Origin of the sequence: Pseudomonas sp. PKS (assembly GCF_051913525.1) — a bacterium.
Classification (GTDB): domain Bacteria; phylum Pseudomonadota; class Gammaproteobacteria; order Pseudomonadales; family Pseudomonadaceae; genus Aquipseudomonas; species Aquipseudomonas guariconensis_D.
The window spans coordinates 1-54,828 of the sequence record NZ_JBEGDO010000008.1 but is presented as its reverse complement, the minus strand read 5'-3'; the positions used below and the strand labels follow the sequence as shown (position 1 = coordinate 54,828).

General features: G+C 63.9%; 55 protein-coding genes (1 of these 55 only partly in view). 26 read left to right on the top strand and 29 right to left on the bottom strand.

What is annotated here, in order from left to right:
- A protein-coding gene (locus ABOA88_RS10735; protein WP_367851579.1) for an SDR family oxidoreductase crosses the window boundary here: on the top strand, positions 1 to 279 show its 3' end. Its footprint begins 546 nt before the window's first position; 279 of the gene's 825 nt are visible here — the last part of the coding sequence; its start codon lies beyond the left edge, outside the window; it ends in the stop codon at positions 277 to 279.
- Between the two features lie 115 nt (positions 280 to 394).
- Here ABOA88_RS10735 and ABOA88_RS10730 read toward each other — a convergent pair whose 3' ends face one another.
- From ABOA88_RS10730 to ABOA88_RS10715, 4 genes are all read right to left on the bottom strand, one after another.
- Positions 395 to 1,834 (bottom strand): efflux transporter outer membrane subunit, encoded by a 1,440-nt coding sequence (locus tag ABOA88_RS10730; RefSeq protein WP_367851580.1) that lies wholly within the window; start codon positions 1,832 to 1,834, stop codon positions 395 to 397.
- The gene (locus ABOA88_RS10725; RefSeq protein ID WP_196170315.1) at positions 1,831 to 2,892 is read right to left on the bottom strand and encodes an HlyD family secretion protein; all 1,062 of its coding nucleotides are present in this window, start codon (positions 2,890 to 2,892) and stop codon (positions 1,831 to 1,833) included. Before ABOA88_RS10725 ends, ABOA88_RS10730 begins: the two co-directional genes overlap by 4 nt.
- A 27-nt stretch (positions 2,893 to 2,919) precedes the next feature.
- Positions 2,920 to 4,461, bottom strand: a complete 1,542-nt coding sequence (locus ABOA88_RS10720; RefSeq protein WP_367851581.1) for an MFS transporter — start codon at positions 4,459 to 4,461, stop codon at positions 2,920 to 2,922.
- 215 nt (positions 4,462 to 4,676) lie between these two features.
- Complete coding sequence (locus tag ABOA88_RS10715; protein WP_367851582.1) at positions 4,677 to 5,585, bottom strand: LysR family transcriptional regulator; 909 nt, start codon at positions 5,583 to 5,585, stop codon at positions 4,677 to 4,679.
- A gap of 179 nt (positions 5,586 to 5,764) precedes the next feature.
- On the opposite strand from ABOA88_RS10715, the gene ABOA88_RS10710 reads away from it, so the two are divergent.
- Positions 5,765 to 6,214: a universal stress protein gene (locus ABOA88_RS10710; RefSeq protein ID WP_367851583.1), complete on the top strand. Its 450-nt coding sequence runs from the start codon at positions 5,765 to 5,767 to the stop codon at positions 6,212 to 6,214.
- Between the two features lie 80 nt (positions 6,215 to 6,294).
- On the opposite strand, the gene ABOA88_RS10705 is transcribed toward ABOA88_RS10710, so the two are convergent.
- The 4 genes from ABOA88_RS10705 to ABOA88_RS10690 are packed head-to-tail and all read right to left on the bottom strand — an operon-like array spanning position 6,295 to position 11,056.
- The gene (locus ABOA88_RS10705; RefSeq protein WP_196170312.1) at positions 6,295 to 7,155 is read right to left on the bottom strand and encodes an efflux RND transporter periplasmic adaptor subunit; all 861 of its coding nucleotides are present in this window, start codon (positions 7,153 to 7,155) and stop codon (positions 6,295 to 6,297) included.
- Positions 7,156 to 7,165: 10 nt separating this feature from the next.
- Positions 7,166 to 7,366, bottom strand: coding sequence for a DUF1656 domain-containing protein (locus tag ABOA88_RS10700; protein ID WP_043207396.1), 201 nt, complete (start codon positions 7,364 to 7,366; stop codon positions 7,166 to 7,168).
- A complete protein-coding gene (locus ABOA88_RS10695) occupies positions 7,356 to 9,533 on the bottom strand; it encodes an FUSC family protein (protein WP_196170311.1) in 2,178 nt (725 codons plus the stop codon). Before ABOA88_RS10695 ends, ABOA88_RS10700 begins: the two co-directional genes overlap by 11 nt.
- Entirely contained in the window at positions 9,530 to 11,056 is a 1,527-nt protein-coding gene (locus ABOA88_RS10690) for an efflux transporter outer membrane subunit (RefSeq protein ID WP_196170310.1), read from the bottom strand. Before ABOA88_RS10690 ends, ABOA88_RS10695 begins: the two co-directional genes overlap by 4 nt.
- Before the next feature lie 180 nt (positions 11,057 to 11,236).
- Between ABOA88_RS10690 and ABOA88_RS10685 the strand changes: the two genes are divergently transcribed.
- Both ABOA88_RS10685 and ABOA88_RS10680 read left to right on the top strand, forming a co-directional pair.
- Entirely contained in the window at positions 11,237 to 12,178 is a 942-nt protein-coding gene (locus ABOA88_RS10685; protein WP_196170309.1) for a LysR family transcriptional regulator, read from the top strand.
- Between the two features lie 109 nt (positions 12,179 to 12,287).
- Positions 12,288 to 13,262 carry a 2-hydroxyacid dehydrogenase gene (locus ABOA88_RS10680; protein ID WP_367851584.1) on the top strand — a complete coding sequence of 325 codons (975 nt, stop codon included), beginning with the start codon at positions 12,288 to 12,290 and terminating at the stop codon, positions 13,260 to 13,262.
- Positions 13,263 to 13,395: 133 nt separating this feature from the next.
- On the opposite strand, the gene ABOA88_RS10675 is transcribed toward ABOA88_RS10680, so the two are convergent.
- Positions 13,396 to 14,298: a DMT family transporter gene (locus ABOA88_RS10675; RefSeq protein ID WP_196170307.1), complete on the bottom strand. Its 903-nt coding sequence runs from the start codon at positions 14,296 to 14,298 to the stop codon at positions 13,396 to 13,398.
- 255 nt (positions 14,299 to 14,553) lie between these two features.
- Between ABOA88_RS10675 and ABOA88_RS10670 the strand changes: the two genes are divergently transcribed.
- From ABOA88_RS10670 to ABOA88_RS10660, 3 genes are all read left to right on the top strand, one after another.
- A complete protein-coding gene (locus ABOA88_RS10670; protein ID WP_196170306.1) occupies positions 14,554 to 15,429 on the top strand; it encodes a helix-turn-helix domain-containing protein in 876 nt (291 codons plus the stop codon).
- 209 nt (positions 15,430 to 15,638) lie between these two features.
- Positions 15,639 to 15,986 carry an HPF/RaiA family ribosome-associated protein gene (locus tag ABOA88_RS10665; protein ID WP_196170305.1) on the top strand — a complete coding sequence of 116 codons (348 nt, stop codon included), beginning with the start codon at positions 15,639 to 15,641 and terminating at the stop codon, positions 15,984 to 15,986.
- A gap of 126 nt (positions 15,987 to 16,112) precedes the next feature.
- On the top strand, positions 16,113 to 16,415 hold the full coding sequence (locus tag ABOA88_RS10660) for a DUF3509 domain-containing protein (protein ID WP_196170304.1): 303 nt from the start codon (positions 16,113 to 16,115) through the stop codon (positions 16,413 to 16,415).
- Between the two features lie 3 nt (positions 16,416 to 16,418).
- Here ABOA88_RS10660 and ABOA88_RS10655 read toward each other — a convergent pair whose 3' ends face one another.
- Positions 16,419 to 16,889 (bottom strand): phosphate-starvation-inducible protein PsiE, encoded by a 471-nt coding sequence (locus tag ABOA88_RS10655; RefSeq protein ID WP_196170303.1) that lies wholly within the window; start codon positions 16,887 to 16,889, stop codon positions 16,419 to 16,421.
- 239 nt (positions 16,890 to 17,128) lie between these two features.
- On the opposite strand from ABOA88_RS10655, the gene ABOA88_RS10650 reads away from it, so the two are divergent.
- Positions 17,129 to 17,389, top strand: a complete 261-nt coding sequence (locus ABOA88_RS10650; RefSeq protein WP_196170302.1) for a YebG family protein — start codon at positions 17,129 to 17,131, stop codon at positions 17,387 to 17,389.
- 7 nt (positions 17,390 to 17,396) lie between these two features.
- Here ABOA88_RS10650 and ABOA88_RS10645 read toward each other — a convergent pair whose 3' ends face one another.
- Complete coding sequence (locus ABOA88_RS10645) at positions 17,397 to 18,416, bottom strand: Leu/Phe/Val dehydrogenase (RefSeq protein WP_070576307.1); 1,020 nt, start codon at positions 18,414 to 18,416, stop codon at positions 17,397 to 17,399.
- A gap of 124 nt (positions 18,417 to 18,540) precedes the next feature.
- Between ABOA88_RS10645 and ABOA88_RS10640 the strand changes: the two genes are divergently transcribed.
- Positions 18,541 to 19,347 carry a SirB1 family protein gene (locus ABOA88_RS10640; protein ID WP_070576309.1) on the top strand — a complete coding sequence of 269 codons (807 nt, stop codon included), beginning with the start codon at positions 18,541 to 18,543 and terminating at the stop codon, positions 19,345 to 19,347.
- Here the strand turns inward: ABOA88_RS10640 and maiA are convergent.
- The 3 genes from maiA to hmgA are packed head-to-tail and all read right to left on the bottom strand — an operon-like array spanning position 19,341 to position 22,583.
- Entirely contained in the window at positions 19,341 to 19,973 is a 633-nt protein-coding gene (gene maiA, locus ABOA88_RS10635) for a maleylacetoacetate isomerase (protein ID WP_367851585.1), read from the bottom strand. The genes ABOA88_RS10640 and maiA overlap by 7 nt on opposite strands.
- 12 nt (positions 19,974 to 19,985) lie before the next feature.
- On the bottom strand, positions 19,986 to 21,278 hold the full coding sequence (gene fahA / locus ABOA88_RS10630; protein ID WP_367851586.1) for a fumarylacetoacetase: 1,293 nt from the start codon (positions 21,276 to 21,278) through the stop codon (positions 19,986 to 19,988).
- 3 nt (positions 21,279 to 21,281) lie between these two features.
- Positions 21,282 to 22,583, bottom strand: coding sequence for a homogentisate 1,2-dioxygenase (hmgA, locus tag ABOA88_RS10625; RefSeq protein WP_196170299.1), 1,302 nt, complete (start codon positions 22,581 to 22,583; stop codon positions 21,282 to 21,284).
- A gap of 199 nt (positions 22,584 to 22,782) precedes the next feature.
- Between hmgA and ABOA88_RS10620 the strand changes: the two genes are divergently transcribed.
- Positions 22,783 to 23,565: an IclR family transcriptional regulator gene (locus tag ABOA88_RS10620; protein WP_196170298.1), complete on the top strand. Its 783-nt coding sequence runs from the start codon at positions 22,783 to 22,785 to the stop codon at positions 23,563 to 23,565.
- Positions 23,566 to 23,605: 40 nt separating this feature from the next.
- Here ABOA88_RS10620 and ABOA88_RS10615 read toward each other — a convergent pair whose 3' ends face one another.
- From ABOA88_RS10615 to ABOA88_RS10600, 4 genes are all read right to left on the bottom strand, one after another.
- A complete protein-coding gene (locus ABOA88_RS10615; protein ID WP_196170297.1) occupies positions 23,606 to 26,773 on the bottom strand; it encodes a hypothetical protein in 3,168 nt (1,055 codons plus the stop codon).
- Positions 26,774 to 27,128: 355 nt separating this feature from the next.
- Positions 27,129 to 28,034, bottom strand: coding sequence for an alpha/beta fold hydrolase (locus tag ABOA88_RS10610; protein ID WP_196170296.1), 906 nt, complete (start codon positions 28,032 to 28,034; stop codon positions 27,129 to 27,131).
- Between the two features lie 176 nt (positions 28,035 to 28,210).
- Positions 28,211 to 28,897: an LrgB family protein gene (locus ABOA88_RS10605; protein ID WP_367851587.1), complete on the bottom strand. Its 687-nt coding sequence runs from the start codon at positions 28,895 to 28,897 to the stop codon at positions 28,211 to 28,213.
- Positions 28,887 to 29,273, bottom strand: coding sequence for a CidA/LrgA family protein (locus tag ABOA88_RS10600; RefSeq protein ID WP_196170294.1), 387 nt, complete (start codon positions 29,271 to 29,273; stop codon positions 28,887 to 28,889). Before ABOA88_RS10600 ends, ABOA88_RS10605 begins: the two co-directional genes overlap by 11 nt.
- 99 nt (positions 29,274 to 29,372) lie before the next feature.
- Between ABOA88_RS10600 and ABOA88_RS10595 the strand changes: the two genes are divergently transcribed.
- The gene (locus ABOA88_RS10595; protein ID WP_196170293.1) at positions 29,373 to 30,260 is read left to right on the top strand and encodes a LysR family transcriptional regulator; all 888 of its coding nucleotides are present in this window, start codon (positions 29,373 to 29,375) and stop codon (positions 30,258 to 30,260) included.
- A gap of 102 nt (positions 30,261 to 30,362) precedes the next feature.
- Here the strand turns inward: ABOA88_RS10595 and ABOA88_RS10590 are convergent, their stop codons facing one another.
- Complete coding sequence (locus ABOA88_RS10590) at positions 30,363 to 30,818, bottom strand: flavodoxin (protein ID WP_196170292.1); 456 nt, start codon at positions 30,816 to 30,818, stop codon at positions 30,363 to 30,365.
- Between the two features lie 105 nt (positions 30,819 to 30,923).
- Between ABOA88_RS10590 and ABOA88_RS10585 the strand changes: the two genes are divergently transcribed.
- Positions 30,924 to 31,361, top strand: coding sequence for a PAS domain S-box protein (locus tag ABOA88_RS10585; protein WP_196170291.1), 438 nt, complete (start codon positions 30,924 to 30,926; stop codon positions 31,359 to 31,361).
- Positions 31,362 to 31,420: 59 nt separating this feature from the next.
- Positions 31,421 to 32,014: a hypothetical protein gene (locus ABOA88_RS10580; protein WP_196170290.1), complete on the top strand. Its 594-nt coding sequence runs from the start codon at positions 31,421 to 31,423 to the stop codon at positions 32,012 to 32,014.
- Here ABOA88_RS10580 and ABOA88_RS10575 read toward each other — a convergent pair.
- A complete protein-coding gene (locus ABOA88_RS10575) occupies positions 32,011 to 32,943 on the bottom strand; it encodes a MerR family transcriptional regulator (protein WP_419183392.1) in 933 nt (310 codons plus the stop codon). The genes ABOA88_RS10580 and ABOA88_RS10575 overlap by 4 nt on opposite strands.
- A gap of 215 nt (positions 32,944 to 33,158) precedes the next feature.
- Between ABOA88_RS10575 and ABOA88_RS10570 the strand changes: the two genes are divergently transcribed.
- The 4 genes from ABOA88_RS10570 (at position 33,159) to ABOA88_RS10555 (ending at position 35,143) form a co-directional block, all read left to right on the top strand.
- Complete coding sequence (locus ABOA88_RS10570; protein ID WP_043209601.1) at positions 33,159 to 33,731, top strand: antibiotic biosynthesis monooxygenase; 573 nt, start codon at positions 33,159 to 33,161, stop codon at positions 33,729 to 33,731.
- A 78-nt stretch (positions 33,732 to 33,809) separates the two neighbouring features.
- Positions 33,810 to 34,502 carry a dihydromonapterin reductase gene (folM, locus tag ABOA88_RS10565; RefSeq protein ID WP_196170288.1) on the top strand — a complete coding sequence of 231 codons (693 nt, stop codon included), beginning with the start codon at positions 33,810 to 33,812 and terminating at the stop codon, positions 34,500 to 34,502.
- A gap of 10 nt (positions 34,503 to 34,512) precedes the next feature.
- Positions 34,513 to 34,809, top strand: a complete 297-nt coding sequence (locus tag ABOA88_RS10560; RefSeq protein WP_367851588.1) for a DUF1244 domain-containing protein — start codon at positions 34,513 to 34,515, stop codon at positions 34,807 to 34,809.
- The gene (locus ABOA88_RS10555) at positions 34,802 to 35,143 is read left to right on the top strand and encodes a HopJ type III effector protein (RefSeq protein ID WP_182816392.1); all 342 of its coding nucleotides are present in this window, start codon (positions 34,802 to 34,804) and stop codon (positions 35,141 to 35,143) included. The genes ABOA88_RS10560 and ABOA88_RS10555 overlap by 8 nt, the downstream gene beginning before the upstream one ends.
- 33 nt (positions 35,144 to 35,176) lie before the next feature.
- Here the strand turns inward: ABOA88_RS10555 and ABOA88_RS10550 are convergent, their stop codons facing one another.
- From ABOA88_RS10550 to ABOA88_RS10540, 3 genes are all read right to left on the bottom strand, one after another.
- Positions 35,177 to 36,085, bottom strand: coding sequence for an alpha/beta hydrolase family protein (locus ABOA88_RS10550; protein WP_367851589.1), 909 nt, complete (start codon positions 36,083 to 36,085; stop codon positions 35,177 to 35,179).
- Positions 36,086 to 36,307: 222 nt separating this feature from the next.
- The gene (gene fabV / locus ABOA88_RS10545; protein ID WP_070576356.1) at positions 36,308 to 37,519 is read right to left on the bottom strand and encodes an enoyl-ACP reductase FabV; all 1,212 of its coding nucleotides are present in this window, start codon (positions 37,517 to 37,519) and stop codon (positions 36,308 to 36,310) included.
- A 250-nt stretch (positions 37,520 to 37,769) separates the two neighbouring features.
- On the bottom strand, positions 37,770 to 38,630 hold the full coding sequence (locus ABOA88_RS10540) for a LysR substrate-binding domain-containing protein (RefSeq protein ID WP_182816394.1): 861 nt from the start codon (positions 38,628 to 38,630) through the stop codon (positions 37,770 to 37,772).
- A 134-nt stretch (positions 38,631 to 38,764) separates the two neighbouring features.
- Here ABOA88_RS10540 and ABOA88_RS10535 point away from each other — a divergent pair, with 134 nt between their 5' ends.
- The 4 genes from ABOA88_RS10535 to ABOA88_RS10520 are packed head-to-tail and all read left to right on the top strand — an operon-like array spanning position 38,765 to position 42,933.
- A complete protein-coding gene (locus tag ABOA88_RS10535; RefSeq protein WP_367851590.1) occupies positions 38,765 to 39,820 on the top strand; it encodes an agmatine deiminase family protein in 1,056 nt (351 codons plus the stop codon).
- A complete protein-coding gene (gene aguB / locus ABOA88_RS10530; protein ID WP_196170815.1) occupies positions 39,817 to 40,713 on the top strand; it encodes an N-carbamoylputrescine amidase in 897 nt (298 codons plus the stop codon). Before ABOA88_RS10535 ends, aguB begins: the two co-directional genes overlap by 4 nt.
- Before the next feature lie 3 nt (positions 40,714 to 40,716).
- Complete coding sequence (locus ABOA88_RS10525; RefSeq protein WP_196170814.1) at positions 40,717 to 41,811, top strand: extracellular solute-binding protein; 1,095 nt, start codon at positions 40,717 to 40,719, stop codon at positions 41,809 to 41,811.
- A 3-nt stretch (positions 41,812 to 41,814) separates the two neighbouring features.
- Positions 41,815 to 42,933: an agmatine deiminase family protein gene (locus ABOA88_RS10520; RefSeq protein ID WP_367851591.1), complete on the top strand. Its 1,119-nt coding sequence runs from the start codon at positions 41,815 to 41,817 to the stop codon at positions 42,931 to 42,933.
- A gap of 13 nt (positions 42,934 to 42,946) precedes the next feature.
- Here the strand turns inward: ABOA88_RS10520 and ABOA88_RS10515 are convergent, their stop codons facing one another.
- Entirely contained in the window at positions 42,947 to 43,474 is a 528-nt protein-coding gene (locus ABOA88_RS10515) for a cytochrome b/b6 domain-containing protein (protein WP_196170812.1), read from the bottom strand.
- Positions 43,474 to 43,743: a PepSY domain-containing protein gene (locus ABOA88_RS10510; protein ID WP_367851592.1), complete on the bottom strand. Its 270-nt coding sequence runs from the start codon at positions 43,741 to 43,743 to the stop codon at positions 43,474 to 43,476. The genes ABOA88_RS10515 and ABOA88_RS10510 overlap by 1 nt, the downstream gene beginning before the upstream one ends.
- Positions 43,744 to 43,960: 217 nt before the next feature.
- On the opposite strand from ABOA88_RS10510, the gene ABOA88_RS10505 reads away from it, so the two are divergent.
- The gene (locus tag ABOA88_RS10505) at positions 43,961 to 45,139 is read left to right on the top strand and encodes an acetyl-CoA C-acetyltransferase (RefSeq protein WP_182816408.1); all 1,179 of its coding nucleotides are present in this window, start codon (positions 43,961 to 43,963) and stop codon (positions 45,137 to 45,139) included.
- A gap of 43 nt (positions 45,140 to 45,182) precedes the next feature.
- On the opposite strand, the gene ABOA88_RS10500 is transcribed toward ABOA88_RS10505, so the two are convergent.
- Entirely contained in the window at positions 45,183 to 45,938 is a 756-nt protein-coding gene (locus tag ABOA88_RS10500; RefSeq protein ID WP_367851593.1) for a hypothetical protein, read from the bottom strand.
- 163 nt (positions 45,939 to 46,101) lie between these two features.
- Complete coding sequence (metE, locus tag ABOA88_RS10495) at positions 46,102 to 48,396, bottom strand: 5-methyltetrahydropteroyltriglutamate--homocysteine S-methyltransferase (protein WP_367851594.1); 2,295 nt, start codon at positions 48,394 to 48,396, stop codon at positions 46,102 to 46,104.
- Positions 48,397 to 48,723: 327 nt separating this feature from the next.
- Here metE and ABOA88_RS10490 point away from each other — a divergent pair, with 327 nt between their 5' ends.
- Both ABOA88_RS10490 and ABOA88_RS10485 read left to right on the top strand, forming a co-directional pair.
- Positions 48,724 to 50,277 carry a methylenetetrahydrofolate reductase C-terminal domain-containing protein gene (locus ABOA88_RS10490; protein ID WP_367851595.1) on the top strand — a complete coding sequence of 518 codons (1,554 nt, stop codon included), beginning with the start codon at positions 48,724 to 48,726 and terminating at the stop codon, positions 50,275 to 50,277.
- A 92-nt stretch (positions 50,278 to 50,369) separates the two neighbouring features.
- Positions 50,370 to 50,708: a hypothetical protein gene (locus ABOA88_RS10485; RefSeq protein WP_367851596.1), complete on the top strand. Its 339-nt coding sequence runs from the start codon at positions 50,370 to 50,372 to the stop codon at positions 50,706 to 50,708.
- 163 nt (positions 50,709 to 50,871) lie between these two features.
- Here ABOA88_RS10485 and ABOA88_RS10480 read toward each other — a convergent pair whose 3' ends face one another.
- On the bottom strand, positions 50,872 to 51,096 hold the full coding sequence (locus ABOA88_RS10480; RefSeq protein ID WP_070576377.1) for a hypothetical protein: 225 nt from the start codon (positions 51,094 to 51,096) through the stop codon (positions 50,872 to 50,874).
- A 1,044-nt stretch (positions 51,097 to 52,140) separates the two neighbouring features.
- Between ABOA88_RS10480 and ABOA88_RS10475 the strand changes: the two genes are divergently transcribed.
- Positions 52,141 to 52,359 carry a hypothetical protein gene (locus ABOA88_RS10475; protein WP_043209622.1) on the top strand — a complete coding sequence of 73 codons (219 nt, stop codon included), beginning with the start codon at positions 52,141 to 52,143 and terminating at the stop codon, positions 52,357 to 52,359.
- A 1,117-nt stretch (positions 52,360 to 53,476) separates the two neighbouring features.
- The gene (locus ABOA88_RS10470; protein WP_367851597.1) at positions 53,477 to 54,502 is read left to right on the top strand and encodes a hypothetical protein; all 1,026 of its coding nucleotides are present in this window, start codon (positions 53,477 to 53,479) and stop codon (positions 54,500 to 54,502) included.
- A gap of 11 nt (positions 54,503 to 54,513) precedes the next feature.
- Here ABOA88_RS10470 and ABOA88_RS10465 read toward each other — a convergent pair.
- The coding region (locus tag ABOA88_RS10465) for a hypothetical protein (RefSeq protein ID WP_440127976.1) at positions 54,514 to 54,828 on the bottom strand (315 nt) is incomplete at its 5' end.

Genomic DNA, 54,828 nt, shown 5'->3' with positions numbered 1-54,828 from the left:
AACGCCCAGCGTGAAGCCGAAGGCGTGCTGGCGGCGGATTCGCCGTGGTGGCCGTTGCGCGATTACATCCAGGCGCGGGCCCGAGCATCCCAGGACAAACCCACGCCAGCCGCGGTGTTTGCCCAAGGGCTGCTGGCAGCGACCCGCAAGCACCCGACGCCTGCCGTGGTACGCCTGGGCAATGGCAGCACGGCCCTGCCGCTGCTGGCCCGGCTGCTGCCTCGGCGGTTGCTGGACAAGGTGCTGCGCAAACGCTTCGGGTTGCTGCGCCCACTCTGATACGGCGCAGCGCCTTTCGCGGCTACCCCCCGCCCACAGGTTCCCTGCGGCCCTTGAAAGCCACGCAGTACCTGTGGGCGCTGGCAAAGCCTGGGACGGGCCGCATAGCGGCCTCTTACACCTTCTCGTCGAACGCCTGCCAGCCGCCGCCCAGGGCTTTGTACAACCCCACCAACGCCTGGGACACTGCCGCCGAACTGTCGATCCACTGCTCCTCGCTGGCCAGCAGCGCGCTCTGCACGGTCAGCACATTGAGAAAGTCCACCGCCCCTTCCACATACTGTCGCTGGGCAGTCTCCAGCGCGACGCGGTTCTGCCTCACTGCCTCGGCCAGATGATCACGACGCAACTGGCTGGCGTTGTACAACCGCAGCACATCGTCGATCTCGTGCCAGGCACCCAGCACCACCTTGCGGTAGTTGAGCGCCGCCTCCTGCTGCTGCGCCTCACGCAGCTCGAGCGTGCCCTTCAAGCGCCCGCCTTCGAAGATCGGCAGCGACAACTGCGGGCCGAAGGCGAAACGCCGGGCATCCCACGCACCGAAGTCGGACAACTGCATGGCCTGCAAGCCCACGTTGCCGGAGAGCCGAATGCTCGGGTAGAAGTCGGCCTTGGCCACGCCGATGCTGGCGGTGGCCGCGTGCAGCCGCGCCTCGGCCTGGCGGATGTCGGGACGTCGCTCGGCGAGCTCTGACGGCAGGCCGATGGCAAAGCGCTGCTGCGGCGTCGGCAAATCGCCAGGGGCCAGCAACTCGCTTTGCAGGCTGCGCGGAGGTTGCGCGGCGAGCAGGCTCAGGGCGTTGATCAGGTCGTCGCGGCGAGCCTCCAGCGTTGGCAAACGCGCCTCGATCGACGCCACCTGGGCGCTGGCCTGGGCCACGTCCAGGCGCGTGGCGACGCCTTCGGCCTGACGCTCCTGGGACAGCTTGAGGCTGTGCCGGGCGACCTTGAGGTTGTCCTGGGTGACTTCCAAGGTGTGCTGCACTGCGCGCAACTGGATGTAGTCACCGGCCGTTTCGGACAACAGCGCTAGCAATACGCCGCGCCGGTCGTTCTCGGCCATTTGCACCGAAGCATCGGCCGCCTCGACCTGGCGACGTACCCGTCCCCACAGGTCCAGCTCCCAGCCTGCGACCAGATCGCCCTGCCATAGGTTGAAGGCGGACTTGCCCGCCTTGCCGGACGGGTCGCTCAGGCCTTCGGCGCTGTTGCGCGCGCGGCTGTAGCCGGCGCTCACGTCCACCGAAGGCACCTCGTCGGCCGCCACGGTGCTGCGCAAGGCGCGGCTTTGCAGCAGGCGCGCGCTGGCCATCTGCAGGTCCAGGTTACGTTCGGCGACGCGCTGGATCAGCGCGCTCAGGCGGGCATCGTGGAAGCTGTCCCACCAGCGCAGTTCCAGCGGCTCGGCGGTCGGCTGACTCGCCGCCGCCTCGCCTTGCACCTGCGCCCAGGCCTGGGTCGCCTGGCTGTCGGGGCGCTTGAAATCCGGCCCGAGGGTGCAGCCGGCGAGCATCACCGCCAACAGCAGTGGGCTAATGCGTGTTACCGGCTTCATCGCGCGCTCACCGCTTTGCCATCGAGGGTGTCGCCGTCGGTGTCGATCGTCGCCACCACCGACATGCCCACGCGCAGGCGCTCGAGCAGTGGCTGGCCATCATCGAAGACGATCTTCACCGGAATCCGCTGCACCACCTTGGTGAAGTTGCCGGTGGCATTGTCTGGCTTGACCGCGGCGAAGGTGACGCCGGTGGCCGGGGCGATGCTCTGCACATGGCCGTGCAGTTTCTCGCCGGAAAAGGTATCGACGCTGATGCTCACCGGCTGGCCCGGCTGCACGTGAGTGAGCTGGGTTTCCTGGAAGTTGCCCACCACGTAGGCCTGCTGCAGCGGCACCACCGAGAGCAGACGCGCGCCCGGATTGACGTACGCACCGATGCGCAGGGCACGCTCGCCGACCATGCCATCCACCGGCGCGGTGATGCGGGTGTAGGACAGATCCAACTGGGCTTTCTCAACGCCAGCCTCGGCACGCTTGAGCTGGCCCTCGGCGCTCGCCACCTGGGCCGTGAGGATGTCCACCTGCTTGCGCGTGGCGACCAACGCCGCCTGGGCGTTGGCCAGACGCGCACGGGCCTGGTCGACACGGCTGCGCGCCTGCTGGGCGTTCTGCACGGTACCGGCGCCCTGCTCTGCCAGGCGGCTGTAGCGGGTCACTTCATGATCGGCAAAGGCCATTTCGGCCTGGGCGGCCTTCACCGCCGCTTCGGCCTGGGCGATCAACGACGCCTGACGCTCGAGGGTGGCGCGGGCATCGGCGCTTTGCGCCTTGGCCACCAGCAATTGGGCTTGGGCGGCGTCGAGGGCCGCGCGGTAGTCGCGATCATCGATGGTCGCCAGCAACTGGCCGGCGGTGACCTGCTGGTTGTCTTCGACCAGCACCTGCTTGATGAAGCCTGGCACCTTGGGCGCGACCACGGTGTAGTCGGCGGTCACATAGGCATCGTTGGTGCTTTGCCGGTGGTCGCTGCCCAGCATCCAGGGGGTCACCAGGGCAGCCAGCACGGCCACGGCGAGCACCGAGCCGATCACGAGTGTCTTGCGGTTGTTGGTCATTTCTACAGTCTCGAATTCATCCAGGCGTCAGGCCACCGCGCGCGGTGGGTAGATTCGGGTAGGCACGAAAGGAATCAGGCAGATCAGGGCCACGGCGACACCGGCCATGACCAGGTACAGGTCGGCCGAAGTCAGTACTTGGGCTTGTTCGTGGAGGCGCCGGGCCAGGCCTGCCGCTTGGTCATCGACCAATGGCGCGTTGCCCAGGCTGTCCACCAGGTGGTTGGAATGAAAATGCCGGCGCACGGTGCCCAGGGCATCCAGCAGCCCGGCGGCGATCACCGCGGCCAGCCCCTTGACGGTGTTGAACCAGCTGGAGGCGAACGGGCCTTCCTGGGGTGTCATGCCATTGGTGGAGAGCATCAGCAGGGGCAGCACCGACATCGGCTGCCCGAACACCTGCAGCAGGTAGAAGGGGTAGAAGTCGCCGCGGATCCATTGCGAGGTCAGCAGGCTGCTGCCCACGCAGGAGACCGCCAGCATCCCCAGGCCCAGCGCCAGCACCCAGCGGCAGTCCACCGCACGGAGGTTGCACAGTGCTGCCGTGAGCGGCAGGGCGATCAGTTGCGGCATGGCCACCAGCATCATCAACGGGCTGGTCTGCGCCGGGCGATAGCCCTGGATCTGCGCCAGGTACGCCGCGGGGAGGCTGCCCACGCCCGAGAGCACGATCAGCACGCCGGCCAGTGTCACCAGGGCAAAGCTCAGGTTGCGCCGCGTCAGCAGGCGCAGCTGGAAGAACGGCAGTGGCTCGGACCATTCGTTGTACATGAACAGCACCAGCAGCAGCACGCCACCGCCGAGCAGCCAACAAATCAGCGTCGAATCGAACCAGCCCCAACGATCGCCCAGGGACAAGCCCAGGACGATGCAGCTGATGGCCGGCAGGCCGAGCACCACGCCCCGCCAGTCGAATTGCTTGAAACGCTCCAGACGCAGCGGGTCCTGGGGCAAGCCCCAGCCCACGCAGAACATGGCCAGCCCCGACGGCAGGATGATCTGCCAGAACGCCCACTGCCAACCGACATATTCAGTCCACAAGCCCGCCAATGGCGTGCCCAGGTTGGGGCCGAAGGTCGCGGTCAGGGCATAGCAGGCCAGGCCGTAGATCTTGATACCCGGGGGCAGAAAACGCAGTGCCACGGTCATCAGCATTGGCGGCAAGGCCCCCGATGCCAGGCCCTGGACGATGCGCAGCAGCATCAGGCTGTGCAGGTTGGGGGCGAAGGGCTGGACCAGACCCAGCACGGCAAACAGGCCGATGGCGCACAACGTGAAACGGCGCAGGGAAAAGGTGCCGGCCATCCAGGGCGCGAAGGCCATGGCCGAGACCGAAGCGGCCGAATACACCGCCAGCAGCCAGGCGCCTTCATCGGCTCCGATGCCCATGGCGCCGCGGATGTCGGCCAGGGAAATCTTCGTCACCGACTCATTGAGTCCGGCGCAGAGCACCGCCAACAACACGCCGAACAGCCCGACCACCACCCGCAGGCCGAACGCCGTCTGCACCGGTGCTGCAGGCGCCGGAGCGGCGACAGGCACGGCGGAAGGCGCGGACAGGGAACTCATGGACAGACATCTCCAGCAACAAATTCAAGGCAGGAGGGAAGTCTAAGAAGGTCGAATGCTGACGAAAACTGACTTATTGGCAGTTTTATGTTGCACCAGACGCAATCCACACAACTGTTAGTGGGGAAGCCGCCGCGCCCCACATATGACCCGCTCCCGCAGGGATCTGCGGTGATCGCGGGCTCGTTGCTCCGATTTATCCGCGAATGGCCCCGTCAGGGATCGATGCTGCAACAGGCCTTCAGCGTCTGGCGCAACCAACGATGGGCCGGGTCGTTCTGAAAGCGCGGGTGCCAGGCCTGCATGACGGTCACCTGCTCCAGCGGCAGCGGGATCTGGAACGAGCGCAGCGGCAGGCCCAGCTTGTTCACGCTGTTGAGGATGTTGGCCGGCATCGGCAGGATCAGATCGGAGTCCGGCAGCGAAAACATCGCCGAATGAAAGCTCGGGGTGATCAGCGCCACGCGCCGCTGAGCCTTGAAGTTGGCCAGCTCCACATCGATCGGCCCGTTGGCTCGGCCGCGTCGCGACACGCTGATCTGCGGGTAGGCGGCAAAGCGCTGCGGGGTGATCTGGGCGTCGAAGATGGGATGATCGCGGCGCGCCAGGCCAATGTATTCGGTGTGAAACAGGCTCTGCACCTTGATCTCCGGCCCCAGCTCCACGGTCGAGCTGATGATCAAATCGGTGCGCCCGTCGCGCAGCACGCTGTCGTCATCGCCACCTGGGCTCTCGGGCACGAACCTGAGCACCGTGCGCGGCGCCTGCTCGTGCATCATGCGCAACAGCTGGGCGCCATACAGGGCGATGAACAGGTCGTTGGTGCGGATGTTGAAGGCCCGCTCCAGGTTCGGCAGGTCCACCTCATCGCCACTGCGAAACACCTGCCCGGCCTGCTCCACCAAGGCCGAGACCTGCTCGCGCAGGGCCAGGGCCCGGGGCGTGGGCACCAGACCTCGGCCTGCGCGCACCAGGATCGGGTCGCCCAAGGCATCGCGGATCCGCCCCAGGGTGCGACTCATGGCGGCGGGGCTCAGGTTCATGCGCTGCGCCGCGCCGACCACACTGCCCTCGTCGAGCAGGGCATCGAGGGCGACGAGCAGGTTCATGTCGGGCAATTGCATGGGCCGTTTTCCGTGACAGCTGTGGGAAAAGACATCTTATCAGGCCGGATGATTGCGTCTGGCGCAATGTCCCCGTGCGTGGTGGGCCATTTATCCAGCGCGATGGACGATCAAGAATGGTGCGCACAGCTTCGCGGGTGAACCCGCAACAAGGCCACCACCGAACCGAAGGAACCTCCATGCCCCGCCCGGTCCTGATCGCCATCGACGCCTCCCCTGCCACCAGCGCCCTGCTCGACCTCGCCCAGCGCTACTGCCGACCCAGCGAGCACGAACTGCACGTGTTGCTGGCCATCGATACGACTTTCGCCTTGCACGATCACCCGATGGCCTACACCGAAGAGGAACAGCAGGAATACCCGGCCGCCTGCGAAGAACAGCACCTGGCCGACCAGGCCGTGGCCACGGCGGTACGTGCATTGCGCGAGGCCGGTTTCAGCAGCCACGGCTGCATGGTCGCCGCAGAACCCGCCGAGGCCATCGTCGCCAAGGCCCGGGCGCTGGATTGCGAGCTGATCATCATGGGCCACCGCCATCTGTCGCGGCTGGGGCGACTGCTGGATCCGTCGATCAGCGCCAAGGTGATCGACCGGGTGCAGATTCCGGTGTTGGTGGGGGCGGCGGGATAAGCCCACAGGCTTGGGGCTGCCACAGACGCATTCGCGGGTTCACCCGTGAATGCGTCAGGAGCCTAAATGCCGAATTCGGATCAGTCCTCGCTCGGCTTGACCACCACCGTGCAGGTGGTCCCCGCCGCGAGCAAAAAGCCTTCCGGCACTTCATCGATGTGAATGCGCACTGGCACCCGCTGGGCCAGACGCACCCAGTTGAAGGTCGGGTTCACGTCGGCGATCAGCTCGCGGCTCTGCGGGTTGTCGCGGTCGTAGATGCCGCGGGCGATGCTCTCCACATGCCCCTTGATGCGCTCGCCGCTCATCATCTGCAATTCGGCCTGGTCGCCCACCTTCACGTGGGGCAGCTTGGTCTCCTCGAAGAAGCCATACACCCAGAACGAGTTCTCATCCACCACCGCCATCACCGCCTCGCCGGTGCGGGCGTAGTCGCCCTTGTGGATGTTGAGGTTGGTGACGTAGCCATCGACCGTGGCAATGATCCGCGTGCGCTTTAGGTTGAGCTCGGCGGCCGCCAGTTGGGCCTGGGCCTGCTGGTAGTCGGCCAATGCGGAGCTTGCGATGTTGCTGGCGTCGTCGCGGTTTTCCTTGGAGATCACCAGGTTGTCCAGGTCGGCGCGGCGCTTGGCGTTGACCTTGCGCATCTCCCACGTGGCCTTGCGCGAGGCGACCAGGGCCTTGGCCTGGTCCACCGCCAGCTGGTAATGCTCGGGGTCGATCTGGATCAGCAGGTCCCCCTTCTTCACGCGTTGGTTGTCCTTGACTGGCACGTCCACCACGTAGCCCGGCACGTCAGCAGCGACGTTGATGATGTCGGCGCGCACCCGGCCGTCACGGGTCCAGGGGGTGGTCATGTAGTGCAGCCACAACTGGCGACCGATCACCACGGCGCCCGCCAGCACCAGCAGGGTGGCGATCAGGCTGAAGAATTTTTTCATCGAAGGATTCTCACCAGTAGACAGACAGCGCCATGGCGCCGAAGAGGCAGATGAACAGGCACAAGCGCAGCAGCGCCGGATGCCAGAAAAAGCGGTAGCCGTCATGGCTTGCGATGAAGCGGTCCAGCCCCCAGGCCAGGCCTGCGGCGAACAGGAACATCAAGGTCATGGTGGGCATGTACACGCCATGGAAGGCGATTTCACGAGGCATGGTGCAATCCTTTGGCCGGAGCCAGGGGCGACTTGGGGTCGAGCAGGGACGTACGAATGAAATGCAGGTAGCTCTGCACCCGGCGCAACACCGAGGTGTCGAAGTGCCGGGCGAAGGGCTCGTCGGTGGCCTGCACGCGGCTGATGGCATGGTCCACCGCCACCAGGGCGCGTTCGTGGTTGCTGGCGTTGGGCTGCAGGAACAGCCGCGCCAAGGCCCGGCCCATCACGCGGATGGCCTGGCGCCAGGGCTGGCTTTCGGCATAGGCCGGGTGGATCGGGGCGCGCATCTGTTCCTTGCGCAGCTCGATGATCGCGTGGCCGATTTCCAGGACAGTGAACATCCAGCGCATCAGCTCGCTCTGCACCTGCGGCCGGCCGGCAGCCAAGCCGTAGGCTTGGTGCAGCAGGTCGCGGGTACGGCTCTCGAACGCCGAGCCCAGCCCGCGCAGGCGACCGGTGATGGCGAACAACACTTGCTCACGCAGGTCCTGCTCCAGGCGGCTCCACAGCCAACGGCTGTTGGGCGGCAGGATGATGGCCCCGGCGGCGGCGCAGACCAGCATGCCGATGACCATGCCGATGTAATCGTTGATGAACACGTAGGGGTCGTACACCGTCAGGTTGTTCGGCACCGAGCCGATGGCGAAGAACACCAGCAGGCCGATCCCGTAGCCAGCATAGGCCGGGCGCGAGGACAGAAACGCCCCCAGCACGAACACCGGCGCCAGCACCATGCACAACAATGGGAAGCCGTCGATCCAGGGGAAGACAAAGAAGGTCTCGAAGAAGCCGACGAAGGCGCCGATCAGCGTGCCGCAGGCCATCTGGAACGACATGCGCTTGGGATTCGGCGAGGCTGCCGACAGCCCCACGGTGACTGTCGCGATCAACGTCATCATGGCGCCGCTTGGCCAATCGCTGAGCAGCCAGTAGCTGCCCAGCAGCAACAGCACCGCCGAGGCACGCACGCCGGCAGCCAGCGACACCAGCCAGCTGGTCTGGGCCACGTAGGGCTCGTCCCACTGTTCGCGCTCGTGCCTGTGGGCGGCGAGCGAGGCGTGGGTCTGGGCGTAGCTGTACATCTCGTCGACGAAGCGGTACAGCAGCTCGAAGGCGGTGTGGAAGTCGAGCAGGTCCGACTCGCTGGGGTCGGTCTCGAGGTAGTCGGCGCGCAGGCCGCGCACCTGGGTTTGCAGGCCTTCCTTGTAAGCCGCCAGCTCCAGGGTCAGGCGCAGCGCATCGGCGTCGGTCAGGGCGCGGCCCACATAGGGGTCGAGCAATTCGGCAAGGGTCGCCAGGCCCGGCTCGATGGCCCCGACGATCTGCAACGGCCCACGGGCGCGCAGGCGCTCCAGCAGACTGTGCAGCGCGTTGAAGCGGGTGGTGATGGCCATGAACTCGCTGTTCATGCGCACCAGCCGGCCCGAGCGCCTGCGCATGTGCGGGTCTTCGAAGGCGGTGACGTTGCGCAGACTCTCCAGGCCCACCGCCTCGGCGATGAAACGCACGTTGCTGCTTTCGTAGCGGTCCGGCTGGCTGTCGCCACGCAGGGCCTCGACCACCACCCCAGCGAACACGCCAAAGCGCTGGTACAGAGCATTGCGCATGGCGGCGCTGGCCGACTGGGGCAGGATCGCCGCGCTGACCAGGGTCGACACCAGGATCCCCAGGGAGATTTCCAGCACCCGCCACACCGCCGCCATGAACGCTTGGTCGGGGTGCTGCAGCACCGGCAGGCCGATCATCGCCGCGGTATACCCGGCCAGCACGAAACCATAGGCCTGGAAGGTGCGGTAGCGCATGGCGCCGGCCGAACACAGGCCGACCCACAACGCAAGGCTGGGCAGGAACAGCTCGGTGTTCTGCGGAAAGAGCGCGACCAGCGCGACCATCATCGCCGAGCCCGCCAGGGTGCCGAGCACCCGGTAGAAGCTTTTGGCGAACACATGCCCGCTCTGTGGCTGCATGACGATGAACACGGTGATCATCGCCGTGCGCGGTTGCGGCAGCTCCAGACGCATGGCCAGCCACAAGGTGATGAAAGCGGCTGCCAGGACCTTGAAGATATAGACCCAGGTCACCCCGTCGGTGCGCGCCCAGGCAAAGAAGCCCCGGCGCCATTCCAGGCTCTGCAGCCAGCGCAGGGGCAGGCTCGATGTGCTCATTCGGCGTGGCTCGGCGTGTCGAAGATGGCCAGGGTCGCAGGGGTTTTCGGCGCCGCCTGGCGTTGCTCGTCCGGTACGTCCTGGCCGGCCTGCAGCCCACCACCGAGGGCGGTGACCAGCTCGGCATGGGCGCTCAGGCGCGCGGCCTGGACCTGCTGTTGGATCTGTTGCTGACGGAACAGCAGGGTCTGGGCGTTGAGCACATTCAGGTAGTCGGTCAGCCCGCGCTGGAAGGCGACCATGGCGATGTCATAGGTCTTCTGCGCGGCGGCCACGCTCTGTGCGGCGAAGTGCGACTGCTCTTTCATCGACTCGCGGCGGATCAGTTGGTCGGAGATGTTCTTCAGTGCACCGACCACGGTTTCGTTGTAACGCGCCACCGCCATGTCATAGCCCGCCGACGCCACGCCCAATTGCGAGCGCAGGCGACCGCCGTCGAAGATCGGCAGGCTGATGGCCGGGCCTACGTTGTAGTTGAACTTGCGCCCGGTGAGAAACTCCAGCGGGCCACCGCCGGTGGCCATGAAGCCCAGGCTGCCGACCAGGTCGACATTGGGGAAGAAGCCGGCGTGGGCCACATCGATGCCACGGGCCTGGGCCGCCACCTGCCAGCGGCTGGCAACCACGTCGGGGCGCTGGCCGACCAGTTCGGCGGGCAGGTTCGACGGCAGCTTGAGCGGTGCGCCGAGGCTCAGGGTGGGGCGCTGGATCTGCGCGCCCTCCCCCGGGCCCTTGCCAGCCAAGGCGGCCAACTGGTTGCGGGTCAGGGCGATCTCTTCGTTGAGGCTGTCGAGCTGACGATGGGTCTCAGGCAGCGGGGCCTCGGCCTGGCTGACCTCGAAGTGCGTGCCAAGGCCGCTGTCCAGACGCCGCTTGGCCAGGGCGAGGATCTGCTCCTGCTGCTCCAACTCGGCCTGGACGATATCGCGCTGGGCGAAGTGCAGGCTCAGCTGGATGTAGGCGCGCACCACGTTGTTCTGTAGCTCCAGCTGGGCCTGGCGGGCTTCGGCAACGCTCATGTGCGCCTGGTCCACGGCCTGCTCGCTGGCATTGCGCTCACGGCCCCAAAGGTCCAGGGCATAGCTGAAACCGATGGCGGCGTTGTTGTCCCAGGTGTTGGCACCGGACAGCGCGCCAGGGCCGTAGAACTGATCTTCCGGCCAGTTGTGGCGCTTGAGGGTGGCCTGGCCGTTGGCCTGGAGCTTTTCCGCCGACTCGATCACACCGGCCATGGACTTGGCCTGGCGCACCCGCGCCGCGGCCATGGCCAGGGTCGGGCTGCCGCTCTGGGCCAGCTCGACCCAGCGGTCCAACTGCGGGTCGCCATAGGCACGCCACCACTGTTGCGCCGGCCAATGGGCGTCGGTGGCAGCTTCGCGGATCGCGTCGTCGGTGGTCAGGGTATTGGCTTGCAGCGTCTTGCTTTGCGGGGCGATGCCCCAGGTTCCGATACAGCCGCTCAAGGTAAGGCTAAGGGCACAGGCACTGAGCGCATTCAGCGCTCTGATGATGCGACGCGGCACAGCTGCGATTTCCCGAGGATGAGGTGAAGAGGCCGGGCAATTCTAGGGGGCGGTCGCACTGGCGATAAGCGTATATTCCTGCGAATCTTTGTTACCAAAACAGTGATAATCCGGCTTTAGTCTGAAGACCGTTTTGGTTACTTCATGTCACAATTTTGTCCTCTACCTTGAGAGTGACCCATGGACACCCTGCAAAACATGCGTGCTTTCAGTTGCGTAGCCCAACTCGGCAGCTTCACTGCCGCCGCGGCGCAACTGGATACGACCACCGCGAACGTCTCGCGGGCGGTCTCCAACCTGGAAGCCCATCTGCAAACTCGGCTGCTAAACCGCACCACCCGGCGTATCGCCCTGACCGAGGCGGGCAAGCGTTACTTGATGCGCTGCGAACAGATTCTGACCTTCGTCGAAGAAGCCGAGGCCGAGGCCAGCGATGCCCACGCCCGCCCGGCCGGACAGTTGAAGGTGCATTCGATGACCGGCGTCGGCCAGCACTTCGTGGTCGATGCCATTGCCCGCTACCGTGAGTCGCACCCGGACGTGACCTTCGACCTGACCATGGCCAACCGCGTGCCAGACCTGCTCGACGAGGGCTATGACGTGTCCATCGTGCTGGCCAGCGAGTTGCCGGACTCCGGCTTCGTCTCCCAGCGCCTGGGCATCACCTACAGCATCGTCTGCGCCTCGCCCGAGTACGTGGCCAAGCACGGCACCGCACACAAGCCAGCCGACCTGCTCAAGCATTCGTGCCTGCGCATGGTCAGCCCGGTGATCCCGCTGGAGAAGTGGCTGTTCGACGGCCCGGAAGGCCAGGAGATGGTCAACATCACCACCTCGCCGTTCCAGGTGAACTCGGCCGACGCCATGAAGACGGCGATCCGCAGCGGCATGGGCGTGGGCGTGCTGCCGATCTATTCGGCCATCGACGGCCTGCGCGACGGCAGCATCGTGCGGATCATGCCCGACTACCGCTTGCAGGAGCTGAACCTCTACGCGATCTACCCCTCGCGCCAGTACCTGGATGCGAAGATCAAGACCTGGGTCGAGTACCTGCGCAACTCGCTGCCGGAGATCCTCGCCGCCCACGAGGCGGACCTGAAGATCCACGAGAGCGGTCGCTAGCCGCGAGCTTCAAGCCGCACGAAAAACCAGGCCCATGCCGTCCAGCTTTTCTTGCCGCTCGAAGCCTGTAGCTTGTAGCTTGTAACTTTTTGCCATGAGAAGTAGCCCGATGAAAAAGACCGTCCTGGCCTTCAGCCGCATCACCCCGGCCATGGCCGAACGCCTGCAACAAGACTTCAACGTGATCGTGCCCAACCCCAAGCACGGTGACATCGCCGCCCAGTTCAACGAAGCCCTGCCCCAGGCCCATGGCCTGATCGGCGTCGGTCGCAAGCTCGGCCGGGCGCAGCTGGAGGGCGCAGGCAAGCTGGAAGTGGTGTCCAGCGTCTCGGTCGGCTACGACAACTACGACCTGGACTACTTCAACGAGCGCGGCATCGCCTTGACCAACACCCCCGACGTGCTCACCGAAAGCACCGCCGACCTGGCCTTCGCCCTGGTCATGGGCTGTGCGCGCCGGGTCGCCGAGCTCGACGCCTGGACCAAGGCCGGCCAATGGCAAGCCACCGTCGGCCCAGCCCATTTCGGCAGCGACGTGCATGGCAAGACCCTTGGCATCGTCGGCCTGGGCAACATCGGCGCCGCCATCGCCCGGCGTGGCCGCTTCGGTTTCAACATGCAGGTGCTGTACAGCGGCAACAACCGCAAGCCCGCGCTGGAACAGGAGCTCGGGGCGCAGTACCGCAGCCTGGAACAACTGCTGGCCGAAGCCGATTTCGTGTGCCTGGTGGTGCCGTTGTCGGATGCCACGCGCAAGCTGATCGGTGCCCGCGAGCTCAAACTGATGAAGCCCAGCGCCTTTTTGATCAACGTCTCCCGTGGGCCAGTGGTGGACGAGGCGGCGCTGGTCGAGGCGCTGCAGGGCGGTACGATTCGTGGGGCCGGGCTGGACGTGTACGAGAAAGAGCCGCTGGCCGACTCGCCGCTGTTCACACTGCCCAATGCCCTGACCCTGCCACACGTGGGGTCCGCCACCGCTGAAACCCGCGAAGCCATGGCCAACCGGGCGATCGACAACCTGCGCGCGGCGCTGTTGGGCGAGCGACCTCGGGACCTGGTCAACCCGCAGGTCTGGAAGGGCTGAGTCGTCTTTCAGGACGCATTCGCGGGTAAACCCGCTCCGACAGGTTCGCTGTTGTTCTTGAAGCCAGTGGAGCACCTGTGGGAGCGGGTTTACCCGCGAAAGGGCCGCATCAAACCCATCACCCGATGAACGCCTACCTCACGCCGACCGCACGCCCCATCACCTTGGCCTTGGGCTTGCGAAACACCAGCACGTTGCCCGCCATCACCGCCACCAGCCCCAGCAGTGCTGGCGCCGTCCACTGATAGCCCTCGGCGACGGCCGAGACATTCAACGCCACCAGCGGGAACAGCACCGTGCAGTAGGCCGCCCGCTCCGGCCCCATGCGTCCGACCAAGGTCAGGTAGGCGGTGAAACCGATGACCGACCCCGGGATCACCAGGTACAGCAGCGAACCGATGTAGCGGGTGTTCCATTCCATGTCGAAGGGAATGCCGCTGAGCAGGCAGTACAGCGCCAACATCGTCGCGCCATACACCATGCCCCAGGCGTTGGTGGTCATGGGCTTGAGCCCTGCCTTCTGCTGCACGCTGGAAAGCATGTTCCCCGCCGAGAAACACAAGGTGCCCAGCAAGGCGAGGCCCAGGCCGTACAAGGTCTCCCGGCTGGCGGTGTGGCTGAACAGCTCCGGCCAGAACAGCAGGCCCAGGCCCACCAGCCCCAGGGCACCACCGCCCAACACGTTGGCAGCGATACGCTGGCCAAAGAAGATCCGCGCGTTGAGCGCGTTCCATAGGGTAGCGGTGGAGAACACCACGGCGATCAGCCCGCTGGCGATCCACTGGCTGGCGGTGAGAAAACACATGAAGTTGACGCAGAACAGGCAAAAACCCTGGGCCAGGCACACTAGGTGGGCGCGCCGGTTCATCGGTTGCAGGCGTCGGGTGAGCAAGAGGATGGCGAACAGGATCAGCCCGGCCAGGGCGAAGCGATAGACGATCGACACCGGAATGGCGACCACGCCCAACTGCAGTTTCAGGGCGATCCAGGTGGTGCCCCAGATCAGGACGGTGAGCAAGTAGAGCGAGAGGTTCATGGTAGGGCTTCCGTGGCAGTCACAAGCGCTGGGGCTGCGTTGCAGCCCATCGCCGGCTTCGCCAGCGCCCCCAACATGCGCTCATCGGCACCAGTAGGCGCAGGCGAAGTCTGCGATCGAGGGGCCAGCCCTCGCCGTGATCTCCAGTCTCCACCCACCACCGACTCCTGCGCTTGCACAAACTTGCGCATTTGCCATCCCCGGGGCTGTCAGCCCGAACGCCACGCAGTAGGATGGCAAGACGAGGAATCACCGATGACCCCACTGACCCAACTGCAAGTCTTCAACGCCATGCACGCCTCCCCCAATGCCCGCCTGGAGCTGAGCGCGCACCTGGGCGACGGCCTGGCCGCAGCGGTGTGGAGCAATCGCGACGATGCCCGCGACTACCAGGCGCCGAGCCACCATACCCTGTCGTGCTACATCGCCGACGGCACCGGCACCTTCCGACGCCAGCGCCCGGCCGACAAAGGCGCGCCGGACAAACTGTGCATCATGCCCGCAGGTCACGAGTCCAACTGGGTGGTCAACGGGCACATCCGCCTGGCCCACCTCTACATCAGCGAGGCGCAGTTCGCTCTGGGTTGCCTGCACCTGCTCGACCGCGAACCGCGGGAGATGCAACTTCAAGAGGCAACCTTCCTCGATGATCCGCAACAGGCCCGACGCTTCCGCCAACTGGTGACCCTGGACTGGCACGAACCCGGTGAACGTCTGCTGGCCAGCAGCCTGGCCCATGAAATCGTCGACCACGCCGTGCTCAGCCAGGCAGGTCTGCGCCAAGGCCTGCGCCTGAAGGGCGGCCTGGCACCGCACCAGCGCCGACAGTTGGTGGAATACATCGAAGCGCACCTGGACCACCCCATCACCCTGGGTGAGTTGGCTGTGCGCTGCAACCTGTCCGAATACCACTTCGCCCGCATGTTCCGTACAAGCTTCGGCCTGCCGCCGCACCAGTACCTGCTGGCGCGCCGCCTCAACCGCGCCTGCCAGCTGTTGCGCCTGGGCCAGTTGCCGTTGGGCCAGGTGGCCCTGCTGTGTGGGTTCGCCAGCGCCAGCCACTTCAGCAACCGCTTCCGTCAGGCCCTGGGCGCGACGCCCGGGGACTACCGGGCGGCCTTCGGTGGCTGAGCGACGAGCGCACGTTCGCCGGGCGCATCAGCACCAGAAGCATGTTTCGGCGGTTTGCCAAGGCCGATTTGCAACAGAAAATTTATTTTCAAAAGGGGCTTGATTTCGTTTCGCCGTTGGCTGACTTTAGGGTCAAGAGGCGAAGAAATCCCAAGGGCCTCAAAGGCCTAGGCGCGTCTCTTGCGAGCAAGCTGAATAAGGATTGAATCATGCAAATCCAGGTCAACAGCAGCAATCACATCGAAGGCAACATCCGGCTCAACGAGTGGGTTCGCAGCACGCTTGAAAGCACGCTCGAACGCTACGAGGACGACCTCACCCGCATCGAGGTCCACCTGCGTGACGAGAACGGCACCAAGCCCGGCCCGCATGACAAACGCTGCCAGATGGAGGCTCGCCCGAAAGGCCATCAACCGATTTCCGTGACCCACACCGCCACGTCCCTGGACCAGGCTGTGGATGGCGCCGCCAGCAAGCTGAACAACGCGCTGGAGCACTTCTACGGCAAGTTGCGCAGCAAGCGTGGGGTACTTCAGATGAGCGACCCTGAAGCCTGAACCCTGCGATCGACAAAAAACGCCCGGCATTGCCGGGCGTTTTCATGTCCACCGATCAATGGCCCTGAACCAACCGCGCGCTCAGTCGGTCAACCTCTGCAGTCATTCATTGCAGACAGCCCGACCATGCACAATCCATTCGACCAGATCAGCGACGCCTTCGCCCCCGAGTACCGGGTCAACCTGAGCATCGAACGCCTGGACGGCAGCATCATGCTCACCCTCTCCGACGACAGCGGTGTGGTCGCCAAACGCCTGATCACCGCCGCCCAGCGCAATGACCCGCAGCGTCTGCAGCGGGTGATCGACAGCATTCGCCTGGGGCTGGCCATCGAACTGGGCCAGAACCCGCTGGAAGTCCTGGCCGCCCTCACCCATGCCCCTCGCCAGACACCACGCCGCTTCCCCGCCGCCGGCCTGGCCAACTGACCCCTACTTGCCGTCCTCGACCTCTTTGCCATTGGCATCGAGCACCTTGGTGGACGGATAGCGGTACGAGGCGTAGCGCACCACAAGGATCGAAAACGCCAGCAGCAGGATGCCGCCGCACAGGTACAGCAGCCCGACGTCTGGCGCCCTGTGGTGCGAGACATCGCCGATCAGCAGACGGGTCAGCGCGGTGATCGCCACATAGAGCAGGAAGCGGATCGGCATGTGGTTGGTCTTGAAGTAAATCCCCACCATCGCCCCCAGCTCCAGGTAGATGAACAGCAGCAGGATGTCATCGACGCTGACCCCACCTTTGCCCAGCATGTCCAGGAAGGTCACCACCGCCGCATAGGCAGTGATGGCGCCAATGCCGAACAACGCCAGGTAGTGGAACGCCTCGACGCACAGGTTGCCCAGCGAGTCCGCCGAGCCATGCAGGCCCTTGCGCAGTTTTTCTGCCCATTTGATGTTCACGATGTTCGATTCCCCGATACGAGCTGAAGGATGATGCGTCACCACTGTGACGCTTGTGCCATGCAGTAAAAAGGCCAGGCCCTTGCCTTGGAAGGCGACCGATTGCCGCAAGGCACCTGTGGGCTAGGCTCTGAAGGGAAAAGGCCATCACTTGAGTTGCATCGCGGTGGCTGGAGCGAGTACTGTATATAAATACAGTTAACCCATAACCCTAACAGCAAAAGGCACAGAGGTGATGAATGGCCGTCGAAGTGGTGTACCGCAGCAGCCGCGACCCGGAGCGCTTGTTCATGGATAAGGCCGAAGCAGACCGTCACGACAAGATGCTCGAACTGGCCGAGCGCCTGGCCGAGGTGCTGCAAAAGGCCGTGCCGTCGTTGAGCGAACAGCAGGTCGAGGAAGCCGGCATCTACATGGCCAAGAACCGCGACGTGTTCGCCCGGGCCTTCAAGAACCAGCCGGATGCCTTGGCCGAGCTGCTTGAGGATCAGGCTGAATGACCCAGGGTCATCCGTAGAGCAACCGCTCCGCCAGCATCTGCGCCACCCGCGCTGGCGAACGCTTCTCCGCCTGGGCATGGGCAAACACTTCGGTCAGCCGCGTAGGAATGCGCGCCAGGTGCGCGGTGATGGTGCCCAGGTCCTCGCCCCGGTGGGTCAGGGCCACATAGATCAGGCCACCGGCATTGATCACGTAGTCCGGCGCATAGAGGATGCCGCGATTTTCCAGCTGGTCCGCCACCTGTAGCGTAGTGAGCTGGTTGTTCGCCGCGCCTGCCACGGCTGCGCAGCGCAACTGCATCACGCTCTGGCCATTGAGCACCGGCCCGACGCCACAGGGTGCAAAGATGTCGCAGGGGGTGCTGATCAGCGCGTCATTGGTCACAGGATGCGCACCCAGTTGCTCCACGGCCAGGCGCACGCGTCCAGGATCCAGGTCGCTGACCAATAATTCCGCGCCCGCCGCGTGCAACTGCTCGGCCAAGGCATAGCCGACATTGCCCAAGCCTTGCACAGCGATGCGCAGCCCCTCCAGGTTATCGCTGCCCAGACGCGCCATGGACGTGGCGCGAATGCCCGCGAACACACCCATTGCGGCATGCGGCGACGGGTCGCCTGAGGCTGTGGTGCTGGTGACATGGGGTGTGGTCTGGGCGATGCAGTCCATGTCCAGGGTTGAGGTGCCGCTGTCCACGGCAGTGATGAAGCGCCCCTGCAGAGTGTCGACGAACCGGCCGAATGCCTCGAACAGCGCGGCGCGGTTTTCCACATGCGGGTTGCGCACGATCACCGCCTTGCCGCCGCCCAAGGGCAGGCCCGCCAGTGCCGCCTTGTAGCTCATGCCCTGGGCCAGACGGATGGCGTCGGTCATGGCGCTTTCGTCATCGGCGTAGGGTAGATAGCGACAGCCGCCCATGGCCGGGCCCAACTGCTCGCTATGAATGACCACGACGGCCTTGAGGCCTGTCGGCGGGTCGATGCACAGGTGCAGGGACTGGGTGCGGGTGCTTTGCATGAGCGCGAACATCAACGGGCTCCCCCGAGAGGTGCTCCTTCCAGTATAGGCAGGCCACCAGGCTCCGAGCCCTTGGCGGACCACTGGACGAAAGCACGCGCCAAGGCTAAAAGATAAGCGTATGCGGAGAGTGCCCATGAACCCACGTCAAGCCTGCCTGGCCTGCCTGGATCGCGAGCCTGTCGCGCTGCTGGAAGCAACGCTGTGGATAGCGGCCGAGCACGACCGGACGGTAGAGCCGGCGGCGAGCCTCGCCCAAGTGCACGACTTGCAGCGAGAAATCAGCGCCAACCTGCCGATGCTGCCGCTCCATGAGCTGGCCCAGCCCCTGCTGCGCCAGCTCAATGCCCTGGGCTTCGCGCAGGATGAGTACCATCCGTTGCGGCCCCAGGTGGCGTTGATGGACAAAGTCCTGCAGCGCCGCCGCGGCCAGCCGTTGACCCTGGCCATCCTCGCCCTGGAGCTGGCGCGACGCCTGTCGATCCCCCTGGAGGGCGTGAACTTCCCCGGCCACTTCCTGCTACGTGTGCCCGGGGCCGACCATTTGCTCGATCCCTGCGGCGGGCGACGGTTGTATCCCGCCGACTGCCGCGAACTCCTGGCCCGCCAGTTCGGCCCCCATATGCCGTTGAGCGCCGAGCACATGCACAGCGCAGCCCCCATGCAGATGCTCCAGCGCCTGTCGCGCAACCTGCGTCATCTGCACAGCAGCAACGAAAACGACCTGGCCGCCCTGATCGACGCCGAACGGGTGATGCAACTGGGACCGGTGCTGGCCAGCGACTACCTGGCCCGCGCCACGCTCTACCAGCACCTGGATTGCCCCCAGGCCGAGCGCTATGACTTGGAGCATGCCTTGCTGCTGACCGACGACCCGATCCAGCGTCTGAAATTGAGCGAACGGCTTGGCCAACTCCCGTCGACCAAGCGTTCGATTCACTGAGCCGGGGTGTCCGGCTGGCAGGAGGGATGCGCCTTGGTGAAGGCCGGGTGCGCCTGGGCCAAAGCAGCCACGCGGGCAATACGTGGATAGCCGCTGAGGTCGACGTTGAATCGCTCGGCGGCGTAGAGCTGAGGGATCAGGTAGACATCTGCCAACCCCGGCTCGTCACCGAAGCAAAAGCCTCGATCACCGATCAATTGTTCCACCGCCGCCAGGCCCTGTCCGATCCAGTGGGCGATCCACTGGTTGACCTGGGCATCGTCATGGCCCAACTGACGCAGTTGGTTGAGCACGCTGACGTTGTGCAACGGGTGGACGTCGCAGCCGATGATCGCCGCCACGCCCCGCACTTTGGCCCGAGCCTCGGCACTGGCCGGCAACAGCGCAGGCTGTGGATAAACCTCTTCGAGGTACTCGATGATCGCCGGTGACTGCACCAGCAACTCCCCGCCATCGGTCCGCAGCGCGGGCACTCGCCCCTGGGGGTTGAGCGCCAGGTAGTCCGCGCCACGCTGCTCGCCCTTGAGCAGGTTGACCGGCAGGGCCTGGTAATCCAGGCCCTTGAGCGCCAGGGCGATGCGTACCCGATACGAGGAAGTGGAACGGTAATAGGTGAACAGCTCCATCGCCCTGACCTCTCAGTTGGCCGAGATGATCGTGCCGCGGCATTCGCCGAAGCCGATGCTCGCCACGCCGTCGCGGGTGCAGCGGGCGCGCAGGATGATCTCGTCGCCGTCCTCCAGGAACTTGCGCACCTCGCCGCTGGCCAGCTCCACCGGGTGCTTGCCACCTTCGGTGATCTCCAGAAGGCTGCCGAACGAGCCGGGCGTGGCGCCGGACAGCGTGCCCGAACCGAACAGGTCACCCGGCTGCAACTGGCAACCGTTGACGCTGTGGTGGGCCACCATCTGGGCCACGGTCCAGTACATGCTGCGTGTGTTGCTCAGGGTCAGGCGATGGGCTGGCAGACCCTGCTCGCGCATCTTCTCGGTAACCAGCAGCACTTCCAGCTCGATATCGAAGGCACCCGCGGCCTGGTCACGCTTGTCCAGCAGGTAGGACAGGGGCTGCGGGTCGCCTTCAGGACGCGGCGCCTGGGCGCAACGGAACGGCTCGAGGGCTTCGGCGGTAACCACCCAGGGCGAGATAGTGGTGATGAAGCTCTTGGACAGGAACGGGCCCAGTGGCTGGTATTCCCAGGCCTGGATATCGCGCGCGGACCAGTCGTTGAGCAGGCAGTAGCCGGCCACATGCTCGGCGGCGTCGCTCACCGGGATGGACTGGCCCATGTCGTTGCCTTGGCCGATCCAGATGCCCAGCTCCAGCTCGTAGTCCAGGCGCGCACACGGGCCGAAGTTCGGCTCGGTCTGCCCGGCCGGCAGGGTCTGGCCCTTGGGACGGCGCACGTCGCTACCGGAGGGACGGATGGTGGAGGCACGGCCGTGGTAACCGATCGGCACGTATTTGTAGTTGGGCAGCAGCGGGTTGTCAGGGCGGAACAGCTTGCCCACGTTCTTGGCATGCTCGATGCCGACGTAGAAGTCGGTGTAGTCGCCGATCTTCGCAGGCAGGTGCAGTTGGCACTCGCTGGCCGGATACAGGGCAGCCTTCAAGGCCGCTTGATGCTCGCTGTGCTCGCCCAGCAGCGCCAGCAAACGCTCGCGCAGGGCCACACGGGCTTCACGGCCCAGGGCGAAGAACGCGTTCAGCGCGCCGCCTCGGGTGGCTTCGGCAGCGACCTTGGCCTGGCCGTCGAACAGGCCGGCGGCCAGCACGGCTTCCAGATCGAGGATCGCGTCACCGATGGCTACGCCGCAACGCGGTGCCTGGCCTGAACGGCTGAAGATGCCCAGGGGCAGGTTCTGCAACGGGAAGTCGCTGTGCCCGTTGGCGTGCTCGACCCAGCTACGGGCGATGGCGGTCTGGTTCATGGGTTATCTCCGATTCGGGTTGAAGGTGCTCGGCAAGGTGGCCCAGCAACTATCGTAGTCGGCCTGCAGTTGCGGGCACTCGAGGGCATGACGGCTCGGACGCAGCACCTGGCTGGTCTCGAACATGAATGCCATGGTGTTGTCGATCTTGTGCGGCGCCAGGTCCGCGGCGATGGCCTTCTCGCAGGTTTCGGCGTCTGGCCCGTGGGCGCTCATCACACCGTGCAGCGAGGCACCGCCCGGCAGGAAGCCTTCAGCCTTGGCGTCGTAGGCCCCCTGGATCAGGCCCATGAATTCGTTCATCAGGTTGCGGTGGAACCAAGGTGGACGGAAGGTGTTCTCGGCCACCATCCAGCGTGGCGGGAAGATCACGAAGTCCATGTTGGCCATGCCGTGGACGCTGGTCGGCGAGGTCAGCACAGTGAAGATGGAAGGATCGGGATGGTCGAAGCTGACCGTGCCGATGGTATTGAAGCGGCGCAGGTCGTACTTGTACGGCACGTTGCTGCCGTGCCAGGCGACCACGTCCAGCGGCGAGTGCTGCAGTTCGCAGGCCCAGTGCTCGCCGAGGAATTTCTGCACCAGTTGCACTGGCCCGCTGACCTCTTCGTAGTGCGCCACCGGGGTCAGGAAGTCACGGGGGTTGGCCAGGCCATTGCTGCCGATCGGGCCCAAGTCCGGGATGCGCAGCGGGGCGCCATGGTTTTCGGCAATGTAGCCACGGGCCTGGCCGTCGAGCAGCTCGACGCGGAACTTCATGCCCCGAGGGATCACGGCGATCTCCAGCGGCTCGACTTCCATCACCCCCAGTTCGGTGGCAATGCGCAGGCGGCCTTGCTCTGGCACCAGCAGCAGTTCGCCGTCGGCATTGAAGAACACACGCTCCATCGAGCGGTTGGCGCGATAGATGTAGATGCTCACGCCAGCCGGCTTCTCCGAGGCCGAGTTAGCCACCATCGGCAGCCAGCCTTCGATGAAATCGGTGGGTTCGGCGGGGATCGGCTGGGGGCTCCAGCGCAGGCGATTGGGGGTGATCGCACCCAGCGGGCCGGTTAGCGGTTGACGCTCCAGACGCTCGAAGCGCGGGTGCAGCGCCGAGGGACGAATGCGGTACAGCCAGGTGCGACGCAGCTCGCTGCGGGCCATGGTGAAAGCGGTACCCGAGAGCAGTTCGGCGTACAGGCCGTAGGGGGCCTTTTGTGGGGAGTTCTGCCCGACCGGCAAGGCGCCTGGCAGCGCTTCACTGGCGAACTCGTTGCCGAAGCCGCTCAGGTACTGAAGATCAGGGGAAGAATCGAGATTCATCGGTGCCTCCGGGCTCGATGAGAGCCGTTGCTGGCAGCTGGCTGCTGGCCCTGTCCGGCGCGTTCCGGTGAGTACTCCAGGCGTTACAGCGCGTCTGCATTGTTTTTATCGTAATCAGATTACGAATAACGTAATTTGATTGCCGAAAGGCGTCAAGCTATAAAGACGCCCACCTGTCTCCCCCTGGATGCCCAAGCCCATGACCAAAGCCAGCCCCCCTGCCGACAACGGCAAGCAGAAGGTCCGCTCGGCGGAAGTCGGCACCGACATACTCAAGGCACTCGCCGAGCTCTCCCCATCCACCTCGCTGTCGCGCCTGGCCGAGCACGTGGGCATGCCAGCGAGCAAGGTACACCGCTATCTGCAAGCCCTGATCGCCAGCGGCTTCGCCGAGCAGGATCCGGCCACCAACCATTATGGGCTGGGCCGTGAGGCCCTGCGGGTGGGCATGGCTGCACTGGGCAGCATCGATGTACTGAAGGTGGCGGCGTTACCGCTGTCGCAATTGCGCGACGAGCTCAACGAGAGCTGCTTCATCGCCGTGTGGGGCAACCAGGGCGCGACAGTGGTGAGCATCGAGCCTGCGGTGCGTGCGGTGACGGTAGTCACGCAGATCGGCTCGGTCCTGCCGCTGCTCAGCTCGTCCACAGGCCTGGTGTTCGCCGCCCACCTGCCCGAACGCGAGACTGTGGAACTGCGTGAGCAGGAGCTGGCCGCCATGAACCAGTCATTCAGCGACTACGAGCCGGTGCTGGCCCAGATCCGTGCACGCGGGCTGCATCACGTACACGGTTTGCTGATGCCCGGCGTGGACGCGCTGTCCGCGCCGGTGTTCAACGCCATGGGCCAGATTGCCGCGGTGATGACGGTGGTCGGCCCGACGTCGATCTTCCATGCCGACGAACAGGGACCGGCGGCGAAGCGCTTGCTGGCGGCGGCAGGCGCCGTCAGCAGGCGCATGGGGTATGAGCCAGAGGCCTAGCTCATGGGTTGAGGTGCTGTCCCTGACCCCGATGGCGGCCTCAGGTGAACTGACGAGGGGCTGATTGCTCTTGGGAGGCGACCAGTTGGGTATACCACGACAACTCTTCCTTGAATCGTTTATTCAACGGTTTGAAAGCACCCGAGCCAAGCTCCTTGAACACCTCATGCCGCTCATAGAACGCTTTGAGTGTCTCAACTTGGTTCTTCACCCACAGACTCAGTGCGGATGACTCCCCAGGAAACAACGTCGACCAAAGTTTGCTGCCTCGATCAACCAGCTGGGTACCATAGAACTTCACCACATTCGTAATCCCAGGCAAGCTGGCGACGGCTCCGAGCAGGGATAACAGTGCTGCCGTCTTATCGCCATCACGCAACGCCGCGAGGCTGCGGTAGAACCCGGCACCGGCCTTGATGAAGCCCAGAACGATTCGCGCCGGCGGGAACGCCAAGGCGATGACATCCGCCACCAGACCGACCAGCCAGAACACCTCTTGGGTGATACGCCTCGCCGCGCTGTAGGCATCGCGTTTCGCGTCGGCCAGCAAGCGCTGTATACGCTGGCGCAGAGCAACCGAAAGATCCCGGATGTTGTACAGCACCTGCAACGACTGGGCGATACTCGCATTCCCCTTGCTTTCTGACGCATCGGCGAAGTCATCATTTCGCACGCTCTCATTGAGTTCGCGGATCAACAGTTCATCGTCAATCGAGACATGCGCGTAGAGCCAGTCCTGCAGAGCATCGCTTCGCCACTGCTCGACAAAATCCTCGACTGTATAAAGGTACCGCCCACCCGGCCCATCGCTGAGATAGACCAAGGTGCCCTTGGCCTGGGGTGACTGCAGCAGGTACCCACCGACTACAGCGGCCCCGTTGATCTTCAGCATTGCCAATTTGCAATCGTCGACGAAACTGCCCCGATGAAATGCCATGCAGACCGGTTTCAGCCAGTCGGCATGCGCGTCGCTGAGGCGTCCGCTCTGCAGCTCCATCAGACAATCGCGTTGAATTTTCATGCCTGTGATGTGGCGATGCAGCTCCAGCGGCCTGGACTGGGCATCTCCGTCCGGGTCGAGATAACTCTTGCGGATTTCATCGCAGTACCCCTCACCCAGCCTGGCGGCCCGGATGTAGCCATCGATCGCTCGGTTGCTCAAATGGGACAGGTCCTGGCCTACGGTCGAAGTCAGCCTGGCGAAGTCCCTGAAATTGAAATCCGCGGGGTATCCGCTGGCCACCACTTGGGTCAAGGACTGACGAGCGCCATGCTCCAGTTCGACCAGAACGGTATCGGCATCGATCCATCCGTCCTTCTTGCCCGGGAAACGATTGATGCGCTCGCTCACGCGGTCACGGGCATAGGCCATGAAAGTCGGCACCTGGGCAACTGCCTGGTAATCCGTCATAAGCACGCGCAACTCGTGGTCGATGTCGTCCACGCGTCGTTGCAGCGTCCCGTCCGGCCTGGCAGGCGCCACCGGCCTGATCTCCTCGAGATCGTCGAGAATCTTCATCACCCTCAACTCGGTCCAGTGCTGGATCACCTGCTGCCAGCCGTCAATGTCCTGCGGATGCAGGGCGATCGTCTCGCGTGACCATTCCTGAGGCAGGCTGGCTATACGCGTCAGATATCGATTCAACGCAGGACGGTCGGCATGGCGGACACGCTCGACGAGGTAGTCGCGCCCCGCAGGCATGGCGGTCAGTGCCCCCAGCGCGAGACTCATCTGCCCAGATGAGTTGAACGCTTGCAGATCGCCCGCCGGCGACCCGGGCGCATAGAGCACATGGATATCATCGTTGTAGATGTACAGATGATCGGTCAGACGCATTTCGCCATTGATGGACAACAGGGCCACCTTGATGGTGCTTGTTCCGGAGCGCTGCGCCCATGTGTCCTGTGTGGCCTGCTCAAGCAACTGCACCGCTCTGCGATCAAGGCCCTGGAAGTCCGCCGCCTGCCTGGCGAGTTGCAGCCTGGCATCCAGCGCTCTGCTCAGCAGATAGCGGTTTTCGTCGAGGGCATAGGTCTGCTCGACGTGCTCGACATAACCTCGATGCAGCTGTAATTCATTGGCGAGCGACCATACGCCTTGGTCGCCCAGGGCATTGCGCAAGCCCTCGTGCTGGATCGTCATTGCCAGGCGCTCGCCATGGTAAGCACCGCCACAGACCCATTCGAGCAGTGAAACCACTTGCGGCGGCGCATCCGCTGTGAAGTCATGTCTGACCTGCAGTCGTACCTGTTCGGCAGACAATTGCGCAAACCCTTTAGCGGTCAACCAAGCGCCAAGTTGCTGGCTGGCATAGGTGTAGAAATCACTGTGCTGAGATTGCTCGGCCAGTTGGCTCTGGGTTTCGTTCACAACCTGATGCAGCTTCGCCAACCGCTCGCGCTCGGCAGGCGACAGGTGTCGCAACCACTGCGGCGCCAGGTCGTTGCGCAAAGCACCGACGGCATCGGCCACGCTTGCTTGGAGTTGCTCGAACAAGGGCACAAGGGCAACGGCGCCCTCAACGTTGTCAGGCTCAGCAGCAAGCCCGTCGATGACCAGCCTGCGTTGCAGCAACTGCATATCTTCAAGCAGATACACCTCAGGAGGAACCCGCAGCGGCCCCAACGTCAGCTCGACGGACGTGGTGTCCGTCAGGGCCGCACGCGCTCGGGCGGACAGACCCTGTGTCCAGCAATTATCCGCCCGCAGGTAGCGGACCAGTGTCTCTACCATACGTTGATGGCTATCGAACCAGACACCGGCCCCCAGGCCGTAGAGGACGAAAGACAGCTCATCGTCATAGGGGTTATCGCTCAGCGCCACAAAGCCAGGAATACGCACCAGCTCACCCTCTTTCGTCTTCAGTGAGACGGTTGCAAAGACGGGATCAGCGCCTGGCAGTAGAGCTTCGATGTCCTGCCTGGGAGCGCCACGACGCAAGGCACGGGCTCGCACCTGTAGCGTCAGCAACGCCCGAAGCTGTTCATTCAGCAGCGGGGACTGCTCCATCCACCAGTGATCGCTTTTGACCTGCCAGTGTTCGTCCAGCCAACGCTCGGGATCGTCGACAGGCGTATCACGAGGCGGCAAGCCGGGCGCAAGGGCAACTTCGGCCTGCAACATCATGGTCAACACGACCAGAGCGCTCAGGACATCCTGGCCGGCGACAGGCGAGACCGTGGAAGGAAAGGTCAAGGGAAAATTCATGACTTCTGTCTCAATGCAATGTAGGAAATCGCAATGTGCAGAAATCAGAAAAAACAAAGCGGATGGAAATGCGGTTGTACGAACCTACGTTCACACCTGAAGAAACTACTGAAAACGCCGCAATGAATCGTGAGACGGGGAGAAGGATTATCACCGGCAATGTAAAGGTGAATGTCATAAGAAGGTGTTTTTCCCACATCAGGATGCACCTATTCTTACGGCATTGGATCGGTACGAAGGCTCCCCCCAGCCTTTCGGACCACCAAGGTTCACCGACGTTGATTTTGAAGCTCCTTGATCTAACGTCTCGATTGGCCGCTGCAGTTGCAGCGGCCTTTTTTATGCCTGCAACACCCTAGGACCAGGCCACCTTGCGTGGTGCCTCGATCATCAGCTGCTCACGAAACGACAGGTAATGACGCAGCACCTGCTGCGGAGCCTCGGTGTGCGGATAGTGCCCGATGCCCGGCAACGCCACGGTGTCGGCGCCAGGCACCAACTGCCGGTAGCGCTCGAGCATCCGCACGCCGGACAGCGGATCGGCCACGCCATTGATGAAGCGCAGCGGCACACATCGTCGTAGCAAGGCGCCCACCCAGCGCTCACGGTGCAGGCGTCGCTCGGGCAGGTAACCGATCAGCTTGTGCAGGATGCGCGTGCCGTGATTGGCAACGATCAGACTCCAATAATCATCCAGGGCACTTTCGCTCGGGTGCGTGCAAGGGCCATAGATATGGCTGACGTTGCGCACTAGGTCATCGCGCCCAAAGCTGCGGGACACCAGCCAGCCTAGGGGGCTGAGCAGCAGCTTTTGCACCAGCAAGACTTGGTAGCACTCTGGGAACAGCCCACAGTTGAGGAACGCGCAGCTGGCGATCTCGATGCGTTGTTCACAATGACGCGCCAGCAGCTCCTGGGCAACGCTGCCACCGTAATCGTGGGCCAGCAAATGCACGGGCTGGTCGATGTCCAGATGAGCGAGCAAGGCCTGTTGCAGGTCGGCTTGCTCCATCAGGCTGTAGTCATGGTCCAACGGCTTGGCCGAGTCGCCAAAGCCGAGCATGTCGCAAGCGACTACACGAAACCGCTGGGTCAAGGGTACCCACAGGTAGTGCCAATCCCAACTGGCCGTGGGGAAACCGTGAAGTAGAAGCAGTGGCTCTCCCTGCCCTGCAGTCCAGTAGCGGATGGTCTGGCCCCGAAAGGCAAAACTCTGAGCTCGGGTACGCCAGACGCACAATGGTATTTCGGCCAGTGGCATCAGTGTTGTCCCGGTGGATAAGTGTTGGCGTCATAAGGCAGGGCTGCGTTCATTGCAAGTTACCTCGGCACTTACATGTGCTCTCTATGTCGAGGCTCAGTCTAGCCAGCACACCGGGCGACGAAACTTGCATTGGCAGCCAGCTTGCTGGCTTTGCGGGTCAGGGGCACGAACGGTCACAGCAGCCGTGCCAACAGGGGGCCGGCGAACAGATTGAGCAGGCCGGTGAGCACCATGACCAAGCCGGCCACCGAGCCTTCCTCACGGCCCACTTCCTGCGCCCGACTGACCCCGGCGCCATGCGCACCAACGCCAAACAGCGCGCCACGGGCCAAAGGCGTACGCAAGGGCAGCACGCGCAGCAACACGCCCCCGAACATGGCGCCAAGCACGCCGGTGAACATGACGAACACCGCCGTCAGCTCCGGCACGCCGCCCAGGTCTTGGGCCAAGGGCATGGCAAAGGGCGTGGTGATCGAGCGCGGCAACAACGACAGGCTCACCGCATTGTCGAGCGCCAGCAGGTGCGCCAGGCCCCAGGAGCTGGCGATCGAGGCCATGCTGCCGGCCAGCATGCCCACCAGCAACGCCGGCCAGTGGCGCGCCAGCATCATCCGCTGCTGCCAGATCGGCACCGCGAAGGCCACGGTCACCGGCCCCAGCACGCCCATCAACCAGTGGGTATCGCGCGCGTACTCGGCATAGGCGGTGTGCAGCGGCACAGCCACCGCCAGCAGCAGCGCCGGCACCAGGATCAGCGGCGACAGTACGTAGCGCCCACTGCGCCGGTACAGCCAGCGGCTGCCCAGGTAGGCGGCGAGGGTCAGGACAAGCCAGAACAACGGCATCGGCTCAAGGCTCATGGCGCAGCCTCCAGCGGCAGACCAGTTCCACCGTGACGGCAGTCACCACCATCACCAACAGTGTGCTCACTGCAATCACCAGCAGGATGCGCCAACCCTCGCTGCGCAGCAGGCCACCGTAGTCCAACAGGCTCATCAGCGCCGGAATGAAGAACAGCAGCATTTCAGCCATCAGCCAACCCGCACCTGCCTGCAAGGTGGCAGGTTTGAGCACGCCGCAGGCGAACAGCAACAGGAGCAAGGCCAGGCCCATCACCCCACCGGGAATCGGCCAACCCAACCAAGTGGAAAGCTGGCCGCCGAGCAGGAACAAGGCAAGCAGGATCGCCAACTCGACGAGCAGACGCAGGTATTTTTTCAGTAAGGCGGGTTTCATTGGGAAGGAGTCCTCAGCTGGGGTCCATTCTAGATTTCCCCTGCCTAGGCCAGAAGCGAATTGTTAGACTGATCGCCATTCCAAAATGGAATTCGAATCATGGAATTCAAGCAGCTACGCAGCTTCATCGAAGTCGTGCACCGCGGGGGCTTCACCCAGGCGGCGCAGACCCTGCACATCAGTCAGTCCGCGGTCAGCAAACAGGTCGCTCAACTCGAGCAAGTCCTAGGCCAGCCCTTGCTGGAGCGCCAAGGCTCGCAATTGCACCTGACCGCTGCCGGGCGCATCGTCCTGGCGCGCGGCGAGGCGTTGCTGCGCCAGCGCCAGGAATTGCAGAACGAGCTGGACGATCTCAGCCAGATGGCCCGCGGCGAACTGCGCCTGGGTTTACCGCTGCTGGGCAGCGATGCGCTGTTCGCGGGTTTGTTCGCCGAATACCGGCGGCGTCACCCGAACATTTCGATCCAGCTGATCGAAGGCGGCAGCCGCACGGTGGAACAGGCCGTCAGCAGTGGCGAACTGGAGCTGGGCGGTTGCATCACGCCCACGGACCCGGCGTTCGAGTACCAGCCATTCTGCGATGAGCCGCTCGATGCGCTGTTGCCCCGGGCGCATGCCTTGGCGAAGGAGCCCCAGATCGAGTTGCTGCAGTTGGCGGACACACCGTTTCTGCTGTATCAGCGCAGTTTCGTGCTCAATGACCGACTGCTCGGTGCCTGCCAGCAACTAGGCTTCACGCCCAAGGAAGGGGGGCGCAGCGGGCAAGCGGACTTTCTGGCCGCGCTGGTGGCGGCCGGGCAAGGGGTGGTGCTGCTGCCGCGGGTCGTGGCGCGGGCGCTGGAGCGCCCGGGCGTGGTGCGGGTGCCGCTCAACCCGCCGGATCTACGATGGGACATCGCTTTCATCTGGCGGCGTGGGGCCTACCTGTCGAAGGCAGCACAGGCCTGGTTGCAGTTGGTGCGCGAACGGCCTGCGTCTGGCCTATAGAGGCGGCGGTGTCCTGTTCGCGGGTAAACCCGCTCCCACAAGGATTGCATTGAGCCTGTAGGGGTTCACCCGCGAAAGGGCCGTGGCGGGCATCCGCCCGTATCAAGCCTTGAGCGCCGCCGCCAGCTCAGCCAGCCACGGCTCGGCATCAGCCTCGGGGGTTACGGTCTCGCTGGCATCCAGGCGCAGCATCGGCAGCACTTCGCGCACGCCCAGCTCGGCAAACAGCTCGCGCACCTGCTCGCCACCACCACAGTAGGTATCGCCATAGCTGGAATCACCCAAGCCAATCACCGCGCCGGGCAATCCACGCCAGGCAGCCGGCAGGGTGTCGCGAATCGTGCTGTACAGCGGCATCAGGTTGTCCGGCAGCTCGCCCATGCCGGTGGTGGAGGTCACGGCCAGCAAGGCATCCGGGGCAAAACCCTGCAGGTCCTGGAGGGTGGCACGGGCGGCATGCCAGGCGTCGAAACCGGCGGCTTTGAGCAGGGACTCGGCGTGGCGGGCGACTTCTTCGGCGGTGCCATACACCGAGCCTGAAATAATGGCGACTTTCATCGGGCAGAGGATTCCGAAACTGAGTGAAAACGTAGGATACTAGCATTCACCAGTGGCAAAAGGCCGCACTCCCACCCAAGTCCCCCGCTTGCCCAAGGCCAGGACATGATCAACGCGCAACTGCTGCAATCGATGATCGATGCGTCGAACGACGGAATCGTGGTCGCCGAACAGGAAGGCGACGACACCATCCTGATCTACGTGAACGCAGCGTTCGAACGCCTGACTGGCTATGCCCGCAACGAGATCCTCTACCAGGACTGTCGCTTCCTGCAGGGCGATGATCGCGACCAGTTGGGCCGCGCGCGGATCCGCCGGGCCCTGGCCGAAGGCCTGCCGTGCCGGGAGGTGCTGCGCAACTACCGCAAGGATGGCAGCGCCTTCTGGAACGAGCTGTCGATCACGCCGATGCACAACGTCGCCGACCAGCGCACCTACTTCATCGGCATCCAGAAGGATGTCAGCCGCCAGGTAGAACTGGAGCGGGCACTGGCCCAAGCGCAGGCCCGGCTGGAAGTGCTGGAATCCGACGAACGTAGCTGAACGAAGCGCTTTGCGCGCGGTCAATCCCCTTGAAGAAATCGCCACCTTCGAGCCCGATCATGCAAGCACATGCCCTCCTGACCCAGGACGAACTGGATTTCATCCAGGACATGCAGCATTCGCCCCAGTTCAATCTGGCCGACTCCATGTCGAGCCTGCTGGTCAATGGCGACCGCCACGTGCAGGAACTGCTCGCCCGCCTGGTGGCCAATGAGCAAGTCACGCTCCAGGCCCAGTACAACAACCAGCAGATCAGCTTCCCGCTGCAACTGGTCGAAGACGAATTCCACGCCGTGCACCTGCAGTTGGGTTCGCCTGAAATCTTCGAAGACGGCCCCACCCCACGCCCCTGGCGTCTTTCCCTGGAGCAGCCGGCCCCGCTGCTGGATGCCCGTGGCAAGCACAGCGGCCTGTGGATCCGGGACATTTCCTCCAAGGGCACCCTCGTGCAAGTGCGGGATCTACCCGAGGCGCCGGTGCGTTTCGCCCTGAACTTCGCCCCCGAAGGCATCGACCCCGTCCGCCTCAAAGGCGTGCTGCGTCGTCGCATTGGCCCGGACCTGGCCGCCTATGACCTGTACCGCAGCCCGGCCGCCGACCTCGAGCGTCTGCGCGAGTACATCCTCCAGGCCCACCAGCAGCTGCACGCCTAAGTATCCAGCTGTCCGGCCAGGTACTGGCGCAAGCGCCTGCGCATCAGGCTGCCCTGCGCGCCAAGGCAGGCGACCGGGCTACCGGCCAGGTGCTCCTGGGCCAGCTCCGCCACCTCCCCCGCCAGCAACACCGGGCACCCCACGCCCAGGGTCAGCCGCGCCAGGCGCTTGCCCAGCGCCTGGGTGGGGGGCTGATGGGAGAACAGCACCAGGGCATCCGGCGCGAGGCGCTCGCACACCAGCGCCAGCTCCTCCATCGGCTGCCCGGTCGCCAGCACCGTGACGCCCACCTCGTCGCTGCCCAGCAACAGCCCCGCCACCAGCAACTCCAACTCATGGCATTGGCCTGACAAGGTCGCCAGCACCACGCGCTGGCTCCAGGGCCCGCGCGCCAGTTGCAGTCGCAGCAGCACCTTGCCTCGCAAAAACTGGTCAAGAAACAGCCATTCACTGACCCGGCCAAAGCTGCCCTGCCCCGCTCGCAAGCCGCGCCAGACGGGCATGAACACCTCATCGAACACCGGGTCCAGGGCATGGCAGGCGAACACCTGGTCGAACAACCGTTCCAGTGCCAGGCCATCGAAACGCTGGGTCGCCTCTTGCACTTGCGCGCGCCAGCGGGCCAGCTCGTCGGAACTGCCGACGCCCTGGCCATCCTGCGCCCCGGCCTGATTGCGGGCCAGGATGCTGCCGACCTTGCTCACCGCCACGCCACGCTCCAGCCAGCCGAGGATGCTGCGAATATCGTCGATATCGGCCTGGGAATAGAGACGATGGCCGCTGTCGGTGCGGGTGGGCTGGATCAACCCGTAGCGGCGCTCCCAGGCGCGCAGGGTCACAGGGTTGACGCCGGTCAGCCGGGCCACTTCACGAATGGGGAACAGCTCTTGGTGTTCCAGGCTGGCCGAGGCGGCCACCTGATCATTGATGTGCACGGGCAACGCCTCTTGTTTCAGATTCTGCATTCTACGCCGGGACACTCCGCCAGGTCAGCGCAACCACCCGCCGGCTGACACTGCCGGTCACGAATCCTGAGCGATAATTCGTGCCCGATTCTTGCAAGCCTGCTCGCATCGCCCACCACCCCGGGCGATGAAAGCCTAGGGGCCAGCTACCCGCCAGCCCCGTCGCCAGGAGATACACGATGTCTACCCCTCCCGTCACCCTGATGGTGTCGCGCCGCGCCGCCCATGGCCGTTACCAGGACCTGCTGGCCTGGCTCCATGAAGGCGAGCAACTGGCCACCGACTTCCCCGGCTATTTGGGCTCGGGCATCCTCGCGCCACCGGCCGAGGGCGATGAGTTCCAGATCATCTTCCGCTTCACCAACGAATCCACCCTGCACGCCTGGGAGCATTCGGCCTCGCGCCGGGCCTGGCTGCAACGTGGCGACGGCCTGTTCGAACGCCCCAAAGAGAGGCGCGTCAGCGGCCTGGACGACTGGTTCGGCACTAATACAGTGCAAAAACCACCGCGCTGGAAGCAGGCAACCGCCATCTGGCTGGCATTCTTTCCGGTCTCGCTGCTGTTCAACGTGCTGTTCGGCCACTGGCTGGCGCCGCTGGACCTGCTGCCACGAGTACTGATCAGCACCCTGGCCCTGACGCCGGTGATGGTCTACCTGTTCATCCCGCTGTCCACCCGTCTGCTGGCCGGCTGGCTGAACCCAACAGTACCTGCCACCGGCCAGGCGTCGCGCGGGCTGCGCAGCCGCTGAGGCACAGCCGCACAAGAGCGAAACAGTTCGGGTATGCTGGGGCATCAATGCAAGGACAGACAAGTTGACGCCCCGATCATGAACAGCCCAATCCTCGTCACCGGCGCCAGCCAGCGCGTCGGGCTGGCCCTGGCCCTTGAACTGGCACAGGCCGGCCATACGGTGATCAGCGCCAGCCGCAACATTCACCCACAAACGCCCCACCCGAACATCGTGCAGTTTCGCGCCGACCTCTGCCAGGAGGCCGACCGCCAGGCGCTGATCGAGTACCTGCAAAGCCACTACGACGGCCTGCGAGCGATCATCCACAACGCCTCGCTGTGGCTGGACGATGGCCTGGACAACCTGCAGACCATGTTCCGCCTGCACGTCGAGGCGCCCTATCACCTCAACCTGGCCCTGGGCGATCTGCTGGGCAAGGTCGAGAAGGCCGACATCATCCACATCTGCGACGAAACCTCCTCTCGCGGCAGCAAGAGCCACATCGGCTACGCCGCGACCAAGGCCGCGCTGCAGAACATGGTGCTGTCGTTCGCCGAAAAATACGCGCCGAAGGTGCGCGTCAACGGTATCCTGCCGGGCCTGCTGATCCTCAAGGAAGGTGGCGACGACGCCTACCGCCAGCAGACCCTGAAAAAAGCCCTGCTGGAGTTCGAACCCGGCGCCCGCCCGCTGATCGAGGCGGTGATGTTCCTGCTCGAAAGCCAGTACAGCACCGGTAGCCAGGTGGTCATCAACGGTGGCCGCCACCTGAAGAACCGCATGACCTGAGGGAAGCCCCATGACCCCGCAACAACAGCTCGAACTCGAGGCCGCCGCGTTCCGGCGCCTGGTCGAACACCTGCAAAAGCGCACCGACGTGCAGAACATCGACCTGATGAACCTCTCCGGCTTCTGCCGCAACTGCCTGTCCAAGTGGTACAAGGCCGCCGCCGACGAGCGCCAGATCGACGTCAGCCTGGACGATGCCCGGGAGAAGATCTACGGCATGCCCTACGCCGATTGGAAAGCCCAGTACCAGAAAGAAGCCAGCGCCGACCAACAAGCGGCGTTCGAAAAAGGAAAGCCACGTGACTGATCTGACCACCCTGCGTAACAGCCTCGCCAGCGGCGAGCATGTTTTCGCCGACACCTTGGCGTTCATCGCCGCAAACTACAGCTACCAGCCCCAAGCCTTCAGCAATGGAGGCGTTGAGAACGCCGCCGGCCAGAACGAAGGCTCGTGCAAGACCCTGGGCCTGGCCCTGCTCGAAGGCTTGAGCGACCAGGAAGCCCTGTTGGCGTTCGGCGAGCACTACCGCAGCGTGCTGGCCACCCCCGAAGGCAGCGACCATGGCAACATCCGCGCGCTGATCAAGCACGGGCTGGCCGGCGTCACCTTCGCCGAGCAGCCGCTCAAGCGTAACGCCTGATATCGCCGGGGCCGCTTTGCGGCCCAGGCCACCTCAGCTGATGATCCGCCCCGGTACCGCTTCCGGCAGCCTGCCCTGCTGCAACCAGGCCAGGGCAATCGGCCAGAGGGTCTCGCGGAAGCGGTCATGGAAGAACGCGAAATGCCCGATCTGCGCGACCGAGATATCTCCAGGCGCCAACCGCAGGTGCCGCCGCTCGGCGTGCTGAAGGTAGCCCAGTAACCGCTCGGTCGCCGCCACGGTCCCGAACGGGTCGTCCGCGAGGCTGATCGCCAAGGTCGCCGCCTGCACTTGGGCGAACGGCAACTGCGCCAGCGTTCGTCCACTGGGGCGGTGCTCGTAGCGCGGCGTGCGAGTGGTCCAGTCGTGCACCACACCCGCCGGCGTGTCCTCCATCCAGCCCAGGCGCTTGCCGGGAAAGTAACCACACAGTTGGGTCAGCAACGGCATCACCACATGCCATTTGCCTACCAGCCGCCAGCGCTCGTTCGCCGCATAGTCGCGCCAGTAAGCGAACTGCGCGCCGACCATCACCACCCGTCGCACCCGCCCGCCGGACGGCGCCAGCCCCACCGCGCAGCCGCCGAAACTGTGGGCCACCACATCCACCGGCTGGCCCGCGAAGCGCTCGGCGGCCAGTTGCAGCATCGCCTCGAAGTCCAGCCGCCCCCAGTCGCTCCACGACGCCTTGAAGCCGCGCAACGAAGCCGGCCGCGACTCGCCGATACCCCGGTAGTCGTAGGTCAGCACGTCGAAGCCCTGGGCGAACAGGTAGTCGGCAAAGCGCGAGTAGTAGCGGCAGCGCACCGAGGTGGCGGCGTTGATGATCACCAGCGGGCGCTGGGAGTCGGGGGAAGCGTGGCGCCAGAGGAAACCTCCGAGGCTGTAGCCGTCGGCGGTGGTGTGGCGAAAGGCGGTGGCGGGCTGGGTCAGGCTGCTCATGACGCGCTCCCTGCTGTGGTGCGCCAACGCTAGCAAAAAAAGCGCCGTCAGCCATCCCCTTGCAGGGGCTGCTGCGCAGCCCGTCGCAGGTTACGCCAGCTCCCACGAAGCCCGAGTGCCACCGAAAAGGCGCTGACGGCGCTGCGTGTGTGGGCGCTGGCGAAGCCTGCGAGAGGGCTTGCAGGCTTCAGCGAGTATCGCCCCAACGGTGGGGCGACAGGCTTACAGCTCGATGCAGTCGAACTTCACATCGGTGGCGACGTCTTCGTCGTAGTTGACGTCAGCGCGCTCGAAGCCGAACAGATTGAGGAACTGCTTCTTGTAACCGGCATAGTCGGTCAGCTGGAACAGGTTCTCGGTGGTCACTTGCGGCCACAGGGCCTTGCAGGCGTCCTGTACGTCGTCGCGCAGCTCCCAGTCGTCCAGACGCAGGCGGGCCTTCTCGTCCACCGGCATCGGTGCGCCGTCGGCGCGGTACATGCGGTCGCGGAACATGCGGTCCAGCTGGTCCTGGGTGCCTTCGTGAACGCCCTTCTCCTGCATGATCTTGAAGACCATCGACAGGTACAGCGGCATCACCGGAATGGCCGAGCTGGCCTGGGTGACCACGGACTTGAGCACCGCCACGTTGGCGCCGCCCTTGATTTCGCTGGCCAGCTTCTTGTCCAGGCGCAGGGCGGTTTCATCCAGGTCCTGCTTGGCCTGACCCAGGGCGCCGTGCCAGTAGATCGGCCAGGTGATTTCGGTGCCGATGTAGCTGAAAGCCACGGTACGCGCGCCTTCGGCCAGCACGTCGGCTTGGCTCAGGGCGTCGATCCACAGTTGCCAGTCCTGGCCACCCATGACGGTGACGGTGTCGGCGATTTCCTGCTCGGTGGCCGGCTCGATGCTGGCCTCGATGATGGTGTCCTTGTTGGTGTCGATGGCGGTCGACTTGTACGGCTGGCCGATCGGCTTGAGCGCCGAGCGCACCAGTTCACCGGTCTGCGGCAGCTTGCGCACTGGCGAGGCCAGGGAGTAGACGACCAGGTCGACCTTGCCGCCCATTTCGTTCTTGATCAGCTCGATGACCTTGGCGCGGGCTTCGTCGGAGAAGGCATCACCGTTGATCGACTTGCTGTACAGGCCGGCTTGCTTGGCGAACTTGTCGAAGGCAGCGGCGTTGTACCAACCCGCGGTACCGGCCTTGGTCTCGGTGCCCGGCTTTTCGAAGAACACGCCCAGGGTGTCGGCCTTGAAGCCGAAGGCTGCGGTGATGCGCGCCGCCAGGCCGTAGCCGCTGGATGCGCCGATGACCAAGACCTTCTTCGGACCATCCTCGCGCACGCCCAGCTTGCGGGTGGCTTCGATCTGGTCACGGACGTTGAGCTCGCAGCCCTTCGGGTGAGTCGTGGTGCAGATGAAACCGCGAACCTTAGGATGAATGATGGCCAATGTCTGTACCTCTTCAGGTTTGTGCCGAGGAAGCGCGCCGCAGGGGACGGTTCCGTTTGATCAGAGGGTGAGACTACCCCCGCAGGTTATCCGACACATATTACGGGCTGAACCGGGGGATTCAAAACGGCGGTTCGCCCGTGCCGGCCCCTTTCTCGGGTGAACCCGCTCCCACCGGCACTGCGCAGCATTCGAGCCCTGCCTGGCCGTGGGAGCGGGTTTACCCGCGAAAGCGCCGCAGCAGACGACTTCAACCTACCGCCAAAGCCTCTTTCAACCACCCCAGAAACCGCCGGGCCAGCGGATCGTCCTGGCTGTCCCGATGAATCAGGCAGCTCCAGACCGGCCCCCGCACTCGCTGTGTCGACAATGGCTGCAGCCGCCCTTCCTCCACCGAACGCCGGGCCAGCAGCTGACTGACCAGCGCAACCCCCAACCCCTCGCCAGCCGCCTCCAGCAACAAACCCGGGTCGGAGAAATTCAGCCCTTTGCCTTGCTGCCCGACGTCCTCGCCGCCTTCCAGCTGCCAGTGGCTCCAGTCCATCTCGCGTTCCCCATGCAAGGTCGTGCGCCGGGCCGCCGGGGTCGCCAGCAGGGTCGGATGGCAGGCGGGATAGAGTTCGTCCTGGTGCAGCACGCTGAAGCTGCATTCAGCCTGGGCACTGAGGTCGTCGCGCACAGCCAGGTCGATGGTCTGGGTGCTCATGTCCGGGGCCTCGAAGCTGGTGAACAGCCACAGGTCGACGTCCGGACAGCGTTGATGAAAGTCCCTCAGGCGCGGCAGCAACCAGTGACGGGCAAAGGCCGGCGTGGTGTTGACCACCAACTGGTTGGGCTTGCGATATTGATCGAGGCGACGGATCCCCACCGCCAATTGCTGCAACAGGGCCTGAGTGGTGCTGAGCAAGTCATGCCCGGCATCGGTCAGGCTGACGCTGCGGCCATTGCGATGAAACAACGGCTGCTCCAGGTAGCTCTCCAGGCTGCGGATCTGCTGGCTGATCGCCGACTGGGTGAGGTTCAGGGCCTCGGCGGCCTTGTGGAAGCTGCCCAACCGGGCAGCGGCTTCGAAGCCGCGCAGGGCGTTGAGCGGGGGCCAATGCTTGAGCATGCTGATAAGCCTGACTGATCAGAAATACGCTAAATCTATCGTTTGTCGCTGCCTCTTCCTAGCAATAGCATGGACATCAACACCCGCGACGGCGGGCTTCGTTGATAAAAATCCCTAATAGATCGGAGTTCACTATGCACCTGTCCCACGACAGCGGCTGGCGCATGCCCGCCGAATGGGCCCGCCACGCTGCCACCTGGATGATCTGGCCGCACAACCAAGCACTCTGGGAAACCGGCTGGGGCGTGACCCTGGCCGACGTGCAGCGCGACTATGCCCGCGTGGCCGCAGCCATCGCCCGCTTCGAGCCGGTGAAAATGGTCGTCGACCCGTCCGCCATGGCCAGCGCCAGCGCCCTGTGCGGCGCCGGTATCGAGCTGATCGCGTTGGCGGTGAACGACAGCTGGTGCCGTGACAGCGGCCCCAGCTTCCTCGTCCATCCGCAGCAGGGCGTTGCAGGCGTGAGCTGGCGCTTCAACGCCTGGGGCGGCAAGTCCGAGCATGGCCTGGACCGCAGCCTGGCCCGGCGCATCCTCGATCAGCTGGGCCTGCTGGGCTTTAGCACGCCACTGTGCAACGAAGGCGGCGCCATACACGTCGATGGCCAGGGCACCTTGATCACCACCGAGTCGGTGCTGCTCAACCCCAACCGTAACCCAGGCCTGGGCAAAGCGGACTTCGAAGACGTCTTCGCCCGCCTGCTGGGCATCGAAAAGACCATCTGGCTGCCGGGCGACCCGCAGTACGTCACAGGCGACATGACCGATGGCCACGTCGATGGCGTCTGCGCCTTCGCCCGCCCCGGCGTGCTGCTGGTGGACGCCACCCACGACCAAGACTCGGTGTACGCCGAAGTCGCCCGCGAGAACCGCCGAGCCCTGGAGCTGGCCACCGACGCTCAGGGGCGCTCGTTCGAGCTGCTCGATCTGTACGAAGCCAGCGCCGCTGTCGACCCGCATGCCGAGGTGTTCTGCGCCTCCTACACCAACTTCTACCTGGCCAATGGCGCCGTCATCATGCCCGCCTACGGTATCGATGCCGACCAGACCGCGGCTCGTCAGCTGGCCCTGGCCTTCCCCGACCGCGAGATCGTCCCAGTGCGCATCGACCATATCGCCCATGGCGGCGGCGGCATCCACTGCATCACCCAGCAACAGCCCGCCTGGCCACTGCAGAAGGTGCGCCCATGAGCCGCTTGCGCATCGCCACCACGCAGATGCCCTGTGACTGGAACCTGCCCGGCAACCTCGACCGTGCCGAGCAACTGGTACGCCAGGCCGCTGCCCAGGGCGCCCAGGTGATCCTCTTGCAGGAGCTGTTCGCCACGCCGTATTTCTGCATCGAACAACGCCACCACCACCAGGCGCTGGCCGAGGACTACCACGACAGCCCCCTGCTGCGGCGCTTCGCGGCCTTGGCCAAGGAGCTCGGTGTGGTACTGCCGCTGAGCTGGTACGAACGCGCCGGCAATGCGTTCTTCAATTCGCTGACCGTGGCCGACGCTGACGGCCGCTTGCTGGGCGTCTACCGCAAGAGCCACATTCCCAACGCCATCGGTTACCAGGAGAAGGAGTACTTCAGCCCCGGCGATACCGGTTTCAAGGTCTGGGACACCGCCTTCGGCCGGCTGGGAGTCGGCATCTGCTGGGACCAGTGGTTCCCCGAGACCGCACGCTGCCTGGCGCTGATGGGTGCCGAAGTGCTGTTGTTCCCGACCGCCATCGGCTCCGAGCCAGGCGCCGCCGAACTCGACTCCCGCGACCACTGGCAGACCGCCATGCGCGGCCATGCGGCAGCCAACCTGGTGCCGGTGGTGGCCGCCAACCGGGTCGGCCAAGAGCTGGCGGGCAGTGACGACAACCTGTCGATGCGCTTCTATGGCTCGTCGTTCATCTGCGACCACAAAGGTGCCCTGCTCGCCGAGGCCGACCGCGACAGCAGCGGCGTCTGGCTGCATGACCTGGACCTGGCACAAATGCGCGAGGACCGCCTGAGCTGGGGCATCTACCGCGATCGCCGCCCCGATCTGTACGCGCCGCTGATGACCCTCGACGGCCGCACACCTCAACCCACGGGAGCCTGACCCATGCCACGCCGTCCATTCCAATGGTTCGCCGTCATCGCCCTGGTGAGCGCCACCAGCCTCGCCCAGGCCGAGCAGGAACCCCTACGCCTGTACAACTGGGCTGACTATTTTGCCGAGGACACCCTCAAGCGCTTCACCGCAGAAACCGGTATCCCGGTGATCTACGACGTCATGGACGGCAGCGAGGTGCTCGAAGCCAAGCTGATGTCCGGTCGCAGCGGCTATGACCTGGTGTTCCCCGGGGACACCGTGGCCGAACGGCTGATGCGCGCCGGCAGCCTGCAGCCCCTGGACCCGGCGAAGCTGACCGCGCTGGACGACATCGACCCGGGCCTGCGCAAACTGCACGCGCAGTACCCCAAGGCGAGCCAAGCCACCGTGCCCTACACATCGGGCACCATCGGCCTGACGGTCAATGCGCAGAAGATCCGCGAGCGCATGCCCGACGCGCCGCTCGACAGTCTGGACTTGCTGTTCAAGCCGGAGCTTGCCGCCAAGTTCGCCGATTGCGGCATCTCGATGATCGACTCGCCCGACGAAGTGCTCGCCGTGGTGCTCCACTACCTGGGCCGCGAACCGCGCAGTGCCAAGCGCGAAGACCTGACCGCCGCCAGCGATCTGCTCAAGGCGGTCCGCCCCTACGTGCGCAAACTGCAATCGCAACCGGTGACGGAGCTGGTCAATGAGAACATCTGCCTGTCACTGGGCTACAGCGGCGATGTGATCCAGGCCCAGCGCGCCACCGAGGCCGCCGGCAAGTCCATCGACTTCCAGTACCGGGTCCCACGTGAAGGCACCACGATCTGGATGGATACCATGGCCATCCCCGCCGACGCGCGCCACCCCGATTACGCCTATCGTTTCATCAACTTCGTGATGCGCCCGGAAAACATGGCCGCGATCAGCAACGCCACCGGCTACCCCACCGCCAGCGCCAAGGCGCGCCCCCAGGTGGACGCACGCCTGCGCGACAACCCGGACATCTACCTCGCTGAAGCCACCTACGCCCGGTTGATCCCCGGCAAAGACATCCCCCAGGCCGATATGCGTGCGCGCATGCGCATCTGGACCCGCTTCAAGACTGCACAGGACTGACCCATGCCCACCCGCCGCACCTTTCTCCAGCAGCTGTCGATCGCCGCCGGCATCGGCGCTGCCGCCAGCCTCGGGCTGCCCCTGGGCAGCGCCCGCGCCAGCGAGGTTGATCGCTGGTTCATGCCCGACGAAGGCGAACCCCAGCAACGCACCTACCTGGCTTTCGGCGCCCAGGATGCAATCTGGGAGGACTTCACCTCGGACGTGCAAGCCGCGCTCGGCCGCATTGCCCAGGCCATCGCCGGTTACCAGGCGGTCACGGTGTTCTGTCGCGCCAGCGAGCGTGGGCTGGCCGAACAATACTGCGCCAGCCCCAACACCACCTTCGTCACCACCGAGCTGGACGACATCTGGATGCGCGATATCAGCGCCAACTTCGTGGTCGATGACAACGGTGCCCTGGGTGCGGTGGGGTTCAACTTCAACGGTTGGGGCGACAAGCAACGCCACCGCAAGGACACCCAACTGGCGGCCCTGGTGGCAAAGCTTGCCGGTGTGCCATTGCAGCGCAGCGAGCTGGTCGGTGAAGGCGGCGGCATCGAAGTGGACGGCCATGGCACCGGGATCATGACCCAGAGCTGCTGGGTCAACGCCAACCGCAATCCGGGCTGGAAACTGGCCGAGGTCGAGGAGGAACTCAAGGCGCGCCTGGGCCTGCGCAAGATCATCTGGCTGCCTGGCATCGCCGGCAAAGACATCACCGATGCCCACGTGGATTTCTATGCCCGCTTCGTGCGTCCTGGCGTGGTAGTGGCCAACCTGGACAACGACCCGACGTCGTACGACTACGCGGTGACGCGCAAACATCTGGAGATTCTGCGCAACGCCACGGACGCCGACGGCCGCCCGTTGCAGGTGCACACGATGCCTCCACCGCTGGCGCCACGGCGCAGCAAGTTCAGCCAGGGCAATCCGGACTTCGCCGCTGGCTACATCAACTACGTTGTCATCAATGGGGCGGTCATCGCGCCGCAGTTTGGCGATCGCGACGCCGACGAAAAGGCGCGCGCGCTGCTGGCCCGGTTGTACCCGGGCCGTGACGTAGTGCAGTTGAACATCGATGCCATCGCCGCCGGGGGCGGCGGTATCCATTGCGTGACCAGCCACTGTCCGGCCCTGTGAACGAGCCGCGCCTTCAGTCTTTGGAGGCGCGCCGTCGCCCGGTGAGCATCGACAGGGGCAGGTTTTCCTTCAGGCGCAGGCTTTCGACCAGCGCCGCGAGCAGGTGCACGCAGACCAGCGCCAGCAGCGCGTTGGCCAGGAAGCTGTGCACATCGTTGGGCCAATCGACGCCCCACAGGGCATCCACCTCCTGGGACAACCAGCCGGTCACTCCCAGCCCCACGACGCAGGTGAGCATCAGCACCATCACCAAACCGCCGATCGGCGTATGACCCAGTCGGTGGTAATGCTCACCCCGCCGCAAGGCCCGGGCATGCGCCGCAAGGCGCGTCGGGGTCGGCCAGAAGTCCGCCCAGCGCGCACTGCGCGGCCCGACGAACCCCCACACCAGGCGCACGCTCACCACACCGAGTGCGTAATAGCCCAACCACTGATGCCAGTCGTCACCTTCCTCGTTGAAGAACGAGTTGGCGAAGAACACGAACACCAGCGACCAGTGGCAGCACCTGAGCAAGGGGTCCCAGAGGCGCACGCTGGCCATCAGTCACGGATCTCGCTCTTGACCGCCTTGCCGCTCACCGGGTCGTGGTAGATCTCGACCTTGCGTCCGTCCTTGTCGAACCCGTAGATCTCATAGCAGTTGCCCTTGGTGATCTTGAACTTGTTGATGCGGTAGCCCTGCTCCTTGAGCTGGGCCTGGAACTGGTCGGCGTCCTGCCAGGTGCTGCGCTCGGCGGTGGTGCACTTGGGTTCGGCGAAGGCGCTGGCACTGGCGAGGACCAAGGCAGTGGCGATCAGGATATGGCGCATGACGGGAAGCTCCGTTTGTGATGGGAAGCCGCAGTGTGCGACGCGAAGCTGAAGCCAAGCTTAGTGCCAGCGGCCTACGGACGCCCTGAAACGACACCATTGATTTGAATTTCAGATCAATGCAAAAGAAAAACAAACTTAACAAATGAACCAAACCCGCCGATGCTGCCGGTAATACGCCGAGCCGGCGTCCATCCCTTGCACGGAGAACAACAAGATGAACGACGTGGTCATCGTCGCCGCAACCCGTACCGCCATCGGCAGCTTCCAGGGTGCCCTGGCCAATGTGCCCGCCGTGGACCTGGGCGCCGCCGTCATCAAGCGCCTGCTGGAGCAGACCCAACTGGACCCGGCCCAGGTCGACGAAGTGATCCTCGGCCAGGTGCTGACCGCCGGCGCCGGCCAGAACCCGGCGCGCCAGGCCGCGATCAAGGCCGGCCTGCCCTACAGCGTGCCCGCACTGACCCTGAACAAGGTCTGCGGCTCGGGCCTCAAGGCCCTGCACCTGGCTGCCCAGGCCATCCGCTGCGGCGATGCCGAGGTGGTGATCGCCGGCGGCCAGGAGAACATGAGCCTTGCGCCCTACGTCCTGCCCTCGGCCCGTACCGGCCAGCGCATGGGCCATGGCCAACTGGTCGACACCATGATCACCGACGGCCTGTGGGATGCCTTCAACGACTACCACATGGGCATCACCGCCGAGAACCTGGTGGAAAAATACAGCCTCACCCGCGAGCAGCAGGACGCCTTTGCCGCCGAGTCCCAGCGCAAGGCGGTGGCCGCCATCGAGGCGGGCCGCTTCAAGGATGAGATCACCCCGATTGTCCTGCCGCAGAAAAAAGGCGAGCCGCTGGTGTTCGACACCGACGAGCAACCGCGCCCCGGCACCACCGCCGAATCCCTGGGCAAACTGCGGCCGGCCTTCAAGAAAGACGGCAGCGTCACCGCCGGCAACGCCTCCAGCCTCAACGACGGCGCCGCCGCCGTGCTGCTGATGAGCGCGAACAAGGCCAAGGCCCTGGGCCTGCCGGTGCTGGCGAAGATCAGCGCCTACGCCAGTGCAGGCGTGGACCCGGCGATCATGGGCATCGGCCCTGTCTCGGCCACCCAGCGCTGCCTGGACAAAGCCGGCTGGCAACTGGGCGAGCTGGACCTGATCGAGGCCAACGAAGCCTTCGCCGCCCAAGCCCTGGCCGTGGGCAAAGCGCTGGAGTGGAACGCCGAGCGCGTCAACGTCAACGGCGGCGCCATCGCCCTGGGCCACCCCATCGGCGCTTCGGGCTGCCGCGTGCTGGTGACCCTGCTGCACGAAATGATCAAGCGTGACGCCAAGAAAGGCCTGGCGACGCTCTGCATCGGCGGCGGGCAAGGCGTGGCACTGGCGATCGAGCGCTGATCCATCGCCCTGGGGGCGCAGAGCGCCCCCTATGGCCTGGGCCTCACACCTTGCCCTTGGCCGCCTTCACATCGCCCGCCAGGCCACCCGAGGCCCCCGCAATGGTGGCGCCTGCACCCGGCAGCACCTGGGTCACGGTTTGCGTCACGGAGCTCTGCACGTGGCGGGTGTACTCGGCCACTTGAACGCCCGCGCGCATATGGGCCGAGACCGTCTGGGGCGTCAGTATCGTGCGGGTGAAGGTCGAGCTGACAGTGCGGAACAGATTGCCCAGCGCCGAGACGATGGACACGATTGTCAGCACCACGAATGGAATCGACAGCCACATGATGCTCATCTTGAACAGCGCCAGCTCCGTGCCCAGCCCCTGTAGGCGGCGGCAGTACTGCACGCACACGCACAGATAGATCATCGCCAAGACCGAGATGGCCAGCAGGTCACGCACATCGAACGCCACCCGTGCCGTCAGCAGCCCATAGATCAGCGCACTGACCAGCACGTCCGGCACCAGCACCTTGAGCCCCTCCACCGCCTTGGCGATATTGTAGAGCACAAAGCCAATGAGCACGATCCAGCCCAACACCGGCACGAAGCTGAAAGCAATCACCAACAGCGACAGCAAGATGCCCTGCAGCATCCCGTGATAGAGCTTGTGACGAATGAGATAGAACACGAAGTAGCCAAACGAGAAGGCCGCGATCGCGAGCAGGGAGGCGGTCATCATCTCGCGATCAAGGAAAAAACTCGGGAAGCCAACGGCGATCATGAACGCCAGGCACAGGTATCCGCTCTTTTGCATCGAACAATCATCCATGGGGGGAGGCCGCGATCGGTGGGATGCCTCCATCGCGGGCATGGATGCTACTAATGTGCCACTACCCTGTCGAGCGCGACTTCGCCTCTCTTGCCGGCACAAAAAAACGCTACATCGATCACGATGTAGCGTCAGCTCAGGGCTCGAATCAGGCCAGTGCCGTACGGCGCAACTCCCGCGCCGCGGCCACCATGTTGACCAGCGCCGCCTCGGTCTCCAGCCAGGCACGGGTCTTCAGGCCGCAGTCCGGGTTGACCCACAGGCGCTCGGCGGGGATACGCTGGGCCGCCTTGTTCAGCAGCCCGATGATGTCGTCCTTGCTCGGCACGCGCGGCGAGTGGATGTCGTACACGCCAGGGCCGATCTCGTTCGGGTAGTCGAAGCGCTCGAAAGCCTCCAGCAGCTCCATGTCCGAACGCGAGGTCTCGATGGTGATCACATCGGCGTCCATGGCCGCGATCGACTCGATCACATCGTTGAACTCGCTGTAGCACATGTGGGTGTGGATCTGCGTCTCGTCACGCACGCCCGAGGCGCACAGGCGGAAGGCCTCGGTGGCCCATTCCAGGTAGTGCGGCCAGGCGCCACGGCGCAGCGGCAGGCCCTCGCGGAAGGCGGCTTCGTCGATCTGCACGATCTTGATGCCCGCCGCCTCCAGGTCCAGCACCTCGTCGCGGATCGCCAGCGCCAGCTGGCGGGCCTGGACTTCGCGGCTCACATCCTCCCGTGGGAAGGACCACATCAGCATGGTCACCGGGCCCGTCAGCATGCCCTTCATCACCTTGTCGGTCAGGCCCTGGGCGTACTGGATCCAGCCGACAGTCATGGCCTTCGGCCGGCTCAGGTCGCCGAAGATCACCGCCGGCTTCACGCAGCGCGAGCCATAGCTCTGCACCCAGCCAAAGCGGGTGAAAGCGTAGCCCTCGAGCTGCTCGGCGAAATACTCGACCATGTCGTTGCGCTCGGCCTCGCCGTGCACCAGCACGTCCAGGCCGAGGTGTTCCTGGATCTGCACGGCATGGCGGATCTCGCTCTGCATGGCTTCGACATAGTCGGCCTCGGTCAGCGTGCCCTGCTTGAACGCCTGGCGCGCCAGGCGGATCGCAGAAGTCTGTGGGAACGAGCCAATGGTCGTGGTGGGAAACGCCGGCAGATCGAGCCCCGCCCGCTGCTTGGCGATGCGCTGCTCGAAGGGCGACTGACGCTGGCTGTCCTTGGGCTGGATCGCCGCCACGCGGGCCTGCACCGCCGACTTGTGGATGCGTGGCGACGTGGCGCGGCTGGCCTGCACGGCGCGGCTCTGGGCCAGCGCCGCGATCACCTCATCCGCCTCAGGCGTGTTGATCGCCTTGGCCAGCAGCGCCACTTCCTGGCACTTCTGCACGGCGAAGGCCAGCCAGCTCTTGAGCTCGGCATCGAGCTGATCTTCGCGGCCCAGGTCCACCGGGCTGTGCAGCAGCGAGCACGACGGCGCCACCCACAGGCGATCGCCCAGGCGCTCGGCGGCGTAACGCAGCACGTCCAAGGCCTTGTCCAGGTCGCAGCGCCACACATTGCGGCCGTTGACCACGCCCAGGGAGAGGATCTTGTAGGCCGGCAGGCGGTCGAGGATGGTCGGGAACTGCTCCGGCGCCCGCACCAGGTCGATGTGCAGGCCATCGACCGGCAGGTTGGCCGCCAGGCCCAGGTTGTCTTCCAGGCCGCCAAAGTAGGTGGCGACCAACTTTTTCAGCGGCGCGCGCTGCAGGATGTTGTAGACGCGCTCGTAGGCGTTCTTCCAATCCTGGGGCAGATCCAGCGCCAGGATCGGCTCATCGATCTGCACCCACTCCACACCTTGGGCGGCCAGGCGGTTGAAGATCTGGTCGTATAGCGGTAGCAGGCGATCCACCAGCTCCAGCTTGTCGAAATCGGCGCCCTTGGTCTTGCCCAGCCACAGGTAGGTCAGTGGGCCGATCACCACCGGCTTGACTGCATGGCCCAGGGCCTTGGCCTCTTCCACTTCCTCGAACAACTGCTCCCAGCTCAGGGCGAACGCTTGGTCAGCGGTGAACTCCGGGACCAGATAGTGGTAGTTGGTGTCGAACCATTTGGTCATTTCCTGGGCGTGGCCACCGCCACAGCAGCTGTCGCTGACGCCTCGCGCCATGGCGAACAGGGTGTTCAGGGTCGGCTTGGCCCCCTCGTGGCCAGCAAAGCGGGCCGGAATCACGCCGAAGGTCAGCGAGTGGGTCAGCACCTGGTCGTACCAAGCGAAATCGCCGACCGGCAGCAGCTCGATCCCGGCGTCCTTCTGCACCTGCCAGTGGGCGGCCCGCAGCGCCTGGCCCACGGCGCGCAGGCCGGCTTCGTCCAGCTCGCCCTTCCAGAACGCCTCCTGGGCCTTCTTCAGTTCGCGGTCCCCACCGATACGCGGAAAGCCCAGGTTGTGCGCCAGTGCCATGTCTTATCCCTCAGAAATCTTGAAATTGAATGAGGGAATTTTCCCGGCTGAGGCATTGTGAGACAAACTCATTAAATTTGAGATCAACTCAAGATTTGCTCATGATCGTCGGCTGTCTTGCTCCCTGGCGAATGCTTCACCGCCCCACTGGCGCAACGATGGGTTTGAGCGCAACAAAGCACCTGTGGGAGCGGGTTCACCCGCGAAAGGGCCAGCACAACCACCTCGAATGTCTCTTTCAGCGCATTTCCCTACGCAACCCGACATGACCCAACCCTCGCCCTGCTCCACAATGCCACCGTGCCCCAACCCGATACCCGAGCGCCCATGAGCCAGCTGAAAACCGCGCTGCACGACAACACCTTCGTCTGCATCCTGGAGTTCGTGCCCAAGTCCTCCAGCGAGCGCTTCGCCAGCATCGAAGCCCTCATGGCGCGCCAGCACCTGTGCGGCTGGCCCATGACCATGGCCATCGCCGACCGGGTCGGCAGCCCCTTCGAAATGTCGCCGCTGGACGCCTATTCAAGCCTTGAGCAACCGCTGCCCGCGCTGTTGCACTTCTCCGGCAAGGACCGCGAGCGCCACCACTTGCTGGAGCAGTTGCAGCAGATGGACGCCGCCGGCCTCGACCAGCTGCTGTTGCTCACCGGCGACCGCCTGCCCGGCCACGTCCCCGGCCAGCGCCCGGTGCGCTACCTCGAATCCATCGCTGCCCTGCAGACCGTGCGCCAAGCCCGCCCCGACTGGCTGCTCGGCGCCGGCATGCACCCGTTCAAGTACCGCGAGGAAGAAGGCGGCGCCCAATACTTCAAGGCCGAAAAGAAGCTCGCCGCCGGCGCGGACTTTCTGTCCCTGCAACTGGGCTATGACGCCAGCAAGCACCTCGAAGCCATCCAGTGGATGCGCCGCCAGCCCCACCCCAAGCCGCTCACGGCCTGCGTGATGGGCCTCACCCTGGGGCGCGCGAAGCTCTTCGAGCACGTCGCTGGCATCGTCGTCACCCCGTCCATGCACGATGTGCTCGCCGCCGAAGCCGCCGTCTCCAAGGCCCACGCCCAAGCCCGCAGCCTCGAACGCCTGGCCCTGCAGATCATCGGCCTGCGCCTGATGGGCTATGCCGGCATCCACCTCTCCGGCATCCACGACCTGGAGCAGCTGGACACCCTGGAGCGCAGCCTCGAGCACTGGCAGGCACGCCTGCACTCGCTGGAGCAATGGGCCCCCGCCTGGCAAGCGTGCTGGCAGATGCCCGGCCTGCCCGACGTCACCTTCCACCCGCCCGGTGCCAACTGGCGACTGGGCGAGTCCCAGGTCAGCGCCTCGCCCAAGGAGACCGCGCGCTATCACCTGCTGCACGGCCTGCATTCGCTGCTGTTCAGCCGCCGCAACCCACTGAGCCAGGCCTTCGGCTGGGCCGTGCAACGCCCGCTGTGGAACACCCCCACCGGCGCCCGCGTGCTCCATCGCCTGGAGCGCAGTGCGAAAAGGCCCCTGGTCGGGTGCGACACCTGCGGTACCTGCCGCCTGGAAGACACCCTCTACATCTGCCCGGAAACCTGCCCCAAAGGCCTGGCCAACGGCCCCTGCGGCGGCACCACGCTCAACCGCTGCGAGTTCGGCGATCGCGAGTGCATCCACAGCGTGAAGTACCGCACCGCCAAGGCCGTCCGGCAAACCGCTGTGCTCACCGAACGCCTGATCCCCTGCATCGACGCCGACACCCGCCACCGCAGCTCCTGGCCCACCTGGTTCCAAGCCCCCGCCGCGACCACCACCATCGCCAAGCCCTGTGGCAGTGGCCTTGCGCCGCAGTCGGTCACCGAGGCCGAGCCCAAAGCGCCTGCCCTGCACGCCAGCAAAGTGCCCGAGCTGGACAACTGAGCCCAAGGCGATTGGGCCCAAAGGTGGCCCTGCCCGCCCACCCCACCTACACTCACCGGCCATCAGGACGCCAACGCAGTTCAAGGACCGGCATGAACGAAACGCTCTCCGAAGCCAACAAACTCGCCGACCTGATCGCCCAACGCCAACTGATCACCTACGACGTGGTGGAGCAAACGGCCAAACACCCGGTACACGCCAAACCCTTGTCGGTGTACGAGCAAGACTTTCGCCGCGTGCTGATGAGCGTCATGGCCAAGGACCGCCACGCCGTGGAAATCGTGGCAAACCCCGAGCGGTTCACCCATGAGCCCAAGGCGACCTGCAACAGCATGGTCCTGCTCTACAACACCATCCTCTCGCTGCCCGACACCGCCCTATCGGCCGGCCTGCTGCGCAGCATGGCCGCAGAAGTGGCCAACCCGCAGTAAGGAGCAGCACGCGCAGTGGGAGAAGTGTGCGCAGCACGCCCCCTGTGGGAGCGGGTTTACCCGCGAAGAGAACACCACCGCCCCCCCTCCCTCCCACTTATCCACAGCCCAAACAAAAGCCGCGTCCTGACAACAAGACGCGGCTTCAATCAAGCATCACGGGCTAACTGCCTACGCGCTCCTCATCGCCCAGCAACTTGCCACACTGTTCACTGGCCAACCGGCTGATGATCTTGATCGCCTGATGAATCCCCGCCGAGGCGCGAAAGCTCAGTTGGGGTTCGTGCTCGCACTCCAGTTGCTCGTCGCGCTGCACCAGCGATTCACCGAGCAGTTCGAGGGTCCAGACGTAGCTTTGTAGGGTGGTGAGGCGTTCGTGGTCAGTCATGGGGCACCTGCCTTGGGGCTGGCGTTGGGTTGCCCTGGGTGTGGATGGGGTAGAAGCGGTGGGGGGTCGGGGTTGGGGGGGTTGGGCGGAGAGCGGATGCGAGGATCCTGAGTGTGCTCAATATAAACATGCATGAGGCTCCAAGTTAGGTTGGAGCTGCCACGCACCGTCGCCAAACAATGGGTGGCAGCTGTACGCAGGTTGGCGAACCGGGAACTTGGAACCCGGCAGACCCGAGGGTCTCCCACGCACAGCCGCCATAGCACGAAGCCGCGAGCACAAAAAAAGCGCCTGCAGTCGTGTGGGGCGCTGATGCGCCAAGTTTATCCGGGTCGCCAAACCCGGTCGCGGAATTTGCCGCGACCCGGGGAATTTATCCCTGGGGCTTGATCAGCGCAAGGACTGGGGTTTGATCTGAAAGGTATTGCTACGAAATCCCGCTCAAACCTCGGATCGCTCCGTGACTCACAGCTATTCAGCCAAACCATAGAGCCACGCTATTTCTGTGGGAGCGGGCATCCCTGCGAAAAAGGCAGCACGACCTCCAGACCTAACGACATCTTTTATCCACAGCCCAACAGGAGGCGGCAGCTGTGCGCAGGTTGGCGAACCGAGGAAAAGGAACCCGGTAGACCGAAAGGTCTCCCGCGCACAGCAGCCATAAATCGGAACCGCCGGCATTGAAAGGTGCTTGGGGTCGTGCGGGGTATTGAAGCGTCAAGTTGTGGTGGCAGCGGTGCGCAGCTTGGCCGACCGGGACGAAAGAGCCCGGCACACCCGAAGGCGTTCCACGCACCACTGCCATGATGCGGCCTGGAGAACCTATCTTTGTCACTCACTCAACACAAGGCCTGAGCCTCCTCTGAAAGGTCTTGCGACGATATCGCCCCTCGCACAGGGCTAACCCGACGGATAGCCATACCGTTGGGTACAGAAACGTCATTGAAACGATGAGTGGTTAGGGCTGAAATCCAGCAAGACGGCATAATGGCATCGCATTTTTTACGACCCCTCCACCACCCCGCCGTCGCGAGCCCCTTTGTAATGAATACCCAAACACGCTACTCGATCATCCTGGAACACAGCGCCGAGGTCCTCCTCGAAAACGCCTCCATGGCCCAGGTGGAAGCGTTTTGGGATGACAACGATGAGCGGTATTTCGGGTTGCGGATTGAAGATGAGCGCAGCGCTCATGCGCGGGTGATTGTTACGGATGAAGTGCCGGATGAGGAAGAGGATGGGGTTGTGGTGCTCTGTGCCTGATAGGTGGCTCCAAAATCCTTCACTAGAATTCTCCTGATGAATTGGCTGCCAGTATTGGAAGTGTCGAAGTAAAAGGCCCGTGCAATGCGGGCTTTTTAATGCGCACAGAGGAATGAGATACGTCAAGATGGTGCGGAGACAGGAATCGAATTAGGGGGATCTAGGCCCCGTTTTTATTGTCACGTGACCTCTATAGCACCGAACCGTATACCTAACCATATACCTAAAACCCAACTCACCCTCGATCCTCAGCCTCAGTGGCATCGCAAGACACATCCCGCTGAGCGGCAGCTCTGCCTGCCTGTCTTCTAATCGGTTGATTGGCTGGCCGGCTGGCTAATCAGGTATGCGCACTCTTGGGTAATCAACCACCGGGATGCAGTCGCGCTCTGAGCAAGCTTCACGACCTAGGCACGATCAGACGAATGAAACAGAAGACGGACATCCCAGGGAAAATCTCAGCTGCAGGGAAACCGCGAGTCCCCGTACCCGTGTAGGGAGGGGGGTATGGGGAGGACCCAAGAAACGGCAAATGCGGACCCCCACCCGGAATATAAGCCAGTGAGCAAGACACTAACGATAAGCTGCAGGGTTCCCGGTCCATACCCTCGCCAAGCGGCCAAGTTCGGGAAGTCTAGGGGCTTGCCGCGCTGCTGGCATAAGCCCTTTCCGGGGCGTGGGGACTGTAACATTAAAAAACGGTGTTCTTGGTGTTCTTCGTGTTCAGAATGCGCTGGAAGCCAGGAACCACGTGGCCTATAGCCAAGGAACACCATGGCGAAATATGTGGAACACGAACGTGCAAGAACACAAAGGGTGTTCCGTGCCCGTTAGAACCAGGTGAAGAACTGTGGATGGGGCTTAACGTGGCTATGGCATAGGTTAGGTCGGTACACCTGTACAGAAGCTGCCAAAGGCGAAAGACAGCAATAGGCCAGAAGCAGACCTTTGATCTGTTAGACGCATGGCTCCCGTGGGTGAGCGAGAGCTATTTCAGTACAGGTCAGGCGAACAATGCTGACTTGACGAGAACATTAAAGTTTCTGCGTCTTTTTCCGATAATGCAGTAGCTATACCTCATCATAAACAAACGTTTTAATTCAGGACCATGGTAATAATGAAAAATCAAAAGCTGACGAGCAATACTGCTCTTGGGGGTTCACAGTCAATTAATAGAGGAAAAAACTTTCGTGATCTTATGAAGCGAGTCGCATTGATTGGCGCCGTTCTTTGCTTTTTACTTTTTATCATCCCAGCCAATTGGCGACTTGTATATTTTTCAACAAGTGTACTTTTTCTAGTAGCCGGGATCGGAGTTAGGGCGATGCAAATCCTCCACCCGGGGAAATATATATTCACCGAGCTTTTGGAGGGCATAGTAAATTGGTACGAAAGTCTTGAGCGCCGCCATCAACTTTACCTTAATGTCACCCTGTGCCTCCCTTTTCTTGGTTATCTTTACTTGCTGGACGCAAACAATTTATTTGCGCCGATCGCCATATTGTTTTTTATTTACTGCCTAGGTGTCGTTGCGCATGATGTTTATCGCATCTACGCAATTCTTTATGAAACCTCGGTTGGCAAGGGGCTTATTGCCATCGCATTTGCTATTGGCTCTAATCTCGCGTTCAGCATCGCGGGGAAAATAATAGCCGGAATGACTCATGTACCGCCTACAACCTTTCCTCATACGTTGTCTTTTTTAGCAATCTTTGCAATTCCATTTCTTTTTATTGCTGCGGGAACAATTTTCATCCCTATCTCAGTCGTAATGGCGCCACTCTTAATTTACGGATCGAGTTTTGCGACAAATGCACCACGACTCACAAAGTGGATTTTTGGGGTTGAGCCTAATAGCAAAGGAAGTCGCTACATTGTTGCGACGGTGATTTTCCAGATAATTTTTTATTCGGCGATTGGAGGGTTCACACCAACAACATTGCTTCTTCTGCTAAATCGATACGACCAGCAAATAGAATTAGCAATTGGAAAATCAATATACGAATTCGACATGTATCCTGGCACAGAATGCAAGATGGGTTTTAGCTATCGCCAAGCATCGCTAGGTGACGAGAACTATATTCTGGCAAGTAAACAATCAACGGGAATAACATTCGAACCGCCCAAAAAATGTGCTCTCTGACGTGCTCCTTGCTAGCGTGGTGTTTCAGAAAGATTGCAAAAAAAAAGAAATTGGAGGTGACGTAAAGGCCTTAAACGCCAACGTCCTGACTGGGTTAGTTCGATGCTAGCCTTGCTGCCCGTGCGGCCCTCTTGGGCATTGCGGTGATACATCACCGTCGGTGTCTTCACAAAATACCTGTGAGGACGCTTCAATCGATCTCCCCGGTCGCACAGGATCTTCAAAACGGTGCGCTTCTTTCTCACCATGAACAACATTGTGGGCTGCTTTAGGTCCAGGCTGTGTGAAAACACATTTTTAGAACGATTCCGCCATGGGCGCATCGA

Excerpts from the sequence above, each read along its gene's own strand:
- ABOA88_RS10730 (WP_367851580.1), bottom strand. The coding sequence starts at position 1,834 with ATGAAGCCGGTAACACGCATTAGCCCACTGCTGTTGGCGGTGATGCTC.
- ABOA88_RS10725 (WP_196170315.1), bottom strand. The coding sequence starts at position 2,892 with ATGACCAACAACCGCAAGACACTCGTGATCGGCTCGGTGCTCGCCGTG.
- ABOA88_RS10720 (WP_367851581.1), bottom strand. The coding sequence starts at position 4,461 with ATGAGTTCCCTGTCCGCGCCTTCCGCCGTGCCTGTCGCCGCTCCGGCG.
- ABOA88_RS10715 (WP_367851582.1), bottom strand. The coding sequence starts at position 5,585 with ATGCAATTGCCCGACATGAACCTGCTCGTCGCCCTCGATGCCCTGCTC.
- ABOA88_RS10710 (WP_367851583.1), top strand. The coding sequence starts at position 5,765 with ATGCCCCGCCCGGTCCTGATCGCCATCGACGCCTCCCCTGCCACCAGC.
- ABOA88_RS10705 (WP_196170312.1), bottom strand. The coding sequence starts at position 7,155 with ATGAAAAAATTCTTCAGCCTGATCGCCACCCTGCTGGTGCTGGCGGGC.
- ABOA88_RS10700 (WP_043207396.1), bottom strand. The coding sequence starts at position 7,366 with ATGCCTCGTGAAATCGCCTTCCATGGCGTGTACATGCCCACCATGACC.
- ABOA88_RS10695 (WP_196170311.1), bottom strand. The coding sequence starts at position 9,533 with ATGAGCACATCGAGCCTGCCCCTGCGCTGGCTGCAGAGCCTGGAATGG.
- ABOA88_RS10685 (WP_196170309.1), top strand. The coding sequence starts at position 11,237 with ATGGACACCCTGCAAAACATGCGTGCTTTCAGTTGCGTAGCCCAACTC.
- ABOA88_RS10680 (WP_367851584.1), top strand. The coding sequence starts at position 12,288 with ATGAAAAAGACCGTCCTGGCCTTCAGCCGCATCACCCCGGCCATGGCC.
- ABOA88_RS10675 (WP_196170307.1), bottom strand. The coding sequence starts at position 14,298 with ATGAACCTCTCGCTCTACTTGCTCACCGTCCTGATCTGGGGCACCACC.
- ABOA88_RS10670 (WP_196170306.1), top strand. The coding sequence starts at position 14,554 with ATGACCCCACTGACCCAACTGCAAGTCTTCAACGCCATGCACGCCTCC.
- ABOA88_RS10665 (WP_196170305.1), top strand. The coding sequence starts at position 15,639 with ATGCAAATCCAGGTCAACAGCAGCAATCACATCGAAGGCAACATCCGG.
- ABOA88_RS10660 (WP_196170304.1), top strand. The coding sequence starts at position 16,113 with ATGCACAATCCATTCGACCAGATCAGCGACGCCTTCGCCCCCGAGTAC.
- ABOA88_RS10650 (WP_196170302.1), top strand. The coding sequence starts at position 17,129 with ATGGCCGTCGAAGTGGTGTACCGCAGCAGCCGCGACCCGGAGCGCTTG.
- ABOA88_RS10645 (WP_070576307.1), bottom strand. The coding sequence starts at position 18,416 with ATGTTCGCGCTCATGCAAAGCACCCGCACCCAGTCCCTGCACCTGTGC.
- ABOA88_RS10640 (WP_070576309.1), top strand. The coding sequence starts at position 18,541 with ATGAACCCACGTCAAGCCTGCCTGGCCTGCCTGGATCGCGAGCCTGTC.
- maiA (WP_367851585.1), bottom strand. The coding sequence starts at position 19,973 with ATGGAGCTGTTCACCTATTACCGTTCCACTTCCTCGTATCGGGTACGC.
- fahA (WP_367851586.1), bottom strand. The coding sequence starts at position 21,278 with ATGAACCAGACCGCCATCGCCCGTAGCTGGGTCGAGCACGCCAACGGG.
- hmgA (WP_196170299.1), bottom strand. The coding sequence starts at position 22,583 with ATGAATCTCGATTCTTCCCCTGATCTTCAGTACCTGAGCGGCTTCGGC.
- ABOA88_RS10620 (WP_196170298.1), top strand. The coding sequence starts at position 22,783 with ATGACCAAAGCCAGCCCCCCTGCCGACAACGGCAAGCAGAAGGTCCGC.
- ABOA88_RS10615 (WP_196170297.1), bottom strand. The coding sequence starts at position 26,773 with ATGAATTTTCCCTTGACCTTTCCTTCCACGGTCTCGCCTGTCGCCGGC.
- ABOA88_RS10610 (WP_196170296.1), bottom strand. The coding sequence starts at position 28,034 with ATGCCACTGGCCGAAATACCATTGTGCGTCTGGCGTACCCGAGCTCAG.
- ABOA88_RS10605 (WP_367851587.1), bottom strand. The coding sequence starts at position 28,897 with ATGAGCCTTGAGCCGATGCCGTTGTTCTGGCTTGTCCTGACCCTCGCC.
- ABOA88_RS10600 (WP_196170294.1), bottom strand. The coding sequence starts at position 29,273 with ATGAAACCCGCCTTACTGAAAAAATACCTGCGTCTGCTCGTCGAGTTG.
- ABOA88_RS10595 (WP_196170293.1), top strand. The coding sequence starts at position 29,373 with ATGGAATTCAAGCAGCTACGCAGCTTCATCGAAGTCGTGCACCGCGGG.
- ABOA88_RS10590 (WP_196170292.1), bottom strand. The coding sequence starts at position 30,818 with ATGAAAGTCGCCATTATTTCAGGCTCGGTGTATGGCACCGCCGAAGAA.
- ABOA88_RS10585 (WP_196170291.1), top strand. The coding sequence starts at position 30,924 with ATGATCAACGCGCAACTGCTGCAATCGATGATCGATGCGTCGAACGAC.
- ABOA88_RS10580 (WP_196170290.1), top strand. The coding sequence starts at position 31,421 with ATGCAAGCACATGCCCTCCTGACCCAGGACGAACTGGATTTCATCCAG.
- ABOA88_RS10570 (WP_043209601.1), top strand. The coding sequence starts at position 33,159 with ATGTCTACCCCTCCCGTCACCCTGATGGTGTCGCGCCGCGCCGCCCAT.
- folM (WP_196170288.1), top strand. The coding sequence starts at position 33,810 with ATGAACAGCCCAATCCTCGTCACCGGCGCCAGCCAGCGCGTCGGGCTG.
- ABOA88_RS10560 (WP_367851588.1), top strand. The coding sequence starts at position 34,513 with ATGACCCCGCAACAACAGCTCGAACTCGAGGCCGCCGCGTTCCGGCGC.
- ABOA88_RS10550 (WP_367851589.1), bottom strand. The coding sequence starts at position 36,085 with ATGAGCAGCCTGACCCAGCCCGCCACCGCCTTTCGCCACACCACCGCC.
- ABOA88_RS10540 (WP_182816394.1), bottom strand. The coding sequence starts at position 38,630 with ATGCTCAAGCATTGGCCCCCGCTCAACGCCCTGCGCGGCTTCGAAGCC.
- ABOA88_RS10535 (WP_367851590.1), top strand. The coding sequence starts at position 38,765 with ATGCACCTGTCCCACGACAGCGGCTGGCGCATGCCCGCCGAATGGGCC.
- aguB (WP_196170815.1), top strand. The coding sequence starts at position 39,817 with ATGAGCCGCTTGCGCATCGCCACCACGCAGATGCCCTGTGACTGGAAC.
- ABOA88_RS10525 (WP_196170814.1), top strand. The coding sequence starts at position 40,717 with ATGCCACGCCGTCCATTCCAATGGTTCGCCGTCATCGCCCTGGTGAGC.
- ABOA88_RS10520 (WP_367851591.1), top strand. The coding sequence starts at position 41,815 with ATGCCCACCCGCCGCACCTTTCTCCAGCAGCTGTCGATCGCCGCCGGC.
- ABOA88_RS10515 (WP_196170812.1), bottom strand. The coding sequence starts at position 43,474 with ATGGCCAGCGTGCGCCTCTGGGACCCCTTGCTCAGGTGCTGCCACTGG.
- ABOA88_RS10510 (WP_367851592.1), bottom strand. The coding sequence starts at position 43,743 with ATGCGCCATATCCTGATCGCCACTGCCTTGGTCCTCGCCAGTGCCAGC.
- ABOA88_RS10505 (WP_182816408.1), top strand. The coding sequence starts at position 43,961 with ATGAACGACGTGGTCATCGTCGCCGCAACCCGTACCGCCATCGGCAGC.
- ABOA88_RS10500 (WP_367851593.1), bottom strand. The coding sequence starts at position 45,938 with ATGCAAAAGAGCGGATACCTGTGCCTGGCGTTCATGATCGCCGTTGGC.
- metE (WP_367851594.1), bottom strand. The coding sequence starts at position 48,396 with ATGGCACTGGCGCACAACCTGGGCTTTCCGCGTATCGGTGGGGACCGC.
- ABOA88_RS10490 (WP_367851595.1), top strand. The coding sequence starts at position 48,724 with ATGAGCCAGCTGAAAACCGCGCTGCACGACAACACCTTCGTCTGCATC.
- ABOA88_RS10485 (WP_367851596.1), top strand. The coding sequence starts at position 50,370 with ATGAACGAAACGCTCTCCGAAGCCAACAAACTCGCCGACCTGATCGCC.
- ABOA88_RS10480 (WP_070576377.1), bottom strand. The coding sequence starts at position 51,096 with ATGACTGACCACGAACGCCTCACCACCCTACAAAGCTACGTCTGGACC.
- ABOA88_RS10475 (WP_043209622.1), top strand. The coding sequence starts at position 52,141 with ATGAATACCCAAACACGCTACTCGATCATCCTGGAACACAGCGCCGAG.
- ABOA88_RS10470 (WP_367851597.1), top strand. The coding sequence starts at position 53,477 with ATGAAAAATCAAAAGCTGACGAGCAATACTGCTCTTGGGGGTTCACAG.